The sequence below is a fragment of the Kitasatospora sp. NPDC001309 genome (assembly GCF_042896295.1).
Lineage (GTDB): Bacteria > Actinomycetota > Actinomycetes > Streptomycetales > Streptomycetaceae > Kitasatospora.
The window spans coordinates 185,604-239,618 of the sequence record NZ_JBIAXC010000009.1 but is presented as its reverse complement, the minus strand read 5'-3'; the positions used below and the strand labels follow the sequence as shown (position 1 = coordinate 239,618).

Sequence of the window (54,015 nt, the reverse complement as noted above, 5' to 3'; positions counted from 1 at the left end):
CTTCTTTGCACCCCCGAGTCCCGCCAACGCCCCCGGCCGTCACCCCCCCCCCCCCCCCCCTTGTGGCGGGGGCGGGGGGGGCCCCGCCGGCCCGGCCCCCGCCCCGGGGACCGCGCAAGACCCTTGCGCCGCAGGAGGACTCAGACGAGGACTCAGACGTTGACGCCGAAGTCCTGGGCGATGCCGCGCAGGCCGGAGGCGTAGCCCTGGCCGATGGCGCGGAACTTCCACTCGCCGCCGTTGCGGTAGAGCTCGCCGAAGACCATCGCGGTCTCGGTGGAGGCGTCCTCGGAGAGGTCGTAGCGCGCCAGCTCGACGTTGTTCGCCTGGTTCACCACCCGGATGAACGCGTTGCGCACCTGGCCGAAGTTCTGGCCGCGGTTCTCGGCGTCGTAGATCGACACCGGGAAGACGATCTTCTGCACGTCGGCCGGGACGGTGGCCAGGTTGACCTTGATCGCCTCGTCGTCGCCCTCGCCCTCACCGGTCAGGTTGTCGCCGGTGTGCTCGACCGAGCCGTCCGGGCTCTTCAGGTTGTTGAAGAACACGAAGTTCCCGTCCGAACCGACCTTGCCCTGCTCGTTGCAGAGCAGCGCGCTGGCGTCCAGGTCGAAGTCCGTACCGGTGGTGGTCCGGACGTCCCAGCCCAGGCCGACCACGACGGCCTGGAGACCCGGCGCCTCCTTGGTGAGCGAGACGTTGCCGCCCTTGCTGAGGCTGACTCCCACGTGTCCTCCAAGAATCGGGAGGCACGGGTGGTGCCCCCGGGTGGTGCGGTTCTCGGCGCCGACCGACGAAAAACGGACGTACGCCGCACTCCGCCAACGGCCCGAGCGTAGTACCGGGTTCCCGTACGCACGCCCGAACGACGGGGCCGAAGGGTCGCACGGGCCCCGTGGGGCCGTCCGGGGGGCTCAGAGGCCCGCCAGGGCCTTGAGGTACTCCTGCTCGTCCCGGGCGTCCGGGAGGCCGTTGACGACGCTCCAGCGCACCGTGCCGGCCTTGTCGATCACGAAGGTGCCGCGCAGCGGGCAGCCCTTCCGCTCGTCCAGGACGCCGTAGGCCCGGGTGACCTCGCCGTGCGGCCAGAAGTCGGCCAGCAGCGGGAACTCCAGGCCCTCCCGGTCGGCGAGGACCCGCTGGGAGAACTGCGAGTCGCAGGAGACGCCGAGCACCTGGACCTCGTCGTTCTGCAGCCCGGCCAGCTCGCGCTGGATCGCGCCCAGCTCGCCGGTGCAGACGCCGGTGAAGGCGAACGGGTAGAAGACCAGGACGACGTGCTTGCGGCCGCGGAAGTCGGCCAGCCGGACCGTCTCCCCGTGCTGGGTGCTGAGCTCGAAGTCCGGAGCCTGGGTGCCGATCTCGATGGCCATGAGCGGGACCTTTCTGACGCGACCTGGCCGCGCTACGGGCACGGCAGGCGACATCCTCGCATCCGTTGACCGACGTTCGGCCGAACGGATGACGCCGCCCACCGGAAGGCCCACCCCTTCCGCCCTGAGCGAACGCACAGAACACCCGGAACACCCGACTCCCGGAGCGCCCGCGGCACCCGCACCCCCGGCCGCCCGGGGAGCCGCACGAAAAAGCGCCGGGCCCCGACGGAGGAGGTCCTCCGAAGGTGCCCGGCGCGAGGCTCGGGGCCCGTTCAGCGCTGCTTGGGCTGCTTCGCCGTGGACTTGGTCGCCAGCCGGGTCGCCGCCCAGTCCTTGGCCACCGCGATCGAGCTGGTCTGCGACAGGCCGGAGGTCTTCGCCGCGTCCGCGATGTCGGACGCCTCGATGTGGCCGTCCCGGCCGGTCTTGGGCGTCAGCAGCCAGATCAGCCCGCCCTCGGCCAGGTACTCCAGGGCGTCCACGAGGGAGTCGGTGAGATCCCCGTCCTCGTCGCGGTGCCACAGCAGGACGGCGTCCGCGACGTCGTCGTAGTCCTCGTCGACGAGCTCCGTCCCGGTGATCTCCTCGATGCCCTCACGGAGATCCTGGTCAGTGTCTTCGTCGTACCCCAGCTCCTGGACGATCTGGCCTTCTTCGAAGCCGAGACGGGTCGCCGGGTTGGACTTGTCCGCGGGGTCCGCGGTCGCGCTCACGGGAATAACCTCCAGTATTCGGCCCGGCATCCATGCCGAGGCTGTGGCCGTAGTCCACACGGGCGCGGCGGTTCGCGCAAGTACCCGACCGCCGATCCCCCCCAAAGGTTGACGTGTCGCAGCGGGACACGCCGGGCGAGGTGTCGGGAATCACACCGATTTGCCCTTCTCTGCGTGGGACAAGGATGCTTCGGGTGGTCCCGGCCCACAGGCCGTACGCGTGCCCGAGATGCGAACGGCATTCGGGGTCCGCGCGTGCGCGGGCGTAGAGTCTCCTGTTGGCCCTCACCCCGGCCGCCCGCCATCGGGCGGACGGGACACCAGGTCGGACCACCTCTTTTCGTAACACCCGGGGGTGTGCGGAGCGGACGAAGAAGCCCGCGACGCGCACCACCAGACCGTTCCGTCCACCAGGCGGAACGGTTACCGATCGGTAGAGATGACGGATCTCCGAGCGCGGTAGCACGATGGAGGCGGCGCGACACACCTCAGTTTCGACCGACAGTGAAGGAACAGCGTGGCTTCCGGATCCGATCGCAACCCGATCATCATTGGCGGCCTTCCGAGTCAGGTCCCGGACTTCGATCCCGAGGAGACCGCGGAATGGCTGGAGTCGCTCGATGCGGCCATCGACGAGCGGGGGCGTGAGCGTGCCCGTTACCTGATGCTGCGGCTGATCGAGCGCGCCCGCGAGAAGCGTGTCGCCGTGCCCGAGATGCGCAGCACGGACTACGTGAACACCATCGCGACCAAGGACGAGCCGTTCTTCCCCGGCAACGAGGAGATCGAGCGCAAGATCCTCAACGCGACCCGCTGGAACGCGGCCGTCATGGTCTCCCGGGCGCAGCGCCCGGGCATCGGCGTCGGTGGGCACATCGCCACCTTCGCCTCCTCCGCGTCGCTGTACGACGTCGGCTTCAACTACTTCTTCCGCGGCAAGGACGCCGAGGGCGAGTCGGGCGACCAGATCTTCTTCCAGGGTCACGCCTCCCCCGGCATCTACGCCCGCGCCTTCCTGCTGGACCGACTCACCGAGCAGCAGCTCGACGCGTTCCGCCAGGAGAAGTCGAAGGCCCCGTACGGCCTGTCCAGCTACCCGCACCCGCGGCTGATGCCGGACTTCTGGGAGTTCCCGACCGTCTCGATGGGCCTCGGCCCGCTCGGTGCGATCTACCAGGCGCGGATGAACCGCTACCTGGAGCACCGGGGCATCAAGGACACCTCGGACTCGCAGGTCTACGCCTTCCTCGGCGACGGCGAGATGGACGAGCCCGAGTCGCTCGGCCAGCTCTCGCTGGCCGCCCGTGAGGGCCTGGACAACCTGACCTTCGTGGTCAACTGCAACCTGCAGCGCCTGGACGGCCCGGTCCGCGGCAACGGCAAGATCATCCAGGAGCTGGAGTCCCAGTTCCGGGGCGCCGGCTGGAACGTGATCAAGCTGGTCTGGGACCGCAGCTGGGACCCGCTGCTCGCGCAGGACCGCGACGGCGTCCTGGTCAACAAGCTGAACACCACGGTGGACGGCCAGTTCCAGACCTACGCCACCGAGACCGGCCAGTACATCCGCGACCACTTCTTCGGCGGCGACCTGCGCCTGCGCGCCATGGTCGAGAACATGACCGACCAGCAGATCCAGCACCTGGGTCGCGGCGGCCACGACCACAAGAAGATCTACGCGGCGTTCAAGGCCGCCCGCGAGCACCAGGGCCAGCCGACGGTCATCCTGGCCCAGACGGTCAAGGGCTGGACGCTGGGCCCCAACTTCGAGGGCCGCAACGCCACCCACCAGATGAAGAAGCTGACGGTCGAGGACCTCAAGCGCTTCCGCGACCGGCTGCACCTGCCGATCACCGACAAGCAGCTGGACGAGGGCTACCCGCCCTACTACCACCCGGGCCGCGACTCGGAAGAGATCCAGTACATGCACGACCGCCGCAGCGAGCTGGGCGGCTACGTGCCGACCCGCAAGGTGCGCCCGCGCAAGCTGGAACTGCCCGGCGACGACGCGTACAAGGCGGTCAAGAAGGGCTCCGGCAACCAGACCATCGCCACCACCATGGCGTTCGTCCGGGTGCTCAAGGACCTCATGCGGGACAAGGGCATCGGCAACCGCTTCGTGCCGATCGCGCCGGACGAGTACCGCACCTTCGGCATGGACTCGCTGTTCCCGTCGGCGAAGATCTACAACCCGCTGGGCCAGACCTACGAGTCGGTCGACCGCGACCTGCTGCTGGCCTACAAGGAGTCGCCGACCGGCCAGATGCTGCACGACGGCATCTCCGAGGCCGGCTGCACCGCCTCGCTGATCGCCGCCGGTTCGTCCTACGCGACCCACGGCGAGCCGCTGATCCCGGTGTACGTCTTCTACTCGATGTTCGGGTTCCAGCGCACCGGCGACCAGTTCTGGCAGATGGCCGACCAGCTGGCCCGCGGCTTCGTGATCGGCGCCACCGCCGGCCGCACCACGCTGACCGGTGAGGGCCTGCAGCACGCCGACGGCCACTCGCACCTGCTGGCCTCGACCAACCCCGGCGTCGTCGCGTACGACCCGGCGTACGGCTTCGAGATCGCGCACATCGTCCAGGACGGTCTGCGGCGGATGTACGGCTCCAGCGCCGAGCACCCGCACGGCGAGGACGTGTTCTACTACATGACCGTCTACAACGAGCCGATCAAGATGCCGGCCGAGCCCGAGAACGTGGACGTCGAGGGCATCCTCAAGGGTCTGCACCGGTACGCGCCGGCCACCGCCGGCCAGATCCCGGCCCAGATCCTCGCCTCCGGCGTGGCCGTGCCGTGGGCCCTGGAGGCCCAGCGCATCCTCGCCGAGGAGTGGAACGTCAAGGCCGACGTCTGGTCCGCGACCTCCTGGAACGAGCTGCGCCGCGACGCGGTGGAGGCCGAGGAGTTCAACCTGCTGCACCCCGAGGAGCAGCAGCGGGTGCCGTACGTCACCCAGAAGCTCCAGGGCGCCGAGGGCCCGGTCGTCGCCGTGTCCGACTGGATGCGCGCCGTTCCGGACCAGATCGCCCGCTGGGTGCCGGGCCAGTACCAGTCGCTGGGCGCCGACGGCTTCGGCTTCGCCGACACCCGCGGTGCGGCCCGTCGCTTCTTCCACATCGACGCGCAGTCGGTCGTCCTGGGCGTGCTCACCGAGCTCGCCAAGCAGGGCAAGATCGACCGCTCGGCGCTGAAGGACGCGATCGACCGCTACCAGCTGCTGGACGTGACCGCGGCCGACCCGGGTGCCGCCGGCGGCGACGCCTGATCACCCGCTAGCGCCTGAGAGGGGCCGGACTCCCGTACGGGGTCCGGCCCTTCGGCGTTCCCGCCCCGGACACCCGGGTCAGGTCCTACGCTCGACGCCATGACGAACCGGAGCACGCACCACCACCCCGAACCCGCCGACGGCGCGGGAGAGTTCAACCGCAAGGTGATCGCCGAGTTCCGGGCCGGCGCGGGGGTGGTGGGCGGCGACCTCGCCGGGATGCCGCTGCTGCTGCTCACCGTGGTCGGCGCCCGCAGCGGCGAGCCGCGCACCACCCCGCTGGTCCACCTGCCGGACGGCGAGCGGCTGGTGGTCTTCGCCTCCAACGGCGGCAGCGACACCGACCCGGTCTGGTACCGCAACCTGGTCGCCCACCCGGAGGTCACCGTCGAGCTCGGCACCGAGCGCTACCCGGCCGTGGCGGCCGCGGTCGACCCGGCCGAGCACGACGCGCTCTGGGCCCGCCAGTCGGCCGCCCAGCCGCAGTTCGCCGAGTACCGCGAGGCCGCCCGGACGATCCCGCTGGTGGCCCTCACCCGGGTCTGAGCGGCACCCCGGGCAGCACGACGGCCCCGGTCTCCCCCACGGAGTCCGGGGCCGTCCGCCGGCCGGCTCAGATGTGCACGGCCGGGCCCGCGTCGGTCTCGCCGCGGCGGGTCAGCAGGGCCACCAGGGCGGCGCCGAACGCCACCACCGCGGCCACCATGAAGGCCAGCGACATCCCGCTGACGAAGGACTGGTGCACGGCGCCGGCCATCAGGTCCACCGCCTGCTGCGGGGTGCCGGGCGGGGCCGGCGGGGCGATGCCCAGCTGGGCGGCCTGCTTGAGGCCCGCGGCCGCCTGCGGGTCCTCGACCGGCGGCAGGCCGGCCTTGGCCCAGTTGCCGGGCAGCACGTCGCCGACCTTGGCGGCCATCAGGGCGCCCAGCACGGCGGTGCCCAGGCTGCCGCCGACCTGCATCGCGGCCTGCTGGAGGCCGCCGGCCACGCCGGACAGCTCCAGCGGGGCGTTGCCGACGATGACCTCGGTGGCGCCGACGATGACCGGGCTGATGCCGAGGCCCATCAGGACGAACCAGAGCGACATCACGCCGGTGCCGGAGCCGGTGTCCAGGGTGGACATGCCGACCATCGCCCCGGTGGTGAGCAGCATCCCGACCATGATCGGGATCCGCGGGCCGAGCTTGCCGATCGCGAGGCCCGCCAGCGGCGCGCCGACGATCATCATGCCGGTCATCGGCAGCAGGTGGACGCCGGCGTCGACCGGCTTCATCCCGTGCACGTTCTGGAGGTAGAAGGTCACGAAGAAGATCGCGCCGAAGAACGCGAAGGCCATCAGCACCATCAGCAGCACGCCCGCCGACAGCGGCACCGAGCGGAACAGGCTCAGCGGGATCAGCGGCTCCTTCGCCCGGCCCTGCCAGAGCGCGAAGAGCACCATCAGCAGCACCGCGCCGCCCAGGAACAGCAGCGTCCGGGCGTCGCCCCAGCCCCACTCGGGGGCCTTGATGATCCCGAAGACCAGCGCGAACATCCCGACCGAGAGCAGCCCGATGCCCGGCAGGTCGAAGGACTTCGCGGCGTTCTCGGCCCGGACGTCCTTGAGGATCCACAGGCCTAGGGCCACCGCGGCCAGGCCGACCGGGATGTTGATGAAGAACACCGACTCCCAGTTGACGTGCTCGACCAGCAGGCCGCCGACGATCGGGCCGGCCGCGGTGGACGCGCCGATCACCCCGCCCCAGATGCCGATCGCCATGTTGAGCTTGTCGGCCGGGAAGGCCCCGCGCAGCAGGCCGAGCGCGGCGGGCTGGAGCAGCGCGCCGAACAGGCCCTGGAGGACGCGGAAGGCGATCACGGTCTGGATGTTGCCCGCGAAGCCGATCGCGGCCGAGGTGGCGGCGAAGCCGACCGCGCCGACCAGGAAGGTGCTCTTGTGGCCGAAGCGGTCGCCGATCTTGCCGGCGGTGATCAGGAAGACCGCGAGCGCCAGCAGGTAGCCGCTGGTGACCCACTGGATCTCGGAGGGCGCGGCCTTGAGCTTCTCCTGGATCACCGGGTTGGCGATCGCGACGATCGTGCCGTCCAGGGCGACCATCATCACGCCGACCGCGACGGTCAGCAGGGTCAGCCAGGGGTGCCCCTTGAGCCCTCCCCCGGCCGGCGGCTTCGACGGCGGCGCCGCGTCCGCCTCGGAGTTCTTGACGACGGACTGACTCATCTGGGCCCTCCGGGGGCGTGACAGAGACCGGCACGTGGTGGTGGCGCTGCGACGACCCACCCGTCCCCACGAGTGCCCGGCCGACGAGCGCCACTCCGGCAGATTATGTCAGCGACTGACATTCGGCAAACAGTGACTTGTGGCCGGAACTGCCATTTGTCAGGCGGCTAAGGTTGTGCTCCCACCCGCCACACCCGCGCCCCGGAAGGCCCCCGCCATGGCCGCTCGCACCCCCCGCCCCGTCGGCACCCCGGAGGACCTCGGCCGGGCCCCCGGCCTGCGCGAGCGCAAGAAGCAGCAGACCCGGGACGCCCTGGTGCAGGCCGCCCACGCGCTCTTCCTCGGCCAGGGCTTCGCCAGGACCACCGTCGACGAGATCGCCTCCGCCGTCGACGTCTCCCAGCGCACCTTCTTCCGCTACTTCGCCAACAAGGACGAGGTCGCCCTCGCCGTGATGGCCGACGCCGAGGACTACTTCATCCACTGCCTGCACCACCGGCCCGCCGAGGAGACCCCGCTCCAGGCCCTGCGCGCCTCGATCGTCCAGGCCTGGCGCGACCTCGGGAACGCCCGGGCCTCCGGCCCCAACTCCATCGGCAGCGCCCTCGAACTGCTGCGCATCATCGAGGACACCCCCGCCCTGCTCGCCGCCCACCTGCGCCGGGTCACCGAGCAGGAGCGGCTGGTGGTCCAGGTGCTCGCCGAACGCGAAGGACTCGACCCCGCCGAGGACCTGCGCCCGGTCGTGCTCGCCGCCGTCTTCGGCAGCCTGCTGCGCGCCGCCCACCTCTCCTGGACCGCCGAGCAGGAACCGGCCGGCCCCGAGGGCATGGTCGTGGTGATCGAGCGCTACTTCGACCAGCTCGGCCCCGCCCTGGCCGGCCACTGGCGCGACCGCCCGTAACGCCCGCAGCGCCCGCCCGTAGTACCCGGGTACCACCCCGTACCCGGGTGGTACCCGGAGGTTCGCGCTCCAGTCCGACGCGCGACCCGGGCCCGTGCTCCTAGGCTGGCCCGCGATGAAGACGCTCACCGCCGCCGACGCCCGCAGGTTCGCCGCCCGACAACTGCGCACCCTGCGGCAGAACCTGACCATCTCCAGCGAGAACGAGACCCCGCTGCTCGGGAACTCCCGCCGACGCTGGGTGCGCAGGATCCCGTTCGCCGTCGCGATCATCCTCCAGGCCTCGCTGATCCCCTCCGGGATCGCCACCCTGGTCGGCTTCTACGGCCTGGTGCTGCCGGTCGCCGCCGCACTCACCGTCGCCCAGACCACCCCGCTGTTCCTCGCCATCACCCGCCCGCTGGCCGCCTGGTGGATCAGCGCCCCCACCCTGGTCCTCACCGCCGCCATCACCGCCCGCCACCACCAGCTGATGGGCAGTTGGCCGTGGACGGCACCGATGATCATCGCGTACCTCTTCCTGCTGCTCGCCCTCGGGCTGCGCGAGCGCCGGGCCACCGTGGTCTCGGTCTGGATCGCCACCTTCCTGCTCACCGTCCTCACCACCACCCTCGGACTGCCCCGGGCCGGCGACGGCACCACCGTGCTGCTGATCGCGCTCAGCGGAGCCGTCCTGCTGCTCGGCTGGGCCGTGCAGGACCGCGCGGTCGCCCGCCGGCTGCTCACCGAGCAGGAGCAGATCAGCGAGGTGGAGCGCGAGCGGCGCACCCTGCTGGAGGAACGCGCCCGGATCGCCCGGGAGTTGCACGACGTGGTGGCCCACCACATGTCGGTGATCGCGGTACAGGCCGCCAGCGCGCCGTACCGGATCCAGGGCGTCCCGGACGACGCCGCCGAGGAGTTCACCGCGATCGCCGGCACCGCGCGCGAGTCACTGGCCGAGATGCGCCGGCTGCTCGGGGTGCTGCGCAGCGAGGACGCCTCCGGGGAGAAGGCCCCGCAGCCGGGCGTGGCCCAACTCGCCCAGCTGGTCGAGACGGTGGGGCGGGCCGGGGTGCCCGCCGAACTGACCGTGGACGAGGGGCTGGCCGAGCTGGTGCCGCAGGCCGTCGGCCTCTCCGTCTACCGGATCGTCCAGGAGGCGCTGGCCAACGTGGTCCGGCACGCCCCCGGCGCCCGGACCTGGGTGTCGCTGTCGGCGGACGGCCCGGAACTGCGGCTCACCGTGGTCAACGCGCCCCCGTCCCAGCACACCGAGTCACTGGAGGCCTCGGTCGAGGGCACCGGGCACGGCCTGGTCGGCATGCGTGAACGCGTCCGGCTGGTCGATGGCAGGCTGGACACCGGCCCGCTGCCGGACGGCGGCTTCAAGGTGGCCGCCGTCCTGCCGCTCGACCCACCCCAGGAGACACCCGTATGACCATCCGCGTGATCATCGTCGACGACCAGGCCATGGTGCGGGCCGGCTTCGCCGCCCTGCTCAACGCGCAGAGCGACATCGACGTGGTGGGGGACGCGGCGGACGGCGCCCAGGCCCTGGAGGTCACCGGCCGCACCCACCCGGACGTGGTCCTGATGGACGTCCGGATGCCCGTCATGGACGGCCTGGAGGCCGCCCGGCGACTGCTCGACCCCGACGTCCCCGGCGCCCACCGGCCCAAGGTGCTGATGCTGACCACCTTCGACGTGGACGACTACGTGTACGAGGCGCTGCGCGCCGGGGCCAGCGGCTTCCTGCTCAAGGACGCCCCGCCGGCCGACCTGATCGCCGCGGTCCGGGTGGTCGCGGCCGGCGAGGCCCTGCTCGCCCCCTCCGTCACCCGGCGGCTGATCGCCGACTTCGCCCGCACCAAGCCCGCCAGGCGCCGCGACCCCAAACTGCGGCTCAACGGCCTGACCCCGCGGGAGACCGAGGTGCTGGGGCTGATCGCCCGCGGCCTGTCCAACCAGGAGATCGCCGCCCAGCTGGTGCTCGCCGAACAGACCGTCAAGACCCACATCGGGCGCATCCTCGGCAAGCTCGACCTGCGCGACCGCGCCCAGGCCGTGGTGCTGGCCTACGAGTCCGGCCTGGTAACCCCCGGCGAGTAAGGGGGGTTGTCCCCCTCATACCCCGGTAGCACCGGGTAGTTGGCCCCGCGGTGTGACGTCCGCGGGGCCGTCGTCTTCCTACCTTCCTCCTCGTCGAAAGCCGAAGCCGGCTGCCGAACGGACGAGGGAGAACAGGGACATGCGCAAGCTCCGTACCAAGCGGGCGCTCGCCGCCACCGCGCTGGCACTGGCGGCGGTGCTCGGCGCGGGTGGCTGGGCCGCCGACACCCAGGCCGCCGTCACCGGCCCGCCGCCCGGCAGCGCCGCCTGGACCGCCGACACCGCACTCGGCCTGCGCCTCCCCGACCCGGCCACCAGCACGCCCGCCCAAGTGGCCTCCTTCTTCGCCGGGTTGACGCCCGCCCAGCAGCAGGCCCTGGCCGCCCGGCACCCCCTGGTGGTCGGCAACCTGGACGGCGCCCCGGTCCCGCTCCGGTACCGGGCCAACACCCTGGCCCTCACCGCCGAACGCGACCGGGAACTCGCCCGGACCACCGACCCGGCCCTCACCCCGCAGGACCAGCAGGCCGCCCGCACCCGCGCCGAGCGCTACCGCACCCTGCTGGACGGCGGCCGGCAGGTCCTCGCCTTCGACCCGCGCGGCCGCGGCCAGGTCGCCGAGGTGTTCGGCGACCTCACCACCGCCCCCCGCACCGCCGTGATCGTCCCCGGCTCGGACATCGACCTGCTCACCTTCGACCGCGCCACCGAGCCGTACGGCACCCCCGTCGGCATGGCCCGCGCCCTGTACCGGGCCACCGACGGGCGGACCGCCGTGATCGCCTGGGCCGGCTACACCACCCCGGTCGGCGTGGGCCTCGACGCCGCCACCGAGGACCTCGCCCGGGCCGGCGCCGACCGCCTCGACCGGTTCCTGGACGGACTCGCCGCCAGCACGACCCCGCAGGCCCCGCCCACGGTGTTCTGCCACAGCTACGGCTCGGTGGTCTGCGGCCTGGCCCGCCCGACCCCCGCCCGGGCCTCCGGCCTGGTGGTGCTCGGCTCGCCCGGCATGGGCGTGGACTCGGCCGCCGACCTCGACCCCGCGGTGCCGCTCTGGGCCACCGCCCGCAACGACTCGGACTGGATCGGCGACGTGCCCAACGTCCGGTTCCTCGGCCTCGGCCACGGCGCCGACCCGACCGACCCCGGCTTCGGCGCCCGCCCGCTGCCGTCCACCGGATCCCACGGCCACACCGGCTACTTCACCCCCGGCACCGCCTCCCTCGCCGCCTACGCCGCCATCGCCCAGGGCCGCTGAGCCCCACCCCCCGCCAAGGAAGGAGCACCACCATGGCCCGCCCCACCAGCACCCTGCCCCACCCCGTCGCCGCCCTGCGCCGCGCCGCCGCGAAGGTCGACGCGAAGACCCCCGCGAGCCGCGACCGCGCCCTGGACGGCCTGCGCGCCCTCGCCCTGCTCTCCGTCCCGATCGGCCACTGGATGCTCGGCGGCCTGACCCTCTCCGCCGACGGCGCCCTGCACAACGCCAGCCCGCTCTCCGCCCTGGGCGGCCTCGCCCCGGCCAGCTGGGTGCTCCAGATGCTCGGGGTGTTCTTCCTGGTCGGCGGCCACTCCTCGGTCCGCTCGCTGGAGCGGGCCCGGGAGAAGGGGCTGACGTACGGGAGTTGGCTGCGGGCCCGGACGGTCCGGCTGCTGCGGCCGGTGCTGGGGGTGACGGCGGTGTGGGCGCTGCTGATCCCGCTGCTGCCCCGGCTCGGGGTGCCCGCGGACACCCTGCGCACCGGCGCCACCCTGGTGGTGCAGCCGCTCTGGTACATCGGGGTGTACCTGGCGCTGACCGCGCTCACCCCGCTCTGCGTGGCCTTCGGGCGGCGGCTCGGCCCGTGGTCGGCGGGCCTGCTGGTGGCCTCGGTCGCGCTGGTCGACCTGCTGCGGTACGGGCCGTGGGCCGAGGCGGTGCCGTCCTGGCTGGGGCTGCTGAACCTGCTGCCGGGCTGGATGTTCGGCTACCAGCTGGGCGTGCTGTGGGCGCAGGGCCGGCTCGGCCGGTCGGCCGCCCGGGTGCTGCTGTTCGGCGGCGCGGCGCTGTTCGCGGTCCTGCTGGTGGCGTTCCACTACCCGGCGAGCATGGTCGGGGTGCCGGGCGTCGAGCGGACCAACTCGCACCCGCCGTCCCTGCTGGTGCTGGCCCTGGCCGCGGTGCAGTGCGGCGCGGCGGTGCTGCTGCGGGAGCGGCTGGGCCGGCTGCTGACCCGCCGTCCGCTGCTGTGGCTGCCGGTGGTGGCGGTCAACCTGTCGGCGATGACGATCTTCTGCTGGCACCAGAGCGCGATGCTCGCGGTGGCGGTGCCCGGCGCAGCCGGCCTGGGCGCCCTGCCGGGGCTGACCACCGCGCCGGACTCGCTCGGCTGGGTGGCCGCCCGGCTGGCCCTGCTGCCGCTGTTCGGGGCCGCCCTGGTGACGATCGGGTGGTTCACCCGGCGCTTCGACGGGCCGTGGACGGCCTTCTCCCGGGCCGGCAAGGCGCTGGCGGGCGCGGCGGCGGCGCTGTTCGCCGCGTACGCGCTGGGCATGGTGTGACACCCCGGCGACCACGCCGGCGATCACCGCTCCGAAGGGGCGCGCAACCGAACGGTGCGCGCCCCTTCGGCCGTTCCAGCGCATCCCCGGAAGGGGCACCGCTCCAAGGGAGGCACGGCACATGCGTCTCACCACGCACTGTGATGTTCTGTGACGGTCGGCGTCCATCGCCGGACCGCGCCCGCCCACGGCCCGTCCGTCCGCATTCGCCCCCTCCCCGAACACCCCTCCCTCCCCGAGGAGATCCATGCCCCCGTCCCCGTCCCGCCCGCGGTCCCGGCCCCGGGGCCGCCACCGGCTGCCGGCCGCCGCCGTGGTCCTCGCGGTCACCACCGGAAGCCTGTTGAGCGCCGCCGCCCCGGCACTCGCCCACGGCGGGGACGACCTCGCCCCGCACGTCGACTCCCGCCGGGTCGCCGAGGAGGTGCGGCAGGACGAGGTCGCCGCCCTCGGCCGGGAGCACGCCGAGGAGCACGCCCGGATGCGCGCGGCCGTCCGCGGCGTCGGCGACTACCCGCAGACCACCCGCAGACCACCCGCACCAACCGGTACAACGCCCTGACCGCCTCCCAGGCCCAGCTCAACAAGGCCTTCGCGCCGGAGACCTTCGGCGCCTTCAAGGAGTACTTCCCCTCCCCCGACTTCGGCGACCACGTCGCCCTGCTGCCCACCGGCAAGGTCCTGCTGTTCTCCTTCGAACGGATCGAGACCAACCCCGAGAAGGAACCCGCCCCCACCCAGACCATCGGCAAGGAGAACGCCGGCCGGGCCTTCCTCTGGGACCCGGCCAAGGGCACCGGCAAGGACGCCTTCCGGCGGGTCGACCCGCCGGTCCCGGACATGCCGGACGGCCTGGACGAGCCCCGCCCGGTGCCGTTCTTCTGCTCCGGGCACTCCTTCCTGCCCAACGGCATGCTCGGCGTCTTCGGCGGCAACCTGGGCGGCAACGGCGGCACCGGCGCCAAGCTCTCGCTGGTCTTCGACCCGTGGACGGAGACCTGGACCCGCAACCCCGACATGTCGGTGGGCCGTTGGTACCCCTCGGTGGTCACCGGGGCCGACGGCCGGGACTGCTTCCTGCCCGTCCCGGACCGCCAACGGGTCAGCGGCAGCAGCGAGTTCTGGGTCTTCTGCGGCCAGAGCTACCGCCGGATCTCGGTCGCCGACGGCAGCGGGCACCCGGACCGGCTGGTCGACGGAGACCGGACCTGCGACAACTGGGCCTCGCTCGGCTGAGCGCCGCCCGCGCCCCGCGCCCCCGCGCCCACCCGGGGGTGCGGGGGCGCGCAGCGGGGCCCTGCTCTACCCTGCCGCCATGGTGACGTTCGACGAGTTCCGCGCGATGGCCCTGGCCCTGCCGGAGGCCGCCCAGGAACCGACCTGGGGCATCCAGACCCTGCGGGTGCGCGGCAAGGTCTTCGCGATGGGCGACCCCGACGGCGACAGCGTCACCGTCAAGGCCACCCGCGAGGACCAGGCCGAACTGATCGCCGCCGAGCCCGAGGTGTTCTCCTTCGCGCGCTACGTCGGACGCCACGGCTGGGTGAGCGTCCGACTGGACCTGGTCGACCCGGAGGAGCTGCGCGACGTGGTCACCGAGGCCTGGCGGCGGACGGCCCCCAAGAGGGTGGTCTCCGAACATGACGCCCGCCACTCCGCTTAGCACCGCCGGAACGGCCACACAAGGACGTCGGGAGGACACTCCCGGTTCATGTGATCCATCCCACAGTTTGGGCGTGTCCGTCACCCTCCTGTGACCTCTACGCTTTCCCAGGGAAGTCAGCAAGTCCATTTCGCACCCTCCGGGCACCGCCCGAGAAACGGTGACGGGCCCCAAGGGAGTTGGTGCGGTGCGCAACCGTCGACGCTGGAAGCGGGTACTGATCGGGGCGTTCGCGGGTTGTGCCGTGCTCGCCGACGCGGGTGCCTCGGCAGCCGCCGCCGCGGTCTCCTCGGAGCAGCTGGCGATCTCCACGCCTCCGGCCGGCAGCGCCGCCTGGATCCAGGACCACTCCTTCGGCCGCGTCCTGCCCGACCCGGCCACCACCAGCCCGGCCGACGCCGCCGCCTTCTTCGCCTCGCTCGCCCCCACCGAGCTGGACCGGCTGATCAAGGACTACCCGCTGGTCGTCGGCAACTACGACGGCGCCCCGCTGGACCTGCGCTACCGCGCCAACCGGATCGCCCTGGCGAACGAGCGCGACGCCGCCCGGGCCCGCGCGGCCGACAAGAAGCTGGACGCCGACACCCGCGCCCTGGCCGTCTCCCGCGCCAACGACGTCGACCACCTGCTCACCCCCGACCGGCAGGTCCTCGCCTTCGACCCGCGCGGCCGCGGCCTGGTCACCGAGGTCTGGGGCGACCTCGCCGACGCCGAGCACGTCTCCGTCATCGTCCCGGGCTCCGACGCCGACCTCGGCCACTTCGACCAGGCGGCCGAGCCGCTGCGCTCCCCGGCCGGCATGGCCCGCGCCCTGTACTCCGAGGAGCAGCGCCAGGCCCCGGGCACCCGCACCGCCGTGATCGCCTGGACGGGGTACGTCACCCCCTCGGGCCTCGGCCCGGACGCGGCCACCTCCCGGCTCGCCGACGTCGCCGCGCCCCGGCTGGAGCGACTGCTGGCGGGCCTGCGGGAGACCACCCGCCCGGACGCGCCCCCGGCGCTGCTCTGCCACTCGTACGGCTCGGTGGTGTGCGGCACCGCCGCCCCGAAGATCCCGCGGGCGGCCGCCTCGCCGTCCGACACCTCCGGCATCACCGACATGATGGTGTTCGGCAGCCCGGGCATGGGCGTGCAGTCGGCCGACGAGCTGGGCAGCGGCGTCCACGTGTGGGCCACCCGCAACCCCAGCGACTGGATCGGCAACGTCCCGTTCCTGGAGGTCGGCAAGCTCGGCCACGGCGCCGACCCGACCGGCGGCGGCTTCGGTGCCGAGCAGATCTCCTCCGCCCGCGCGGCCGGCCACAACGGCTACTTCACCGACGGCACCGACAGCCTGCACAACTTCGCGGCGATCTCGCTCGGCGACTACCGCGACGTCGTCCGGCCCCAGTCCAACTCCTAGGCCCTGTTGGGGCGTCACTGCTCCTGGTACAGCCGCAGGGCCTCCGCCGCCGCCCGCGCCAGCTCGCGCCGGGCGGCCGGCGGGCCCAGCACCTCGACCTCGGCGCCGAAGGCCAGCAGTGAGCGGACGGCCGCCGCGGACGGGAAGGCCATCGCCAGCTCGACCCACTCCTCGGCCACTCCGCTGTCCGTCTCCGGCGGCAGGGCCGTGACCCGGCCGCCGTGGATGCGCAGGAACATGTCCAGCCGCCCGCGCCGCACCCGCACCGGTACCGGCACGTCCACGGGCAGCCGCTCCACCTGCTCGCGCAGCGCCGCCCACACCTCGCCGAGCGCCACCCCGGCCCGGCGGCGCACCGCCTCCTCGGCGGTCTCGGCGGCCAGCACCCGGTCGGCCCGGAACAGCCGCGGCTCGCCGTGCAGATCGGCCACCAGGTACCAGACCGCGGCCTTGTTCACCAGGCCGTACGGGTCGACGGTGTACTCCACCGGCGCGGGCGCCCCGCTGTGCCGGTAGCGCAGCCGCAGCCGCCGGTCGGCGAAGACCGCGTACTGCAGCTCGCCCAGGTCCGGCGGACTGCCGGCGCCCGCCTGCGGGTTCTGCATCCAGCGTGCCGGGTCGACCAGGATCCGCTCGCTGACCCGCTCGGCGGCCGGGCGGTGCGGGGCGGGCAGCGCGGCCATCACCTTGCGCAGCGCCGAGCCGAGCGCACCGTCCAGCCCGAGGTCGCTGTGGGCGCCCTGGGCGGAGAGCACGAACAGGGCCCGCGCCTCGTCGGCGGTCAGCCCGGTGACGTCGGTGCGGTAGCCGGGCAGCAGGTTGATGCCGCCGTGCCGGCCGCGTTCGGTGAACACCGGCACCCCGGCGGCGGAGAGCGACTCGACGTCCCGGTAGATGGTGCGGACGGACACCTCCAGCCGTTCGGCCAGTTCGGTGGCGGGCACCCGGCCCCGGGTCTGGAGCAGCAGCAGGATCGAGAGCAGGCGGTCGGCCTTCATGGCTCCAGGATCCCAAGAATCCTGACGGCACTTGTCAGGTTTTACTGGGAGATTGCGTTCCGAGCCCGACCGAACGGTCCGGGCAGGGGCCGCCCCCGGCAGAGGGCCGCCCCGAGCAAGGACCGCACCGCACCCAGGAGTTGACCGAAGATGAACGCCGTCCAGGACGCCCGCCCCCAGTACCTCGCCGCCCTCGGCCAGTTGGCGCAGCTGGTCGCCGCCGTCACCCCCGCCGACCTCGACCGGCCCACCCCGTGCGACGAGTACACGCTGCGTCAGCTGCTGAACCACGTGGTCGGCGGCATCCACCGGTTCGCCTACATGGGCGAGGGCGGCCTGGCCGCGGACATCCTGCCCGGCATCGAGGACCCGGCGGACGACGGCTGGCCGGCCGCGCTCGCCCGGGCCGCCGCCCGCGCCACCGCCGCCTGGGCGGACGACGCCAAGCTGGGCCGCCCGACCTCCGCACCCTGGGGCGAGGTGCCCGGCGGGATGGTGGTCGGCGGCTACGTGATGGAGACGGTGACCCACTCCTGGGACATCGCCACCGCCCTCGGCAACGGCTTCGCCCTGGACGAGGGGCTGGCCCGCACCGCGCTGGCCGTCGCCGAGCTGGTCCTGCCGCCCGAGGGCCGGGTCGAGGGGGTCCCGTTCGGCGCGGTGCTGCCGGTCGCCGAGGACGCCGACGTGCACGCCCGGCTGGCCGCCTGGACGGGCCGCAAGGCCTGAGGCCGCACAACCCCGTGCGGGGCCGGGGAGGTCGACGACCCCCCGGCCCCGCACGGCTGTACCACCCGACTACTCGCGCCCGACCGAGGTGTTGCTCATGTCCGCGTAGCGCTCGCCCGCCACCCGGCCGGCCAGCGGCTCCAGCAGCGCCAGCTCCTCCGTGCTCAGCCGCAGGGCGACCGCACCGGTGTTCTCGGCGAGCCGGCTGCGCTTGCGGGTGCCGGGGATCGGCACCACGGTCAGCCCGTGCACCTGGGCCCGCTGCTGGACCCAGGCCAGCGCGACCTGGGCGAGCGTCGCGTCGTGGGCGGCGGCGATCTCCCGCAGCGGGGTGAGCAGTTCGCCGTTGGCGACGGCGTTCTCCCCGGTGTAGCGCGGGCTGCTGCGGCGGAAGTCGCCCGCCGTGAGGGTCGCCGCGTCCTGGAAGGCGCCGGTCAGGAAGCCCCGCCCGAGCGGCGAGTACGGCACGAAGGCGACGCCCAGCTCGGCCGCGGCCGGCACCGCGGAGCGCTCGACGTCCCGGGCGAACACCGACCACTCGGACTGCACCGCGGCGATCGGGTGGACGGCGTGCGCCTCGCGCAGCTCGGCCCCGGTCACCTCGGACAGCCCCAGCCGCCGCACCTTGCCGGCCTTCACCAGCTCGGCCATCGCGCCGACCGAGTCGGCCAGCGGCACGGCCGGGTCACGGCGGTGCATGTAGTACAGGTCGATCGTCTCCACGCCGAGGCGGCGCAGCGAGCCCTCCACCGCGGTGCGGATGTACTCCGGGTCGTTGCGGATGGCCCGGCGGCTCGGGTCCTCCTCGCTGCGGTCGATGGCGAACTTGGTGGCGATGACCACCCGGTCGCGGTTGGCGCGGACGAACGGGGCGAGGAACTCCTCGTTGCGGCCGTGGCCGTACATGTCCGCGGTGTCGAACAGGGTGACGCCGGCCTCCAGCGCGGCGTCCAGGGTGGCGCGCGCCTCGTCGGAGTCGGTCGGGCCGTAGAACTCGCTCATGCCCATGCAGCCGAGGCCCTGGACGCCCACCAGCGGGCCGTCGGTGCCGAGGGGTGCGGTGGGGAGGACGGGGTGAGTCATGCGCTCTGCTCTTCCTCTACTCGGTGGTGCTGGCTTCGGACGGGGGCGCCGGCACTGTCGGCGATCCTCCCGGCATAGAGATCGATCTTGTGGTCGAGGACGGCCAGGGTGGCCTGGAGGTCGACGATCCGCTGCCGGACCTCCTCGCGCTGGGTCTCCAGCAGCTCCCGGCGCTCGACGTAGGTCTCGTCGCCGCGGCGGGCCATGTCGACGTACCTGAGCATGTCCGCCACCGACATCCCGGTCAGCCGCAGCCGGCCCAGGAAGGCCAGCCGGCGCAGGTCGCCGTCGCAGTAGCGGCGCTGGCCGCCGGCCGCGCGGTCGACCGGGTCGAGCAGGCCGATCCGCTCGTACCAGCGGAGCGTGTGGGCGGTCAGCCCACTGACGGCGGCGACCTCGCTGATGGTGTGCCGCGGGGTCCGGTCCGGCTCACTGTCCTGGCCGTTGAAGACCTCGGCGCAGCTGCGCAGACCGGCCCGGGCCCGTACGGGTGTGGCCATGATCGATTCCCCCTGTCCTGTGCCGACGACGCTACCGAGTTGGAGTGCACTCCAAGCAAGCCACCCACCCGGGTGCCCCCGCCACCCGACCGGACCGCACATTAGAGTCGACCGCATGGAGAGCTTGCGGATGATCGACAACTGGCCCGTGCCCCACGCCGCCGCCGCGGTGGTCCGGGGGTCGGACGGCGCGGTGCTGGGCGCCCACGGCCCGCAGCAGCACCTCTTCCCGCTGGCCTCGGTGACCAAGCTGCTCACCTCCTACGCGGCCCTGGTCGCCCTGGAGGAGGGCGTGTTCGAGCTGGACGACCCGGCCGGCCCGCCCGGCTCCACCGTCCGCCACCTGCTCGCCCACACCTCGGGCCTCGGCTTCGACGAGGACCGGCTGTTCTCCGAGCCCGGCAAGCGCCGGCTCTACTCCAACGCCGGTTTCGACGTGCTGGCGGCCACCCTGGCCGAGGCCGCCGGGATCGCGTTCCACCGGTACGTCGCCGAGGCGGTGTTCGAGCCGCTGGGCATGCACGACACCCTGATCAACACCGCGAGCAAGTCCCCGGCCGGCGCCGGCGGCCTGTCCACGGTGGCCGACCTGGCCCGGTTCGCTGCCGAGCTGCAGTCCCCGAAGCTGCTGGACCCGTCCACCGTCCGGCGGGCCACCCGCGAGGTCGCCTTCCCCGGCACCAGCGGCGTGCTGCCCGGCTACGGGCACCGCCGCCCGAACGACTGGGGCCTCGGCTTCGAGATCCGCGACGGCAAGAGCCCGCACTGGACCGGCACCGCCAACTCCCCCGAGACCTTCGGCCACTTCGGCCAGTCCGGCACCTTCCTCTGGGTCGACCCGCGGGCCGGCGCGGCCTGCGTCGCGCTCACCGACCGGGACTTCGGCCCCTGGGCCGTGGAGGCCTGGCCGCCGCTGTCCGACGCCGTCCTCGGCGAACTGCGGGGCTGACCTCAGCCGTACGAGACCGGCGAGTGCATCTCCCAGAGCAGGAGTTCGGCGCCGGTCTCCCCGGCCGCCGGGTCGGCGAAGGCCTCGCCGGTGACCCGCACGCTGTCGCCGGGCGCCATCGACCGCCCGGCGCCCTTGGGCCCGGGCACGGTCCGGTAACCCAGGGAGCCGGCCGTCAGGTGGGCGTACCGCCAGGGCGCGGCGGGCAGTTCGGGCAGCGGCTGCCAGGGGCCGGCGGTGGCCAGCCAGAGCGCGGCGTCGCGGCGGCGCAGCCGCAGGGCGTCCGTCCCGGCGTCGCGTTCCAGGCCGGAGGCCAGCAGCGTCAACCCGCCGTCCGCCCGCTCCACCTTGCGCAGCCCGTACGCGGGGGCGGCGTCGAACTCGTCCGGCTGCAGCCACATCTGGACGAAGCGCACCGGCCCGGTGGCGCCGCCGACGTTGCGCTCGGTGTGGGTGACCCCGGAGCCGGCGCTGAGGTGCTGGACCATGCCCGGGCGCACCACCCCGCCGTGGCCGTGCGAGTCCCGGTGGGCCAGCGCGCCCTCCAGCACCCAGGTGAGGATCTCGGTGTCCCGGTGCTTGTGCTCCTCGAACCCGGCGCCGGGCGCCAGGAGTTCCTCGTTGCACGCGAGCAGCGCGCCGAAGTGGGTGTTCTTCGGGTCGTAGTGGCCGGAGAAGGAGAACGCGTGTCGGGTCTCGATGCCCTCGGCGGGGGTGGAGCGGTAGCGCTCGGCGGTGCGGCGCTGGTCGGCGCGGGGGCGGGCGGCGTCGTCGGTCACGCCCCTCACCGTACTGCTCCGGACGGCGCGCGCCGGGGCGCGGACGCGCCCCGCGCCCCGGGGCCGTGAGCGGCACCACCGTGCCCCCGCACCGGGGGGTGTGCACGAGCAGTCACTCGCGTGAGGCAGTCTTGTCCTTGTGCCAGCCGCTTCCGCGAACTCCAAGAGCGAACCCACGCCGCCCGCCGAACCCACCGGGAAGAGCCCGGCTCCCCGGACCGCCCGCGACCGCCCCGGCCGCCCCGCCCCCCGTCTGACCGCCCAGGAGCGCCGGAACGCCGCCGAGCGGGCCGAGCGCCGGGCCGCGACGCTCAAGCGGCTGGAGAAGTCCTCGGGGAAGCTGGCCACCGCCGCGATCTCGCGGATGGACGACCAGCTCGGCTGGTACCGGCGGATGCCGCCGGAGCACCGCTCCTGGATCGGCCTGGTCGCCCAGGCGGGCATCGCCGCCTTCACCGAGTGGTACCGCCACCCGGAGGCCGCCCGGGCGATCTCCACCGACGTCTTCGGCACCGCCCCGCGCGAGCTGACCAGGGCGATCACGCTGCGCCAGACCGTGGAGCTGATCCGCACCACGATCGAGGTGATGGAGGAGGCCATCGAGGAAGTGGCCGCCCCCGGCGACGAGGCGGACATGCGCGAGTCCGTGCTGGTCTACGCCCGGGAGATCGCCTTCGCCACCGCCCAGGTGTACGCCCAGGCGGCCGAGGCGCGCGGCGCCTGGGACGCCCGGCTGGAGGCGCTGGTGGTGAACTCCCTGCTGTCCGGCGACGCCGACGAGGGCGTGCTGTCCCGGGCGGCCGCCCTGGGCTGGGGCCAGCCCAGCCAGGTCCGGGTGGTGATGGGCAGCGCCCCGGACGGCGACAGCGAGCTGGTGGTCGAGGCGATCCGCCGGGCCGCCCGGTACGCCAAGCTGAACGTGCTGACCGGGGTGCTGGGCAAGCGCCTGGTGGTCGTGGTCGGCGGCGAGAAGGAGCCGGTGCACGCCGCCCGGGCGCTGATCGGCCAGTTCGCGCCGGGCCCGGTGGTGATCGGCCCGACCGTGCCGGACCTGCTCTCGGCGACCCGCTCGGCGCACGCCGCCGCGTCCGGACTGCGCGCCTGCGCCGCCTGGCCGGACGCCCCGCGCCCGGTGCTCGCCGACGACCTGCTGCCCGAACGGGCGCTCGCCGGGGACCAGGCCGCCCGCCGCCAGTTGGTGGAGGAGATCTACACACCGCTGGACGAGGCCGGCTCCGCCCTGCTGGAGACGCTGAGCGTCTACCTGGAGCAGGCGTCCTCCCTGGAGGGCGCGGCCCGAATGCTCTTCGTGCACCCCAACACGGTGCGCTACCGGCTACGACGTGTGACCGACGTCACGGGGTACGCCCCCTCCGACGTACGTTCGGCGTTCACCCTGCGGATCGCACTGGCCCTCGGCCGGCTCACCGCCGCCGGGGAGCCCGGTTGAGCCGGGGTGTAGGGACCATACAATCCCGGATGGTTTTCTTCGTTACCGTCGCCTACCCGCCCCCGGGCGCCTGGCGAGAGAGGGTTGAACCGTGCTCGTAATCGTCGCCCCTGGACAGGGTGCCCAGTCCCCCGGTTTCCTCAGCCCCTGGCTGGAGCTGGACGGTGTCGCCGACCGCCTGCGCCGTTGGTCGGAGCCCGCCGGGCTCGACCTGGTGCACGCCGGGACGGAGGCCTCCGCCGAGGAGATCAAGGACACGGCCGTCGCCCAGCCGCTGCTGGTCGCGGCCGGTCTGGTGACCGCCCGCGCGCTGTTCCCGGACGAGGACGTCGCCCGCAAGCTGACCGGCGCCGTCGCCGGCCACAGCGTCGGTGAGATCACCGCCGCCGCCCTCGCCGGCGTGTTCGGCGCGGCCGAGGCGCTGACCTTCGTCCGTGAGCGCGGCCTGGCCATGGCCGAGGCCGCCACCGTCACCGAGACCGGCATGACCGCCGTGCTCGGCGGCGACCCCGAGGTCGTCGCGGCGAAGCTGGCCGAGCACGGCCTGACCGCGGCCAACAACAACGGCGGCGGCCAGATCGTCGCGGCCGGCACGCTGGTCCAGCTGGAGGCCCTCAAGGCCGACCCGCCGGCCGGCGCCAAGCTGATCGCGCTCAAGGTGGCCGGTGCGTTCCACACCGAGCACATGGCCCCCGGTGTCGAGCGGCTCGCCGCGCTGGCCCCGAGCCTGGCCGTGGCCGACCCGCAGGTCACCTACGTGTCCAACAGGGACGGCGGGGTCGTCGACTCCGGCGCCGAGGTGCTGGCCCGCCTGGTGTCGCAGGTCTCCAACCCGGTCCGCTGGGACCTCTGCACGGAGACCCTCGGCCGGCTGGGCGCGACCGCCGTGATCGAGCTGTCCCCCGCGGGCACGCTCACGGGGCTGCTCAAGCGCAACCTCAAGGGCGTGGCCACGCTCGCCCTGAAGACCCCCGCCGACCTGGACAAGGCCCGTGCGCTCATCGCGGAGCACAGCGGCCAGGAGCAGCCGGACCAGCAGGACCAGGAGGACCTGGCATGACCAAGCCCCAGATCCGCCCCGCCACCGGCGCGCAGTACTCCCGGATCCACGGGGTCGGCGGCTACCGCCCGGTCCGGGTCATCCCCAACTCCGAGGTCCTGGAGTGGATCGACTCCTCGGACGAGTGGATCCGCACCCGGAGCGGGATCGCCGAGCGCCGCTGGGCGGGCCCGGAGGAGAGCGTCGCCGAGATGTCGCTGCAGGCCGCCGGCAAGGCCGTCGCGCAGGCCGGCATCTCCGCCGAGCAGATCGGCGGCGTGATCGTCGCGACCGTCTCGCACCTCAAGCAGACCCCCGCGATCGCCACCGAGATCGCCGAACGGCTCGGCTGCGGCACCGCCCCGGCCTTCGACATCTCGGCCGCCTGCGCCGGCTTCGGCTACGGCCTGGGCCTGGCTGACGGCATGATCCGCGGCGGCAACGCCGAGTACGTGCTGGTGATCGGCGTCGAGCGGCTCAGCGACCTGACCGACAAGTCGGACCGCTCGACCGCCTTCATCTTCGGCGACGGCGCCGGCGCCGCGATCGTCGGCCCGTCCGACACGCCGGGCATCGGCAAGCTGATCTGGGGCTCGGACGGCTCGCAGTCCGACGTCATCAGCCAGACGCAGGCCTGGGACACCGCCTTCGCCAAGCCCGACGCCATCAACGGCCCGGGCGAGGAGCAGGACCACAAGTGGCCGGCCCTGCGGATGGACGGCCAGCCGGTGTTCCGCTGGGCGGTCTGGGAGATGGCCAAGGTGGCCCAGCAGGCGCTGGACGCCGCCGGGATCACCGCCGACCAGCTCGGCGCCTTCATCCCGCACCAGGCCAACATGCGGATCACCGACGCCATGATCAAGGCGCTCAAGCTGCCCGCGTCGGTGCCGGTCGCCCGCGACATCGCGGAGACCGGCAACACCTCCGCGGCCTCCATCCCGCTGGCGATGGAGCGCATGCTGGAGTCCGGCGAGGCCCACAGCGGCGACCTCGCGCTGATCATCGGGTTCGGGGCGGGTCTCGTCTACGCCGCGGCAGTCGTTACGCTCCCCTAGGCGCGTTTCGCCCCACCCCATCCACAAGCCCGTGCCCGGCCGACGGTCGGACACGTTCAACACCGAAGAGGAGCAGCCGGTATGGCTTACACCAAGGACGAGGTCCTGGAAGGTCTCGCCGAGATCGTCAACGAGATCGCCGGTATCCCGGGCGAGGACGTCCAGGAGGACAAGTCCTTCACCGACGACCTGGACGTCGACTCGCTGTCCATGGTCGAGGTCGTCGTGGCCGCCGAGGAGCGCTTCGACGTCAAGATCCCGGACGACGAGGTCAAGAACCTGAAGACCGTCGGCGACGCGGTGAACTACATCCTCACCAACGCCGCCTGAGCGATCGACTCGTACGAGTCGCCCAGTCCGTCCGGCGTGACGCACGCCCAGGACGGCTGACCCGTCGGCCCGGCTCCGAGAGCCACGTCGACCCGCCGGCCGGGACGCCCCACCGGGCGCCCGGCCGGGCCCTTCTTCGGCTCGCCGCCGACCCCGCACGAAACGTGAAAGAAGAGAAACCAGTGACCGCTGAGAACCGAACCGTGGTCGTCACGGGTATCGGCGCCTTCACGCCGCTGGGCGGCGACGCCGCCACCACCTGGGAGAACCTGATCGCCGGGCGCTCCGGAGTGGCGGCGCTGACCGAGGAGTGGGCCCAGGACCTGCCGGTCCGGATCGCCGCACGCACCGCGGTCGAGCCGGGCGAGATCCTGCCCCGCCCGCTGGCCCGCAAGCTCGACCGCTCCGCCCAGTTCGCGCTGATCGCCGCCCGCGAGGCCTGGGCCGACGCCGGCTACGAGACCCCGGCCACCGACGAGTCCTCCAAGCTCGCCCCCGAGCGCCTGGGCGCCGTGATCGCCTCCGGCATCGGCGGCGTGACCACCCTGCTCGACCAGTACGACGTGCTGCGGGAGAAGGGCGCCCGCAAGGTCTCCCCGCACACCGTCCCGATGCTGATGCCCAACTCCCCGGCGGCCAACGTCGGCCTGGAGGTCGGCGCCCGCGCGGGTGTGCACACCCCCGTCTCCGCCTGCGCCTCCGGCGCCGAGGCGATCGGCTACGCGATCGAGATGATCCGCAGCGGCCGCGCCGACGTCGTGGTGGCCGGCGGCACCGAGGCGGCCATCCACCCGCTGCCGATCGCCGCGTTCGCCAACATGATGGCGATGTCCAAGAACAACGACGAGCCCGAGCGTGCCTCGCGCCCGTACGACAAGGCCCGGGACGGCTTCGTGCTGGGCGAGGGCGCCGGCGTGGTCGTGCTGGAGTCGCTGGAGCACGCCGAGGCCCGCAACGCCCGGATCTACTGCGAGGCCGTCGGCCAGGGCCTGTCCTCGGACGCCCACCACATCGCCCAGCCCGAGCCGACCGGTGCCGGTGTGGCCCGCGCGCTGGCCGACCTGTTCGACCGCAACGAGCTGGACAAGGCCGAGATCGTGCACGTCAACGCGCACGCCACCTCGACCCCGCAGGGCGACACCGCCGAGCTCAAGGCGCTCCGCAAGGAGCTGGGCGAGGACCTCGACCACATCCTGGTCTCCGCCACCAAGTCGATGACCGGCCACCTGCTGGGCGGCGCCGGCGGCATCGAGACCGTCGCCACCGTGCTGGCGCTGCACCACCGGATCGCCCCGCCGACCATCAACGTCGAGGAGCTGGACGACGAGGTGGACGCGAAGGTCGTGACCGAGGCGACCCCGCTGCCCGAGGGCCGGATCGCCGCGCTGAACAACTCGTTCGGCTTCGGCGGCCACAACGTGGTGCTGGCCTTCCGCACCCGCTGACGCCCGTGACGGAGGGGCCGGCGCTCGGATCGAGCGCCGGCCCCTCCGTCGTGTCGTCCCGCGGGCTCAGACCACCTGGTGCAGCCAGCGCACCGGGGCGCCCTCGCCCGCGTAGCGGAACGGCTCCAGCTCGTCGTCCCAGGGCTTGCCCAGCAGCCGGGAGATCTCGGCCTCCAGGTCGGCCCCCTCGCTGCGGGCCCGCAGCAGGACGGCCCGCAGCCGGTCCTCGGGGATCAGGATGTCGCCGTGGATGCCCGTGACGGCGTGGAAGATGCCGAGCGTGGGCGTGCTGCTGTACCGCTCGCCCTCCGCCGTGGCGCAGGGCTCGCTGGTCACCTCGTACCGCATCAGCTGCCAGCCGCGCAGCGCGGAGGCGAGCTTCGAAGCGGTGCCGGGCTCCCCCTGCCAGGAGAGCTCGGCACGCCAGTGCCCGGGTGCGGCCGGCTGGCGGATCCAGTCCAGGCTCACCCGCACACCGAGCACCCCCGCGACGGCCCACTCGACGTGCGGGCACAGCGCGCGGGGCGCGGAGTGGATGTAGAGAACTCCACGTGTCGTCACCGGGACCTCCAGGCTGTGGACGAGGGTCGCCTTCCCCAGCTGCCTCGTGCCTGCAGTTGATCCACAGTTACCCACGTTAGCCGACATTAAGCTACTAAATTGAGCAAAACGGACAGGCTTTCGCTCAATGCTAGTCGAATCCTCAACGAGGTCTACCCCTCGGCCGGATCTCTCCCCCGAACGGCCCCATCGCCGGGCGGGACCACCGTACCGCGCGGCGCGGGGCGATGGATGACGCACTTTCGGATCCGGCCGGAATGCGGTAGTGCGGCCGGATCCCCTGCGCCGTGCACGCGAACCGCCCCGCGCGCCCGGTCGGGGCGGCGGGGCGGGTTCGACTCCGGACCAATGGCCCTGACGGAGGGTCAGCCGTCCAGGCGGACCACCATCTTGCCGGTGTTGACGCCGCGGAGCAGGTCGAGGAAGGCCTCGACGGCGTTGTCGAAGCCGTCCACCACGGTCTCCTCGGAGCGCAGCTCGCCGGAGCGCAGCCAGCCGCCCACCTCGGCCACGAACTGCGGCTGCAGGGCGGCGTGGTCGCCGACCAGCATGCCCTCCAGGCGCAGCCGCTTGCCGATCGCCAGCGCCAGGTTGCGCGGGGCGGCGGGAGGGGTGGTGTCGTTGTACTGGGCGATCGCGCCGCAGAGCACCGCGCGGCCGTGCACGCCGAGGGCGCCGATCGCGGCCTCCAGGTGGTCCCCGCCGACGTTGTCGAAGTAGAGGTCGATGCCCTCCGGGGCGGCCTTGGCGAGCTGCTCGGCGACCGGGGCGTCCTTGTAGTTGAAGGCCGCGTCGAAGCCGAAGTCGTCCACCAGCTTGGCGACCTTCTCCGCCGAGCCGGCCGAGCCGACCACCAGCGAGGCGCCCTTGAGCCGGGCGATCTGGCCGACCAGCGAGCCGACGGCGCCGGCCGCGCCGGAGACGAAGACCTTGTCGCCCTCCTTGAGGGCGCCGACGGCGAGCAGTCCGGCGTAGGCGGTCAGGCCGGGCATGCCGAGCACGCCGAGGTAGGCGGAGAGCGGGCCGGCCGCCGGGTCGACCTTGACCGCGCGCTTCGCGTCCAGGGTGGCGTACTCGCGCCAGCCGAGCCCGTGCAGCACGGCGTCGCCGGGGGCGAAGCCCTCCGCCTCGGAGGCGACCACGTAGCCGACCGCGCCGCCGTCCATCGCCTGGCCGAGCTGGAACGGGGGCACGTAGGACTTGGTGTCGTTCATCCTGCCGCGCATGTACGGGTCGACCGACAGGTGGGTGTTGCGGACCAGGATCTCGCCCGGGCCCGGGGTCCGGACCGGGGCCTCGACCAGGGCGAAGTCGGCGGGCACCGGCCAGCCCTGGGGGCGGGCGGCGAGGTGCCATTCACGGGCGGTCGCGGGGGCGGCCTGCTCTGCCATGGAGGTGCTCCTTGGGGGGGGTTTCGGCAGGTAAAAGGTTGAGCAACTGAAGTAACGATGGACATGAAAGGTTCATGTTGTCAACTTTTCAGGTAGACTCTGGGGCATGGACACCCAGCAGACCGAGGTCGCCACGCCGCAGTCCGACGAGATCACCCGCGAGGTCGTCGACCTGATGGCCAACCTGGTCGCCCTGTTCCATCGCGAGTACGAGGAGGCCGCCGCCGCCCGCTCGCTCACCGGCGCCCAGGCCAAGGTGCTCGCGCTGCTGCGGCGCGGCCCGCTGCCGATGCGCCACATCGCCCAGACGCTCAGCTGCGAGCCCTCCAACATCACCGGCATCGTCGACCGGCTGGAGGCCCGCGGCTTCGTCACCCGGGAGGCCGACCGGCAGGACCGCCGGGTCAAGCTGGTCGCCGCCACCGAGACCGGCGCGGCCGCCTCCGAGGAGCTGCGCGAGTCGCTCAACTTCGCCCGCGAGCCGCTCGCCGCGCTCGGCCCGCAGGAGCGCACCGTCCTGCGGGACCTGCTCCGGCGGATGCTCACCGGCGCCGCCGACCCCGGCGCGTGAGCAGCATCACAGCACTGCTGCCCGATTCGCCCGCACTCAGGAGGTAACCGAACGGCCTTCCGGAACGTCTAACGTTCGAACATCGAACGCGAGAAACGTGAAGACGGGGGGCACGGGATGAGCAGCAGCACGCGCCGGCGCCGCTACCTGCGGACCGCCATCGGCCTGGCCGCCGTTCTGGTGCTGTCGGTCGTGGGGGCGGGGGCCTGGTTCTACCACCGGCTGGACAGCAACATCACCACCTTCGACGCGGGCGGCGTCGCCACCGAGCGCCCGCCGGCCCCCGTGCCGGCCAGCCCCGGCGCCCAGGTGCCGGTCAACATCCTGCTGCTCGGCTCGGACACCCGCGACGACGGCAACAACTCGCTGGGCGGCGGCGACGAGGGCGTCGGCAACTCGGACACCGCGATCCTGGTGCACGTCTACGCCGACCACAAGCACGCCGTCGGGGTCTCGATCCCCCGCGACACCCTGGTCACCATCCCGTCCTGCAAGCTGGCGAACGGCAGCTGGAGCAAGCCCCGCACCGACCAGATGTTCAACTCGGCGTTCAGCCTCGGCGAACTCGCCAAGGGCAACCCGGCCTGCACCCAGAACACCGTGGAGAACCTCACCGGGCTGCGGGTCGACCACACCGTCGTGGTCGACTTCAAGGGCGCCGCCGCGATGACCGACGCCATCGGCGGCGTGGACGCCTGCGTGCCCAACGACGTCAACGAGTACGGCATCCAGCTCAAGAAGGGGATGCAGAAGCTCTCCGGCAAGTCCGCGGTCGACTACCTGCGGACCCGGCACGGCATCGGCGACAACTCCGACATAGGCCGGATGAAGCGCCAGCAGGCCTTCCTCTCCTCGATGATCAAGAAGGTCCAGTCCCAGGGCTTCTCGCTGCCCACGCTGCTGCCGCTGGCCGACGCCGCCACCAAGTCGCTCACCGTGGACGAGGGCCTCGGCACCGCGATGAAGCTGGTGGACTTCGCCCGCTCGCTGGAGGACATCAAGCTCTCCGACGTCACCTTCGTCACCGCCCCCTGGCGCTTCGCCGGGGAACGGGTGCGGCTGGTCCAGCCGGACGCCGACGCGCTGTGGAAGCTGCTGCGCGAGGACCGCACCCTGGACGGGCAGGGCACCGCCGGCACCGGCGCGGCCACCGCCGCCGCGGCCTCCGCCTCCGCCTCGCCGAGCGCGGGCCCCGGGACGAACGCGCCGCTCACCGCCGAACAGGCCGGCGCCCCGGTCACCGTGGTCAACGGCGTCGGCACCGCCGGGCTGGCCGGCTCCGGCGCCGAGACCCTCAAGGGACGCGGCTTCCAGAACGTCACCCTCGGCGCCAACAACCCCGGCAAGCAGCGCACCGAGGTCTCCTACGACCCGACGCTCAAGACCACCGCCGACCAGGTCGCAGCGCTCTTCCCCGGCGCCCGCACCGTCGAGGAGCCCGGCTCGGGCGCGATCACCGTCACCCTCGGGGCGGACTACCGGGCGGCCGGCACCCAGCTGAACTCGGTGACCGCGCCCTCGCCCACGGCCACCGCGCCCAGCGGGATCCCGACCGGCATAGCGGAGAACACCCGCGGCGCCGACACCGACCCCTGTGCCGACCTGACCTTCGGATCCTAGGGCCCGGTTACTCCGGGTCCGGCAGGCCGGTGACCACGGCCGTCAGGCGGGTGCCGCGCACGAAGGCACCCGCCGCGGCCAGGTCGGCCAGGGCGGCGAGCAGCTTGGCGACGTACCGGCGTTCCACCGGGATGCCGTGGCGGCGTTCGAACTCCGCGGCGAAGGCGTCGAGTTCGGCCGGGACCTTGCCGTAGCCGCCGCCGTGGTGCGCGTGGTCGATCCGCCAGTCGGCGAACTCCCGCCCGAACCCGGCCCGGTGCAGCCGGGCGACCTCCGCCTCCAGGTAGCCCTCGCCGCCGCGCAGCACGGCCACCCCGAGCGCCCGGGCACCCGGCGGCAGGCCCGCCGCGATCCCGGCCAGGGTGCCGCCGGTGCCCACCGGGCAGCAGACCACGTCGTCCCCGCCCAGGTCGGGCAGTTCGGCCGTGATCGCGGCCGCGCCGACCGCGGCCAGGGCGTTGGAGCCGCCCTCCGGGAGCACCAGGCAGCGGCCCCAGCGGCGCTCCACCTCCGTACCGTCGCCGGTGCCGTCCCCGGCGAGGGCCCGGCCGGTGGCCTCCCGGTAGGCGGCCCGGGTGAGGAACTCCAGCCGCATCCCGGAGCGTTCGGCGGCCCGCAGCGACCAGTTGCGCGGCCGGTCGGCCAGCTCCTCGCCGCGCACCAGCCCGACGCTCTCCAGTCCGAGCGCGCCGGCGGCGGCCGCGACCGCCCGCAGGTGGGTCGAGTAGGCGCCGCCGAAGGTCAGCAGCCGGGTGTGCCCCTGTTCGACGGCGGCGGCCAGGTTCGGGGCCAGCTTGCGCCACTTGTTGCCGGGGACGGTCGGGTGCAGCAGGTCGTCCCGCTTGAGCCGCAGCTCCACCCCGGCCCGGGCGAACACCCCGTCGGTGCAGTCCACCAGCGGGGTCGGCAGCAGGGCGGGTTCGAGCATCCGGCCAGCTTACGGGCCCGGGACGCCCGCCGGCCCGGACGCCCGTTCGTTCGGCGTCCGGGCCGGCGGGCCGCGTCCGGGGCGGGTCAGCCCGTCCCGGCGTCCGCGTGCTTCGCGTTGACGGCCCGGCGCAGGGCGCGCGGGACCGGGCCGGCCGCCGGGGCCAGCTTGTCGATCCGGGCCCGGAACTCGCGCCGGTGGCGCCAGGTCAGGGCCGTACTCAGCCGGGCCGCGTCGACCAGGGCGACCAGCGCCGCGTCCGCCGGGTCGACCCGGCTGAACGGTCCGCTCAGCGCCGAGGTGACGCTCGCCGCCAGCGCCTTGCGCACCCGGGGCTCCGCCAGGGTGACCCGGGCGACCGGGAAGATCCCGAGCACCCGGTGCTCCTCGACCCGGATCCGCCCGGCGGCCGCGAGCCCGTCGCGGACCACCCGCGCCGACCTCCCCCGGCGCCCGATCCAGCTCCACCAGGTGCGCCGCCGCCCCTGGCGGATCTGCTCCAGCAGCGCGGCGGAGAGCGGGTCGAGCCCGCCGGTCGGGCCGTCGACGGCGGCCGGGTGCCGGCCGTCGTCACGGATCAGCCCGCGGCGGAGGAGCTCGGTGAGCGCCGCCGCCCTCAGGGCCAGGTCCAGGTCGGTCGTGCGGGTGAGCCGCCCGCGCTCGGGGTCGTAGGCGAGCAGGTAGAGCTTCTCGGGCAGATTGACGGGAAGGTCCATCTCGGTCTCCGAAGGATCAGGGACGATCTGCGGAGCGCCCGGCCGCTGCGGTCAGTCCTCGGCGGGACCGCCGTCCTCCGGGCTCTCCTTGGGCGGTCGGCCGCGCCGGGGAAGCCGGGCCGCACCGCTGGGCATCCGGCCGGCCTCGCCGAGGGCGCGGCGGAGCACGAACTCGATCTGGGCGTTGGTGCTGCGCAGTTCGTCCGCGGCCCACCTCGCCAGTGCGTCGTGAACCGAAGGATCCAGTCGCAACAGGAGCTTCTTCCGTTCCGTCGCCAACGCCGCGCCCTTACTGGTAGAGGGAGCCCGTGTTCACGACGGGCTGGGTGCCCCGGTCGCCGCAGAGCACCACCAGGAGGTTGCTCACCATGGCGGCCTTGCGCTCCTCGTCCAACTCCACCACGTCCCGCTCGGCGAGCCGGTCCAAGGCCTCCTCGACCATACCGACGGCGCCCTCGACGATCAGCCGCCGGGCGGCCACCACGGCCCCGGCCTGCTGCCGCTGGAGCATCACCTGGGCGACCTCGGGCGCGTAGGCGAGCCGGGTGATCCGGGACTCGACGACCCGCACACCGGCCGAGGCGACCCGGGCGGCGATCTCGGCGGACAGCTTGCGGGCGATCTCGTCCGCGCCGTCGCGCAGCGACAACTGCCCCTCGTGGTGGGCGTCGTACGGGTAGCTGGTGGCGATGTGCCGGACGGCCGTCTCGGTCTGGATGGCGACGAAGTCGACGTAGTCGTCCACCTCGAACACCGCCATCGCGGAGTCCTCGACCTGCCAGACCACCACGGCGGCGATCTCGATCGGGTTGCCGTCCGCGTCGTTGACCTTGGCGGTCTCGGTCTCGTGGTTGCGGATCCGCAGCGAGATGTGCCGGCGGCTGGTGAAGGGGTTCAGCCAGCTGATCCCCTCGGCGCGGATCGTCCCCCGGTAGGTGCCGAGCAGCTGGACCACCCGGGCCGAGCCGGGCGAGACGACCGTCAGCCCGCAGAGCAGGACCAGCGAGCCGAGCAGCACCAGTGGTCCGAGGACCACCAGCGGAACGCCCAGGCCCTTGTCGCCACCGGCGAGTTGGACCCCGCCGGCGATCAGTCCGGCGAGCCCGGCGAGCACGCCCAGCAGGGCGCCGCCGAGCACCGGCAGCCCCGGTGCCCCGGTGATGACCCGCTCGGTGACCCTCGGGGCCGGGAGGTCGAGGACGGGGCCGTCCTCGACGGAGACGTGCGGTGCGGTCATGGGACCGACTCCCCCTTGTGCGATGTGCGCCGCGCGGACGTCCGCTGCAGCTGTCAAAGTGATATCACTTTTTCGGGGCACCGCACCAGGGGTGAACGCGGTCCGACGCCGCCGGGCGCCGCAGAGCCGCCGGCCGTCGCATCCCGGGGGGTTCGCCTCGCGCTCCGGCGGATCACCCGAAGTGATGCTCCGGTACGCGCAGTTGAGGACTCGACGCCCATGGGTCGGCCACCGCGTGCACGGCCGCGCGGCAGGCGGGATGTACCGGCCCCACGCGACCCGGAAGGCCACGGGCCCGACCGGCCCCCGGGTCCCCTGGGAGGGTGAACCTCGGCGTGTAATCGCCACGGAGGATGTTTGCGCGCGTACAGTCTGTTCTCGCCGCGCCTGGAGCCCCGTCGGCCGACGGGCCGCACGGGGGTGGGAGAAGTGGGGCGGGTGGGACTCGAACCCACGACCAAGGGATTATGAGTCCCCTGCTCTAACCGGCTGAGCTACCGCCCCGGTTCGCCGCGCGTGCCGGTCGTCGGCCACGGCAGCAGCAGACGGCCCCGCGAGGCCGTCCCGGGCAGCATAGCCGGTCGATCACCCGTGGTGCGCGCCGGGGGCGCAGCTGGGTGCGGGAGGGCGCGCGCCCGCCCCGGTGGCGGGCTCCGGGTGGCGACGGAGGGCCCGGACAGGGCAGCCTGGGCTGATGACGATGCGTGGGGCGGGAGCTGCGGCCGGAGGACTGGTGCTGGCCTTCGCGCTGGCGGGGTGCACCACCGCGGCGCGGCCCGGCACCGTCGCCCCGACGGTCACCTCGGCACCGCCCGGTGCCGCCGACGCCCACGGCTGGAGCAAGCAGCGCTTCAAGGGGGCGATCGGCAAGCACACCGGGGTCACCCGCACCGCCAAGCCCACCGTGCTCAACGGCCTGGTCGGTGCGGTGTTCACGCGCAACGCGGACGGGGACCACTTCTGCACCGCCAGCGTGGTCGACAGCGCCGGGCTCAACCTGATCGTCACCGCCGCCCACTGCGTCTGGGACCCGAGGATCGGCCGGCGCAGCGACCTGGTCTTCGTCCCCGGCTACCGCAACGGCGACACCCCGAGCGGGGTCTGGCCGCTGCTGGCGGTCAGCGTGGACGACGGCTGGAAGGACCACGCCGACCCGGACATGGACGTCGCCTTCGCCGTCGTCCAGGCGCAGAACGGGCAGCAGGTGCAGCAGGTGCTCGGCGCCAACAAACTGGGCGTCAACCGCGGCTACCAGGTCCCGGTGCGGGTGACCGGCTACCCGGGCAGCAGCGACGTCCCGATCACCTGCTCGAACACCACCACCGAACAGAGTGCCACCCAGCTGCGGATCGACTGCCCGGACTACACCGGCGGCACCAGCGGCAGTCCCTGGGTCACCGACTTCGACCCGTCCACCAGGACCGGCACCGTGGTCGGCGTGATCGGCGGCTACCAGGAGGGCGGGAACAGCCCGGACACCTCGTACAGCAGCTACTTCGGCGACCGGGTCCAGGCGCTCTACGACCGGGCCACCGGCTGACCGGGCCGGCCCCGGACCGATTCGAACACCCGGCAGTGGCGCCGCCGGGCACGGCCTGGTAGATCTTCCTCTCGAACGGCGGAACGCACGGCCCGGATGCCCGCCCCGAGGAACGAGACGGAGCCCCGATGGCCCCCCGCCCGGTGCCGCCCGCGCGCGCGGCCGGAGCGACCGCGCTGGCTGCCCTGCTGCTGACCGCCGGCACCGCGTGCGGCAGCGGGCCGGACGCGGCGCCGAACGCCGAGGTCGCCCAGCAGAGCGCGGCCCGCGACCGGATCGGCACGCTGTCCGTCCACAGCGCCCAGGGCCCCCGGTCCTGCACGGCGAGCGTGGTGCGCAGCCCCGCGCGCAATCTGCTGGTCACCGCCGCGCACTGCGTGCAGAACCAGCGGGTCGGCCTGCTGGACGGCCTGGTGTTCACCCCCGGCTACCGCAACGGGTACTCCCCGTACGGGAGTTGGCAGGTGCAGTCGATCACCGTCGATCCCCGCTGGGCCTCCGACGACGACCCGGACTACGACGTGGCCTTCGTCACCGTCCGCCCGGCCGACGGCCGGCAGGTCGAGGAGGCGGTCGGCGGCAACCCGCTCGGCACCGGCCGGGGCGTCGGACTGGCGGTCTCGGTGACCGGCTACCCGAACGAGAGCGACGAACCGATCACCTGCGCGGTCCGGACCAGCTCGCAGAGCGCCACCCAGGAACGCTTCGACTGCGGCGGCTACACCGACGGCACCAGCGGCAGTCCCTGGGTGACCGGCGACGGCACGGTGGTCGGCGTGATCGGCGGCTACCAGGAGGGCGGGGACACCCCGGGCACCTCGTACAGCGTGGCCTTCGACCAGCGGATCGCCGACCTGTACCGGCGGGCGACCACCTGATCCCGGCGATGCCCTCCCCGGCCCGCCCGCGGCGCCGGGGAGGGCACGGCGGGGTGACGCACGCGACACCGGGGCGGACAACACGAAGGCCCCCCGGTCGTCCGAGGGGCCTTCGCTCTGAGCAGTCACCGGGCGGACCCGGTGCAGCTCCCGCAATTGGACTCGAACCAATAACCTGCCGATTAACAGTCGGCTGCTCTGCCAATTGAGCTATGCGGGATCGCGGTACTCAACTTCCGTACCACGGGCGGGAATCGGGCTCCGAGGAGCACTACTCCCGAGCTCCCCCAATTGGACTCGAACCAATAACCTGCCGATTAACAGTCGGCTGCTCTGCCAATTGAGCTATGGGGGATCGGCTTCCGCTTCGGCTCCCGTGACCCGGGCTCCTCGGCGCTCGCTGCGGGACATACATTAGCGCACTCGGGGGGGTGGTCCGCCAATCGTTTCCCCGGCCGCCCCGAACCTCCGGTCCGGCGTGCCCCGCGCGCGCCCCCGACGGCACCCGGGGATGCTGGGGGCGCGGACGGTTCGCCGTCCCGGGCAACGGGTAGGGCAATGCGGCAGAAGGCCGCCAGGAGAGGGTGGGTCCGATCATGTGGAAGCTGTCGTTGGCCGCGGGTTTCGCGGCCGGCTACGTCCTCGGCTCGCGGGCCGGGCGCCGGCGCTACGAACAGATCACCGAGGTCACCCGGCGGATCGCCCGGAACCCGACCGTGCAGGGGGCCACCGACCGGGCGCGGCAGCAGGCCGGGGCGGTGGCCGGGAAGGCGGCCGGTGCCGTCGCGGACCGGGTCGGGGACAGGCTGCCGAACGCCGTCACCGACCGGGTGCCGTACTTCACCCGCTCCCGGGCGGAGGACGACGGCTGGGGCACCGTCCGCCCGTGACCGGGCGGTAGCCACCGTCCGTGACGGGGCGGTGATCCCCCGGCAAAGGAGATCCCAACGCCCGGTCCCGAACCGGCAACGGCTCACCCGGCCCGGACGCGTCCCGGGCCGGGCTGAGGCATGATCTCGACATGGCCATCGTCGCGGGGATAGACAGCTCGACCAGCCGCACCAGGATCGTCGCGTGCGACGCCGACACCGGCACCGTCCTGCGCTCCGGCAAGGCGCCCCACCCCGTCCCCGAGGACCAGGACCTGCGCCCCGGCGAGGCCGACCCGCAGGTCTGGCTGCACTCCCTCGGCGACGCCGCGGCCGGCGGCCTGCTGGAGGGCGTCCGGGCGATCGGCGTCAGCGCCCAGCAGCACGGCATGATCGGCCTGGACGCGGGCGGGGTGCAGGTGCGGCCCGCGATCCTGTGGAACGACCCGCGCTCCAGCGGCGCCGCCGCCAAGCTGCTGGACGCCCTCGGCGGCCCGGCCGCCTGGACCGCCGCGATCGGCGCCGTCCCCGGACCCACGTACACCATCGCCAAGCTGCGCTGGCTGGCCGAGTTCGAGCCGGCCAACGCCCGCCGGGTCGCCGAGGTGCTGCTGCCGCACGACTGGCTGGTCTGGCAGCTGCTCGGCCACCCCAAGCGCCGCACCACCGACCGCGGCGACGCCTCCGGCACCGGCTACTGGTCCCCGATCACCGGCGAGTACCGGCAGGACCTGGTCGAGCTGGCGCTCGGCCACGAACTCCGGCTGCCCGACGTGCTCGGCCCCGCCGAACCCGCCGGGCACACCCCCGAGGGCCTGCTGATCTCGGCCGGCACCGGCGACAACATGGCCGCCGCCCTCGGCCTGGGCCTCGGCCCGGGCGACGCGGTGGTCTCGCTCGGCAGCGCCGGGACGATCTTCGCGGTGCACGAGGAGGCCGTGGTGGACGCCACCGGCCTGGTCTCCTCCTTCGCCGACGCGAGCGGCCGCCACCTGCCGATGGTCGCCACCCTCAACGCCGCCCAGGTGCTGCGCTCCACCGCCGCCGTGCTCGGCCGGGACCTGGAGGGGCTGAGCGACCTCGCCCTGCACTCCTCCCCCGGCGCCTACGGCCTGGTGCTGCTGCCCTACCTGGACGGCGAGCGCACCCCCGCGCTGCCGCACGCCGCCGGCACCCTGACCGGCCTGCGGGCCGAGGCGATGACCCCTCAGCACCTGGCCCGGGCCGCCGTCGAGGGCATGCTGTGCAACACCGCCGACGCCCTGGACGTGCTGCGCGCCCTGGGCGTCGGCATCAAGCGGGTGTTCCTGCTCGGCGCGGCCGGCCGGCTGCCCGCCGTCCGGCACATCGCCCCGATGCTGTTCGGCGTCCCGGTCGTGGTGCCCCCGCCGGGCGCGCACGCCGCCCGAGGCGCCGCCCGGCAGGCCGCCTGGGCGCTGGCCGGCACCTCCGAGCCGCCGGAGTGGGCGCTGCCGGACGCCGAGACGGTCGAGCCCGAGGACGAACAGGACCTGGCGATCGGGTCGGCGGTGCGCCAGCAGTACCGCGCCGCCCGGGACCAGATCCACCCGGAGGCCGCCGCCGGCCCCTCGGCCTGAGCCCTGCCGTCCGGGCCGAGCCCCACCGGCCGGAGTCCGCCGGTGAGGATGCGTCACCCGGCGCCCGATGGCAGCGTGGGTCGGGACACGGCAACCGAGGCGAAGGGCGACAGCCACCCATGGCCCTGCACAAGGGGACCGGCGACGACCGCCGGCTGAGCGTCAGTCCGTTCCTCGGCATCACCGACCCGCTGGGCGCGATGGAACTCGCCCCGCCGGTGCACCGGCTCGGCGAGGGCCCGGTCGCGGCCGACACCGCGTACCAGCTGATCCACGACGAGCTGATGCTGGACGGCAGCGCCAAGCTCAACCTGGCGACCTTCGTCACCACCTCGATGGAGGTGCAGGCGACCCGGCTGATGACCGAGTGCCTGGACAAGAACATGATCGACAAGGACGAGTACCCGCAGACCGCCGAACTGGAGCGGCGCTGCGTGGCCATCCTCGCCGACCTCTGGCACGCCCCCGACCCGGACGCCGCGGTCGGCTGCTCCACCACCGGCTCCAGCGAGGCCTGCATGCTGGCCGGCATGGCGCTCAAGCGCCGCTGGATGCGCCGCAACCCCGAGCGCTACGCGGCCGGGGCCCGGCCCAACCTCGTGATGGGCGTCAACGTCCAGGTGTGCTGGGAGAAGTTCTGCACCTTCTGGGAGATCGAGGCCCGCACCGCGCCGATGGAGGGCGAGCGCTTCCACCTCGGCCCCGAGCAGGCCGTCGCGCTGTGCGACGAGAACACCATCGGCGTGGTCGGCGTCCTCGGCTCGACCTTCGACGGCTCGTACGAGCCGGTCGCGGAGATCTGCGCGGCCCTGGACGAGCTCCAGGCGCGCACCGGCCTGGACGTCCCGGTGCACGTGGACGGCGCCTCCGGCGGCATGGTGGCGCCCTTCCTCGACCCGGAGCTGGTCTGGGACTTCCGGCTCCCCCGGGTGCAGTCGATCAACACCTCCGGCCACAAGTACGGCCTGGTCTACCCCGGCGTCGGCTGGGCGCTGTGGCGGGACAAGGAGGCCCTGCCCGAGGAACTGGTCTTCCGGGTCAACTACCTGGGCGGCGAGATGCCGACCTTCGCGCTCAACTTCTCCCGGCCCGGCGCGCAGGTCGCGGCGCAGTACTACGTCTTCCTGCGGCTCGGCCGGGCCGGTTTCCGGGCGGTCCAGGGCGCCTGCCGGGAGGTCGCCGGCTACCTGGCCGGGGAGATCGGGAAGCTCGGCTGCTTCCGGCTGCTGACCCGCGGCGACCAGGTCCCGGTGTTCGCCTTCACCACCACCGAGGACGTCACCTTCGACGTCTTCGACGTCTCACGGCGGCTGCGCGAGCGCGGCTGGCAGGTCCCCGCGTACACCTTCCCGGCGAACCGGCAGGACCTGTCGGTGCTCCGGGTGGTCTGTCGCAACGGCTTCTCCCGGGACCTCGCCGACCTGCTGCTGGCCGACCTCAACCGGCTGCTGCCGGAGCTGCGCCGCCAGCCCGTCCCGCTGCAGGACCTGGGCGTGCCGGTCCGCGAGGGCTTCCACCACTGAAGGCGTTTCCGGGGCGGCTCAGCGCCCCGGAAACGCCGCGGTGGGAGGGCGCAGGGGAAGCGCCCTCCCACCGGGTGGTCCCGGTCGGTCGGGGCAGCCTCCCCCCGTGAGGCTGCCACGACCGGTGGGGGATCCGGGACTCCGTATCGGGCCGACCACGGCCGACCGGCCGGGGGCCCGAACGAAACGGCCGGTCGGTGGAACGCACCGGCAGGGAGAACTCTGCACGACGAACACATGACTGTTCGATGGTTCCGGGGGGTTGTGAGACACTTCCGTCCGTCTCAACGCCATGACCTGGAGTTTGGGACACCGGGCCGCTGAGGTTGGAGAACGAGGAGACGCCGAACGGCCGGACCGGGCGTGCACCTCCCGCCCCGTCCCACCGTCGTCCCGTCCCGCGACTCATGGAGGACCGCGTTGGCTTCCGTCTGGAAGGACCTGCCCGAGGAGCTGTCCGAGCCCGCCCGCCTGCTGGCCGAGGAGCTCCGCAAGCTCAAGGACGACGCCGGACTGTCACTGTCCGAGCTCGCCACCCGGACCCACTACAGCCGGGCCTCCTGGGAGCGCTGGCTGAACGGCAAGCGGGTGGTCACCGAGCAGGCGCTGGAGGCGCTGATCAGGGCGGTCGACTGCGACCCGGTGGTGCTGCGCCGGCTCCGGCAGCGGGCGGCCGTCCCCGTGGCCCCGGGGACCGTGGCCCAGGAAGCCGTGGCACGGGAGGCCGTGGCCCCGAAGACCGAGGACCGGGGCGGGGAGCCCGGGGACCGGAGCGCGGAGCCGGCGCCGACCGACGACGGGTCGGCCCCCGGGACCGACCCGTCCGAACCGGCCGCCGAGCCCGCCGAAACCGCCGAGCCCAGCGACGACCCGACCGCCGGACCGGTCGCCGGAGCCGCCGACGGGCCCGCCGCCGAGACCACCGGCGAGACCACCGACGAACCCGCCGTCGCCTGGTGGCGCCGTCCCGCGGCCCTGGTCGCCGGTGCGGCCGTGCTGGCACTGCTGCTGGTGCTGGCCGGGCTGCACCTCAGCCGGCACGACGACCAGGCCTCGGCCGCCGACGGTCCGGCCCCGAGCACCTCGGCCACCGGCAGGACCGCCCCGACCACGGCGACCGTGGCGGGCGCCCCCGACTGCCGGGCCCTCGGCTGCGCCCACAAGGACCCCAAGACCACCGGCTGCGGCAGGGACGCGCGCACGCTGCAGACCCAGGTCATCGGCAAGGTCGTCGTCTACCTCCGCTACAGCCAGACCTGCCAGGCCGCCTGGGCGGCGATCTCCGAGGGCGAGCCCAAGGACTTCGCGGTGATCACCGACACCACCGGGGACAGCGAGACCGCGATGATCCACTGGGGCTACGACAACTACTCGCCGATGCTGAACGCGGCCGACCCCTCGATCGGCTTCCAGGTCTGCGGCACCCAGCCGGCCGGGCACGACTGCACCGGGACCGTCACCGACCTGGCCAGGGTGGTGGCCTCCACCCCGATCCCGATCGGCCCCGCCTCGCCGCCCCCGGGCGCCGGGGCCACGCCGAGCGACTCGGCCTCGGCACCGGCTTCGGCACCGGCTTCGGCACCGGCTTCGGCCGACCCGGCGCAGGGCGCGACCCAGGCACCGCCGGCCGAGCAGGTCTCGCCGAGCCCGGCCGCGTCCCCGCCCGGTCAGTCGAGGTAGCCGCGCAGCTGCTCGGCGGAGGCGTGGTCGCGGAGCTTGACCAGCGTCTTGGACTCGATCTGCCGGATCCGCTCCCGGGTCACGCCGAACACCGAGCCGATCTCCTCCAGCGTGCGCGGGCGGCCGTCGTCCAGGCCGTAGCGGAGCTGGACGACCTGGCGTTCCCGTTCGCCCAGGGTCGCCAGCACGGCGTCCAGGTGCTGGCGCAGCAGCAGGAAGGTCGCCGACTCGGCGGGTGAGGCGGCGTCGGCGTCCTCGATCAGGTCACCGAGCGCGACGTCGTCCTCCTCCCCGACCGGGGTGTGCAGCGAGATCGGCTCCTGGGCCAGCCGGAGCAGCTCGCGGACCCGCACCTCGGTGAGCTCCAGGGCGGTGCCGATGTCGGCCGGGCTGGGCTCCAGACCGCGCTCCTGCAGCAGCGCGCGCTGCACCCGGACCACCCGGTTGATCAGCTCCACCACGTGCACCGGCACCCGGATCGTCCGGGCCTGGTCCGCCAGCGCCCGGCTCATCGCCTGCCGGATCCACCAGGTCGCGTACGTCGAGAACTTGTAGCCGCGGGCGTAGTCGAACTTCTCCACCGCCCGGATCAGGCCCAGGTTGCCCTCCTGGACCAGGTCCAGCAGGGTCAGCCCGCGGCCGACGTAGCGCTTGGCGACGGACACCACCAGGCGCAGGTTCGCCTCGATCAGGCGGCGCTTGGCGATCCGGCCGAGGACCACCAGGGAGTCCAGTTCGCCGGCCAGCGGGTCGGGCGGCGGCGGGTCCCCGTTCAGCTGCTCCTCGGCGAACAGTCCGGCCTCGATCCGGCGGGCCAGTTCGACCTCCTCGACGGCGGTGAGGAGCCGGATCCGGCCGATCTCGCGCAGGTACTGGCGCAGCAGGTCGGCGGCCGGACCGCCGCCCTCGGAGCGCTCGGCGGGGCCCTCGTCGTCGAGGTCCGGCTCGGCCGCCGCCTCCGGGCTGTCGGGGTGGCCCTCCGGCCGCTCCTGGGCGGGGACCCGTGGGCCCGGGGGCGCGGCCCCGGCCCGGCCGTGGTCGGCCTCCTGCTCCCCGGTCGGCGGCCCGGCGGGCCCGGCCCGTCCGGTCGGTTCGGTCGGTTCGGCTCGTCCGGTGGGCTCGGCCCGTCCGGTCGGCTCGGCTCGTCTGGTGGCGGTGGTCGCTGCGGCAAGGCCTCGGTCCACGGGCATCCCTCGGGGCGGGCGCGACTCTGGCGGACCCGCGCTGTACGGAGGTGGGACGCCCTCCAGTGTGGGGTACGCCACGCTCCGTGGCCGAGACTCGTGCGCCGACTTTCTGTGCGGGACTTCCCGGGGCCGTTCGCGCCGGAGAACCCGCTACAACGCCCCGGCGCCCCGGCTCTTGAGCTGGTCGCCGTACTGCTGGAGCTGCCACAGCTCGGTCTGCACCGCGTGCAGCTGCTCGGCGTCCGCCCGGTGGCCCAGCCGCTGGAGGTAGCCGCGGACCTCGGCGATCCGCCGGTCGACGGCCAGCAGGCGCAGCTTGACCAGGAACTCCCCCGCGTAGATCGCGTCCGCCTTGCGCAGCGAGCGCACCGGTTCGACGGTCAGCTCGGTCACCAGCGAGCGCACCTGGTCGTCCGGGGAGGCCTCGCGCACCGCGCCGGTGAAGTCGGGCGCGGCCGCCCCGTACCCGGTGCCGCCGGCCTTGGCGATGGCCTGCCGGACGGCGGTGTACGGCGGGGTCGGGAACTCGTCGTCGCCGTACTGGTCGAAGGCCGGGCTGACCAGCTCCGGGTGCTGGAGCGCCAGCTTGAGCAGCTCCCGCTCGACGAACTGGGCCGGGTCCCGCGGGTTGAGCCGGAACGCGGGCCTGGCCGGGCCCGGCACCGCGACGGGCTGCTCGGTGCGGCGCTGCTGGCCGTTGGCGCGGGGGTTCTGCTGCTTCTCCCGCTCCCAGCGGGCCAGCTGGGAGATCCGGCGGACCACGAACTGCTCGTCGCCCGGGTTCACCCCGACCATGCCGGCCAGCCGGATCGCGTAGCCGTGCCGGATCGACGGGTCCTTGATCTTCGCGACGATCAGGGCGGCCTCCTCCATCGCGGCGGCCTGCCCCTCGGGGGTCTCGACCCGGTGCTTGGCGACCGCCGTGTTCAGCGCGAACTCGAACAGCGGGACGGGGTGGTCGATCAGCTGCCGGACCGCCTCGTCGCCCTGGGCCAGCCGCAGGTCGCAGGGGTCCATGCCGCCCGGGCTGACCGCGATGGAGGTCTTGGCGGCGAACTTCTGGTCGTCCTCGAAGGCGCGCAGCGCGGCCTTCTGGCCGGCCGCGTCGCCGTCGAAGGTGAAGACCGTCTCGCCGCGGTACTGGGAGGTGTCCATCAGCAGCCGACGGATGATCTTGATGTGGTCCTCGGCGAACGCCGTGCCGCAGGTCGCCACCGCCGAGGTGACCCCGGCCAGGTGGCAGGCCATCACGTCGGTGTAGCCCTCGACCACCACCGCGCGGCCCGACTTGGCGATCTCCTTCTTCGCCAGGTCGATGCCGTACAGCACGTGGGACTTCTTGTAGATCGGCGTCTCGGGGGTGTTCAGGTACTTCGGACCGTTGTCGTCCTCGCGCAGCCGGCGGGCGCCGAACCCGACCACCTCGCCCGCGATGTCCCGGATCGGCCACACCAGCCGGCCCCGGAAGCGGTCGATCAGACCGCCGCGCTGCCCCTGCGAGGCCAGGCCGCCCTGGAGGATCTCCTTGTCGCTGAACCCCTTGCCGCGCAGGTAGCGGACCAGGTGCTCCCACCCCGCCGGGGCGTAGCCCACCCCGAAGGTCTTCGCGGCCTCCTCGTCGAAGCCGCGCTCGGCCAGGAAGCGGCGGCCGATCTCCGCCTCCGCCGAGGCCAGCTGCTCCTGGTACCAGGCGGAGGCCACCTTGTGCGCCTCGACCAGCCGGGTCCGCTCGCCCTGCTGGTGGCGGGGGCTGTAGCCGCCCTCCTCGTAGCGCAGCGTGATGCCGGCCTGGGCCGCCATCCGCTCGACGGCCTCGGCGAAGGTGAAGTGCTCGATCTTCATCAGGAAGGCGATGGTGTCGCCGTTCTCCTGGCAGCCGAAGCAGTGGAAGACGCCCTTGGCGGGGTTGACGTAGAAGGAGGCGGACTTCTCGTCGTGGAAGGGGCAGACGCCCTTGTACTCGCCACCGCCACCGTTGGTCAGCTGTACGTAGTCGCCGACCACCGCGTCGATCGGCAGTGCGCTGCGCACCGCTTGTACGTCTTCGTCCCTGATCCGCCCGGCCACCCCGGAAGTCTACTGGGGCGGCCGGGGTTTCGAGCCGGGGCTGCCGGCCGGGTTCCGGCCGGGGCTGCGGCCCGGGTCCGGGCCCGGGCCGCGCCGGGCGGGCGTGACGTGGGCCTGACGTGGCCTGACGTGGGCGTCAGGTCCAGGAGGCCCCGACCAGCCTGCCGTGCAGGGCCAGCGCCGAGGCGTCCGTGAGGGTGGCGATCTGGTCGATCACGGTGCGCAGGGCGGCGCGGTCGTCCTCGGCCTCGTGGTACATCGCGGTGAAGACCGGGTCCAGCCCCTCGGGGGCGCGCTGGTTCAGCACGTACGCCAGCTCGGCGATCACGATCCGCTGGCGGGCCCGCAGCTGGGCCTGCTCGTCGCGCATCATCACGTAGAGGACGGCGACGGCCTTGAGCACCGCGACCTCCAGCCGGACCTCCCGCGGCACCACCAGCTCGGCGGTGTAGCGGGTCAGCCGGCCGGGGCCGTAGCGGGCGCGGGTGGCCTGCTCGGCGGCCAGGCAGAAGCGGCCGATCAGCTGGCTGGTGAGGTCCTTGAGCCCGGCCCGGGCACGCGCGGTGCCGTCGTAGCCCTGCGGCCAGAAGTCCTGGGCCAGCAGCCGGTCCAGGGCGGCGGAGAGCTCCTCCGGCTCGGCGTCCGGGGCGTAGCGCTCGGCGACCTTGAACAGGTCGGCGCGCTCGCCGGGGGCGCGCAGCGCGGCCGGGTCGATGTGGCCGGCCTGGAGGCCGTCCTCGACGTCGTGGGTGGAGTAGGCGACGTCGTCGGACCAGTCCATGACGGTGGCCTCGAAGCACTTGCGCCCGGCCGGGGAGCCGGCCCGCAGCCAGCGGAAGACCGGCAGGTCGTCGGCGTAGACGCCGTACTTGGGCGAGGCCGGGTCGGTCGGGTGGGCGCCCTTGGTCCACGGGTACTTGGTGGCCGCGTCCAGGGCGGCCCGGCTCAGGTTGAGGCCGACGCTGCGGCCGGGCCAGGGGGCGAGCCGGGAGGCCGGCTGCTCCTCCGCCGGCGCGAACCGCTTGGGTTCGAGCCGGGTCAGGATGCGCAGCGACTGGGCGTTGCCCTCGAAGCCGCCGCAGGCCTCGGCGGCCTGGTCGAGGGCCTCCTCACCGGTGTGGCCGAAGGGCGGGTGGCCGATGTCGTGGGCCAGGCAGCCGGTCTCCACCAGGTCCGGGTCGCAGCCGAGGGCGGCGCCCAGTTCCCGGCCGACCTGGGCGCATTCGAGCGAGTGGGTGAGCCGGGTGCGCGGGAAGTCGCTGCGCATCGGGGCCACCACCTGGGTGGTGCCGGCCAGCCGGCGCAGTGCGGCGGAGTGCAGCACCCGGGCGCGGTCGCGCTGGAAGGCGGTGCGGCCGGGACGCTTGTCCGGTTCGGGGACCCAGCGGGCCTCGGCGGCGTGGTCGTACGGGAGCGGGGCGGCGAGGCGGTGCGTGGTGTCATCCATATGGCACTCACCGTACGCCGCGCCCCCGACACGCGGGGTGTGCCGCGCGCGAAGGGGTGCGGACCGGCGCGTGAACCGTGGGAGGCGCGCCGGTGACCGCCCCGGCGGATCGGCCGGACCCGAACGGTCCGGTCACGGGGCGACCGCGGAGCCCGCCGCGGGCGGACTCAGCCCCGGACGGCCTTGAGCAGCGCGGCGGCCACCCCCTCCTCCCCCTTGGCGTTGGGGTGGACCGGGGTGAGGCCGTGGGCCGGGAACGGCGGCTCGATCCAGCGGGCGTCCTCCCCCGCGCACATGTCGTGCCCGGCCGAGGGCCCGGCGGTGTCCACGAACACCGCCCCGGCGGCCTCCGCGCGCTGCTTGAGCATGCCGTTGAGCTGCTGCTCCTTCTCGGTCAGGAAGCCGAGGTCGGCCGCCGCGACCGTGGTGCCCAGCGTCGCCCGGCAGCCCGCCGGGTCGGCCGGGAGCAGGGCCGGGTAGCCGACCACGTACACCCGGGCCCGCGGGGAGCGGCGCCCGATCTCCCGGAGGACCTCGCCGAGCCGCTCGCCGGCCGCGTCGACCCGGGCCCGCACCTCGTCGGTGCCGCCGGAGGCGTAGTGCTCCCGGCAGGGCGCGGCCGCGCGGTCCTCGCCGACCAGGTCCTTCACCGCGTCCGCCAGGGTGGCCTTGGCGCACTCGGTGACGACCTCCATGAAACCGGCGTCGTTGCCGCCGATGCCCACGGTGACCAGCCGGGTGTCCGGGGTCAGCGCGTCCAGCTGGGCCGGGTTGGGGCCGTCGGCGGTCTTCTGCGGGCTCCTGAGGTCCCCGGTGCGGGCGCCGCTGCAGCTGACGTCCCGGAACTGCCCGGGCGCCACCCCGAGCGCCTTCGCCAGCAGGGAGGGGTAGTTGACCCCGGAGCGGGCGCAGCCGGCCGGGTCGCCGACCTGCGGGGCGATCCGGGGCCCGGCGGTGTACGAGTCGCCGAGCGCCACGTACGGGGCGGCGGGCGGCGGGGTGGGGGTCGGCGTCGGGGTGGGGGTCGGGGTCGCACCGGCCGGGGCGCGACCGGGCAGGGCGCCCGCGAAGCCCCGGTCGGAGCCGTCCGGTCCGTCCGACCCGCCGCCGCACCCGGCCAGGGCGGCCAGCAGCAGGGCGGCCGAGAGGGCCGTCGCGACGGTCGACGGGCGGGTGGTCCTGGGCATGGCGTCCCCCCTGGGGGTGCGGGTCACGGGCAGCTGCGTACGCGGCGGCCGGTCCCCCCGGGCACCGCACGGCTCAACGTACGGGCGGCGCCGATGACTCCCGCCACGGCGTCGGCGTTACGCCGTTCCGGCGACTCCGCTCCCGTCACTGCGTTGCCGTTGCCCCGTTCCCGTTGCCCCGTTCCCGTTACTCCGCGCCGCGTTCGTGCTCGGCGAGGAACTGCTCGAAGCGCCGCCCCAGCTCGTCCGCGGACGGCAGGTCGACCGGCTCGGCCAGCAGGCTCTCCCGGCCCTCGGCGCCCGCGACCGCGTCGTACTGGCCCTCCATGCCACGGATGGCGGAGCGCAACTCGCCGTCGCCCTGGGCCAGCTGCTCCTCGATGTCGGCGTACACCTCGCCCGTCCGCTCGCGCAGCCGGGTGCCGGGCAGCACCAGTCCGGTGGCGGACTGCACGGCCTCCAGGATCAGCACGGCGGCCGCCGGGTAGGCCGAACGGGCCACGTAGTGGGGGACGTGCACGGCGAAGCCCAGCACGTCGTGCCCGGCCTCGGCCAGGCGGTACTCCAGCAGGGCCTGGGCGCTGCCCGGGACCTGCGCCTGCTCGAACCACTGCGGGTACCCCGGCGCGAGGTCGAGCCGGTTGCCGTGCGGCGTCAGGCCGACCGGGCGGGTGTGCGGCACGCCCATCGGGATGCCGTGGAAGTCCAGGCTGAGCCGGACCTCGAAGCGCTCCACCAGCTCCCGGACGGCGCGCGCGAAGCGCTCCCACTCGACGTCCGGCTCGGGGCCGGTGAGCAGCAGGAACGGGGCGCCGGCGGCGTCGCGGACCAGCTGGAGCAGGATCTCCGGCGGGTCGTAGGAGGACCAGTGGTCGTGGTCGAAGACCATCGCGGGGCGGCGGGCCCGGTAGTCGACCAGGCGGTCGTGGTCGAAGCGGGCCACCACCTGGGGGGAGCCCGTCTCCAGCAGGTGGGCCACCACCTGGGCGCCCGCCTCGCCGGCGTCCATGAAGCCCTCGAAGTGCTGGAGCAGCACCAGGCCGGCGCCGGTGTCGCGCAGCTCCGCGTTGGCCTCGGCCACGGCGGCCACGCCCCGCTCATCCAGCTCGTACAGCGCCTGGAAGTCTCGCACCGCGCACCCTTCCCCGTTCTCTGCTCGTCCCGCTCCGACCGGCTCTCGCCTTGTCCAGCGTGCCGGGACGCGCGGGAATTCCCGTTCCGGCCGACCGCTCTCGCGGACGGCCCGCCCCGCGACCCGCCCGGCAACACGCTCGGGGACCGTCGCCGACCGCTCCGGACCATGATCGCACCCGGGGGTAAAACCCCTGTTCACGGGCGTTCAACAGCCCCGTCCGGGGCGCGCGGTGGCGGCCCGCGCCGACATTCGGGTGCCGCGAAGTGACGCACCGCCTTCTGGCGGGTATCGTCCTCTCGCTGCCTCGCATCGTCGCGTCGTCGTCACGTCGTCCGTAACGCCGTCGATCACGACCCGGATCGCTGCTCGGTCAGACACCCACGACGCATCTTGCCTTCACCTGGCCGCCTGCTTCCCTTCGCGCACTCGTTACCTCTTCGGCCATTTCGCGGACGCACACTGTCCCGCTCGCTGTTCCCGCCGGACCGGTCCGAGGATCCGTGTCCGTTCCGGCACCCTCGCCGCCCGTTCCGGGCCGCCGCTCCGCCCCATCCGACCGGAATCCTCCGGCGCACACGGGTACCCGGAGCCGGAAACCGGGCCGGGGCGAACCCCTCGTCCACCGCAGCCCGTGCCGCACCCCGGCGCCGGATGCGCCCTACGACCGATGAAGGACCAAGGTTCCGTGCCAGCACCTGTCTTCCTCACCGGCCGCACCGTTCGGTTGGAGCCCCTCGCCGCCCACCACGCCGAGGCCATCGCCGCGGCCGGCGCCGAGGACCGTACGACCTATGCCTTCACCCCCGTCCCGCACGGTCCGGAAGCGGCCCGCGACTACATCGCGCGCGCCCTCGCCGACCAGGCCGCGGGCCGGTCGCTGCCGTTCGCGACGGTGAACGTCGCCGACGGCCGGGTGGTCGGCTCCACCCGGTTCCTGGAACTCGACTACTGGCAGGGCCCCATGGTGTGGCCGCCGGTGCCCGGCGTGCCGTTCGGTGATCCGGCCACGGCCGTCCCGGACGCCGCCGAGATCGGCAACACCTGGCTCTCCCCGCGCGCCCAGGGCACCGGCATCAACACCGAGGCCAAGCTGCTCATGCTCCGGTACGCCTTCGAGACCTGGGGCGTGCAGCGGATCTCGCTGCGCGCGGACGCCCGCAACCTGCGCTCCCGGGCCGCCATCGAACGGCTCGGCGCGACCTCCGAGGGCGTCCGCCGGGCGCACTCGCGCGGGCTGGACGGGGTGGTGCGCTCGACCGCGTTCTACTCGATCCTGGAGGACGAGTGGCCGGCCGTGCGCGACATCATCGAGCTGCGGATCGCCGCCGCCACCTCGCCGAGCGCCCCGGATCCGGCGATCAACCAGGAGTGTCTTAGACAGGGCGGCAGTGGCGCCGGGCAGCTGATGATCACCGCCTGAGCCGGGGCCGGGGGTTCAGCCCTCGGCCACCATGCGCAGGAGGCCTTCGGGTACCCGGGGCTCGCCCCGGTAGTGCCCGGGGTGCGCCTCGACCAGCGCGGACACCGGCCGCCAGCCGCCGCCCCTGACCGGGGCCACCCGCACCCGCCAGATCTCGAAGCCGGTCCAGCTGCGGTGCAGGTGCAGGACGCCCTCGGCGGTGTGGAACATCCACCGTCCGTCGACGTCCCCGGTGATCCGCCCCGACCTCACCGCCCGCCACTGCTCCTCGGTCCAGACGAGGTCCGGCACCGGACAGGGCCGGGGCAGTCGCAGCGGCTTGAGGTGCGAGGCGTCCGCGGAACCCGCCCGAACGCTGCCCGGCTCGGGGAACGCCCAGTCGGGCAGCGGTTCACGGGCGGCCAGCCAGGCGGTCGGGATGCCGTGGGTGCCGGTGTGCGCGGCCACCACTCCCCCGGTGATCGCGGCCACGGTGTCCATGTCGCCGCCGGCCGCGATCGCCTCCCACACGGCGGCCCGGTAGTCGGTGAGGTGGCGGGCGGCGCACCACAGGGCGTACGGGACGGTGTCGGCGGCCGAGGTCCGGCTGCCGTTGCCGAGCAGTCGGGCAACGGCCCGGGCATCCGGTTCGGCGAGCAGTCGGACGGCCTCGGCGAGCGCGTCGCGCAGGACGCCGTACGGGGTGAGCTCGACCACCGCCTCCAGGAAGGCCTCCGGCGCCATCGGCCCGGTCCGCGCCCGCACCGCGTACGCGGCGGCCACCGCGACCGCGATCGTGCCGTCCACCGCCTGGGGGTGGGTGTGGGTGATCACCGCGGTGTCGGCGGCGGGCCGGACCACGGCGGCGGGGTCGTCCGCGTACGCCGCCCCCAGCGGGGCGACCCGCATCGCGGCGCCGTTGCCGTACGAGCCCTGGCCGTCGAAGAGTTCGGCGGCGAGGGCCCCGGCGTCGCCGCCCTCGCGGACCAGTCGGAGCAGCCGGTTGGCGGCCGGGCCGTAGCCGCGGTCGAAGTCGTGGCGGCGGGCGAAGGCGTGGGTGAGGTCGAAGGTGTCGATCGCGCCGCGTTCGCGCTGGGCGGCGTACACCGAGCAGGCCATCTCGGTGTCGTCGGTCCACGGCCAGGGGCCGGGCGGTTCGGTGCGGGAGGCGAAGTGGGCCCGGGCGGTTTCCGGGACGAAGAACTGGGCGCCGAGGGCGTCACCGACGGAGAGGCCGTTGAGCGCGTCCAGCGCGGGGCCGTTGGGTTCGGTCATCATGTGCCTCCAGCACAGCGGATCGGCCTCCGATTCGTCAACATCGTTACCGGAAGGCCCCTGACGAGGGATGTTTCGCATACCTCCGATCCGGGCGGGCAGCACCGGGGTATGACCCGCGCGCATCCGCTCGACCCCGTCGCCCTGCTCGGCGCCGACCAGCAGCACATCGCCACCCGGGCGCAGCTGCGCCGGCTCGGCGTGCCCTCCGGCACGATCGCCCACCGGCTGCGGCCGGGCGGGCCCTGGCAGCAGGTGCTGCCGCGGGTGATCTGCCTGCAGAACGGGAGGTTGACGAGTCATCAGAAACTCCGGGCGGCCCTGGCGTACGCGAGTCCGAAGGGGCGGCAGGAGCAGCCCGGCGAGGTGCTGCTGACCGGGTTCGCGGTACTGGCGGACGCCGGGCTGCCGAGCGCCGGGCATCCGGCCGACCTGACCGAGGTCGACGTCCTGATCCCCGGCCAACGCCGGGTCAGGGAGCGGGAGTTCGTCCGGATCCACCGGTCGTCCGGGGTGATGCCGGGCGGCTTCGAGCGGGACGACGGGCTGTGGAGCGCCCCGGTCGCGCGGGCGCTGGCGGATCTGGCGCCGAGGGAGACCGGGCAGCGCCGGTTCCGGGCGCTGTGCGCCGAGGCGGTGCAGCGACGGCACTGCGAACTCGGCGAGCTGCTGGACCAGTTGCTCGCCCGGCCGGGAGCACTGGCGCTGCCGCAGGTGGCCCGGGTGGTGGAGGACCTCACCGCCGGGGTGCGCTCGGTGGTGGAGGGCGAGGCGCGCGAGCTGCTCGCCCACGCGGGGCTGCCGGAGCCGTTGTGGAATCCGGTGCTGTTCCTGGACGGCCGCTTCCTGGCCGTGCCGGACGCCTACTGGCCGCACGCCTGCGTGGCGCTGGAGATCGACTCCCGCGCCTACCACCTGCGCCCGGCCGACCACGAACGCGGGCTGGCCCGCGCCAACCGGCTGGCCGGCGCCGGCCTGCCGGTGGTGCGCACCACCCCGGTCCAGCTCCGCCGCGACCCGGCGCCGGTGCTGCACGAGCTGACCGCCCTGGTCACCACCGGCCCGCACGGCCCGCACGGCCGGGTCAGCTGGCGGCGGGCCCGGTGAACCCGGCGGTGCCTCAGGCGTGTCGGGCGCCGGCCGCCTCGGCGGCGGCGACCAGCCGCTGGAGCTCGGCGAGGTGGGCGGCGAGGGCGGCGCGACCGGCGGCGGTGGCGGCGAGCCAGGTGCGCGGGCGCTTGCCGACGTACCCCTTCTTCACCGTGAGGTAGCCGGCCTCCTCCAGGGCGGTGGCGGCCTTGCTGAGGACGGAGTCGGAGACCTCGCAGTGGTCCCGGACGGCGCCGAACTCGGCCTCGCGGCAGGCGCCGAGGAAGGCGAGCACGGTCAGCCGGGTGGCGTGCTGGAGCAGCGGGTCGAGGGCGGCGGGCATCAGCCGGCCTCCTGGGAGCGCCGGACCCGGCGGTTGAGCCGGTCGGTGCCCACCCAGAAGGTCAGGCCCGCCGCGAGCCCGGCGGCCCCGCCGATCCAGCGCGGGCCGCCGCCGGCCTGCCAGGCGAGCAGCATCCCGGCCGCCGACGCGGCGCAGACCGCGAGGACCGCGAGGGCGACCGGGCCGCCGATGCCGTCCGGCACGCCCCGGCGGACGATGCCGTCGCTGCGCACGGCGACCCGGGCGAGGACGCCGGTCAGGGCGGCGAAGCCGCCCGCGAGCACGGCGATCATCACGAACTGCCCGGTCTCGACGACCTGGCCGATCCCCAGGCCGTAGGCGGCGAACGCGAAGGCGAAGGCCGGCCCGTACCAGCGGGGCACCTCGCCCGGCCGCCGGGCGGCCGCGCCGGCCCGGTCGGCCAGGCGCAGCGCCTCGGCGGCGGACAGCGGCGGGGTGGGAACGGAGTCACTCATGCTTCCCCCTCGGAAGTGACGGTGGCTCCACTGTGCCATCTTCTTTCCGAGTTGGAAAGTACTTTCCGGGAAATCGCCGCTCAGCAGCGCGGGTCGATCTCCTGGAAGGTCGCGTAGTGGTCGGCGGACCAGTACTGCTCGCCCGCGCCGCCGGTGACGACCCGTCGGGTGCCGCGGTCGTTGGAGCCCGGGGTGACCACGGTGAACTCGTGGTAGTAGCCGTTGCCCTTCTTCGGCAGCCGGCTCTCGCGGTTCTCGAAGACGATGCCGTCCCGGTTGTACGGGTAGGGGCCGCCCTTGGCGATCAGGCCGATGGTGTCCTGGGCCTGGCTGGGGAGCTTGGTGCGGCAGACGTCGGCCAGCGCCGGGTCGGCGGGCACCCAGGTGCCGGCCGCGGAGGGGGCGCCGCCGGCCGGCGGGGACGGCTTGGGCGCCGAGGGCTTGGGGGCCGTGGCGCCCGTGGTGGTGGTGGCGCTCGCGGCGGCCTTGGGGTGGCTGCTGCCGCCCTTGCCGGCGAGCAGGTAGCCGACTCCGGCGAGCACGGCCAGGATCAGGACGGCCACGACGACGAGCGGGCTCTTGCTTCTGGTCATGCGGTCCAGCTTGGCAGGCGGCGGCGTCCGGGCGGCCGTGTCACACACATGACGGGCGCCACACGGACGTACGGCCGGGGGGGGGGGGGGGCCGCGGGGGGGGGGCCCCCCGCCCCCGGCCCCCACCCCCCGCAACCGCCCCCCCCCCCCCCGGGCCCCCCACCCC

General features: G+C 73.8%; 51 protein-coding genes and 3 tRNA genes. 28 read left to right on the top strand and 26 right to left on the bottom strand.

Features of this window, described 5'->3' with window-relative positions:
* Window positions 1-152 precede the first annotated feature (152 nt).
* The 3 genes from ACFY2K_RS12805 to ACFY2K_RS12795 all read right to left on the bottom strand — a co-directional run bounded on the left by ACFY2K_RS12805 (window position 153) and on the right by ACFY2K_RS12795 (window position 2,089).
* Window positions 153-728 (bottom strand): TerD family protein, encoded by a 576-nt coding sequence (locus ACFY2K_RS12805; RefSeq protein WP_375887783.1) that lies wholly within the window; start codon window positions 726-728, stop codon window positions 153-155.
* A 186-nt stretch (window positions 729-914) separates the two neighbouring features.
* Complete coding sequence (locus ACFY2K_RS12800) at window positions 915-1,373, bottom strand: peroxiredoxin (RefSeq protein WP_375887780.1); 459 nt, start codon at window positions 1,371-1,373, stop codon at window positions 915-917.
* 275 nt (window positions 1,374-1,648) lie between these two features.
* Complete coding sequence (locus ACFY2K_RS12795; protein WP_375887778.1) at window positions 1,649-2,089, bottom strand: DUF3052 domain-containing protein; 441 nt, start codon at window positions 2,087-2,089, stop codon at window positions 1,649-1,651.
* A gap of 517 nt (window positions 2,090-2,606) precedes the next feature.
* Between ACFY2K_RS12795 and aceE the strand changes: the two genes are divergently transcribed.
* Both aceE and ACFY2K_RS12785 read left to right on the top strand, forming a co-directional pair.
* A complete protein-coding gene (aceE, locus tag ACFY2K_RS12790) occupies window positions 2,607-5,357 on the top strand; it encodes a pyruvate dehydrogenase (acetyl-transferring), homodimeric type (RefSeq protein WP_375887776.1) in 2,751 nt (916 codons plus the stop codon).
* A gap of 99 nt (window positions 5,358-5,456) precedes the next feature.
* The gene (locus ACFY2K_RS12785) at window positions 5,457-5,903 is read left to right on the top strand and encodes a nitroreductase/quinone reductase family protein (protein WP_380527530.1); all 447 of its coding nucleotides are present in this window, start codon (window positions 5,457-5,459) and stop codon (window positions 5,901-5,903) included.
* A gap of 67 nt (window positions 5,904-5,970) precedes the next feature.
* On the opposite strand, the gene ACFY2K_RS12780 is transcribed toward ACFY2K_RS12785, so the two are convergent.
* A complete protein-coding gene (locus ACFY2K_RS12780; RefSeq protein ID WP_387711199.1) occupies window positions 5,971-7,578 on the bottom strand; it encodes an MFS transporter in 1,608 nt (535 codons plus the stop codon).
* Between the two features lie 217 nt (window positions 7,579-7,795).
* Here ACFY2K_RS12780 and ACFY2K_RS12775 point away from each other — a divergent pair, with 217 nt between their 5' ends.
* From ACFY2K_RS12775 to ACFY2K_RS12735, 9 genes are all read left to right on the top strand, one after another.
* Entirely contained in the window at window positions 7,796-8,482 is a 687-nt protein-coding gene (locus tag ACFY2K_RS12775) for a TetR/AcrR family transcriptional regulator (RefSeq protein ID WP_380644323.1), read from the top strand.
* A 115-nt stretch (window positions 8,483-8,597) separates the two neighbouring features.
* The gene (locus ACFY2K_RS12770) at window positions 8,598-9,902 is read left to right on the top strand and encodes a sensor histidine kinase (protein ID WP_387711197.1); all 1,305 of its coding nucleotides are present in this window, start codon (window positions 8,598-8,600) and stop codon (window positions 9,900-9,902) included.
* Window positions 9,899-10,573, top strand: a complete 675-nt coding sequence (locus ACFY2K_RS12765; protein ID WP_375887764.1) for a response regulator — start codon at window positions 9,899-9,901, stop codon at window positions 10,571-10,573. Before ACFY2K_RS12770 ends, ACFY2K_RS12765 begins: the two co-directional genes overlap by 4 nt.
* A gap of 139 nt (window positions 10,574-10,712) precedes the next feature.
* Window positions 10,713-11,834 (top strand): alpha/beta hydrolase, encoded by a 1,122-nt coding sequence (locus tag ACFY2K_RS12760; protein WP_387711195.1) that lies wholly within the window; start codon window positions 10,713-10,715, stop codon window positions 11,832-11,834.
* A gap of 32 nt (window positions 11,835-11,866) precedes the next feature.
* The gene (locus tag ACFY2K_RS12755; RefSeq protein ID WP_380594156.1) at window positions 11,867-13,117 is read left to right on the top strand and encodes an acyltransferase; all 1,251 of its coding nucleotides are present in this window, start codon (window positions 11,867-11,869) and stop codon (window positions 13,115-13,117) included.
* A gap of 247 nt (window positions 13,118-13,364) precedes the next feature.
* A complete protein-coding gene (locus ACFY2K_RS12750; RefSeq protein ID WP_387711193.1) occupies window positions 13,365-13,679 on the top strand; it encodes a hypothetical protein in 315 nt (104 codons plus the stop codon).
* 278 nt (window positions 13,680-13,957) lie between these two features.
* Window positions 13,958-14,353: a hypothetical protein gene (locus ACFY2K_RS12745; RefSeq protein WP_380594152.1), complete on the top strand. Its 396-nt coding sequence runs from the start codon at window positions 13,958-13,960 to the stop codon at window positions 14,351-14,353.
* A gap of 79 nt (window positions 14,354-14,432) precedes the next feature.
* Window positions 14,433-14,780 carry an MmcQ/YjbR family DNA-binding protein gene (locus ACFY2K_RS12740; RefSeq protein WP_375887752.1) on the top strand — a complete coding sequence of 116 codons (348 nt, stop codon included), beginning with the start codon at window positions 14,433-14,435 and terminating at the stop codon, window positions 14,778-14,780.
* Window positions 14,781-14,967: 187 nt separating this feature from the next.
* A complete protein-coding gene (locus ACFY2K_RS12735) occupies window positions 14,968-16,182 on the top strand; it encodes an alpha/beta hydrolase (RefSeq protein ID WP_375887749.1) in 1,215 nt (404 codons plus the stop codon).
* Between the two features lie 14 nt (window positions 16,183-16,196).
* Here the strand turns inward: ACFY2K_RS12735 and ACFY2K_RS12730 are convergent, their stop codons facing one another.
* Window positions 16,197-17,180 (bottom strand): helix-turn-helix transcriptional regulator, encoded by a 984-nt coding sequence (locus ACFY2K_RS12730; protein ID WP_380527548.1) that lies wholly within the window; start codon window positions 17,178-17,180, stop codon window positions 16,197-16,199.
* Between the two features lie 150 nt (window positions 17,181-17,330).
* On the opposite strand from ACFY2K_RS12730, the gene ACFY2K_RS12725 reads away from it, so the two are divergent.
* Window positions 17,331-17,909 (top strand): TIGR03086 family metal-binding protein, encoded by a 579-nt coding sequence (locus ACFY2K_RS12725; RefSeq protein ID WP_375887744.1) that lies wholly within the window; start codon window positions 17,331-17,333, stop codon window positions 17,907-17,909.
* A gap of 69 nt (window positions 17,910-17,978) precedes the next feature.
* Here the strand turns inward: ACFY2K_RS12725 and ACFY2K_RS12720 are convergent, their stop codons facing one another.
* Together ACFY2K_RS12720 and ACFY2K_RS12715 are read right to left on the bottom strand one after the other, a co-directional pair.
* Window positions 17,979-18,992, bottom strand: a complete 1,014-nt coding sequence (locus ACFY2K_RS12720) for an aldo/keto reductase (RefSeq protein WP_375887741.1) — start codon at window positions 18,990-18,992, stop codon at window positions 17,979-17,981.
* Entirely contained in the window at window positions 18,989-19,492 is a 504-nt protein-coding gene (locus ACFY2K_RS12715; RefSeq protein ID WP_375887738.1) for a MerR family transcriptional regulator, read from the bottom strand. Before ACFY2K_RS12715 ends, ACFY2K_RS12720 begins: the two co-directional genes overlap by 4 nt.
* Before the next feature lie 115 nt (window positions 19,493-19,607).
* On the opposite strand from ACFY2K_RS12715, the gene ACFY2K_RS12710 reads away from it, so the two are divergent.
* Window positions 19,608-20,441: a serine hydrolase domain-containing protein gene (locus ACFY2K_RS12710; RefSeq protein ID WP_380527552.1), complete on the top strand. Its 834-nt coding sequence runs from the start codon at window positions 19,608-19,610 to the stop codon at window positions 20,439-20,441.
* Between the two features lie 2 nt (window positions 20,442-20,443).
* Here ACFY2K_RS12710 and ACFY2K_RS12705 read toward each other — a convergent pair whose 3' ends face one another.
* The gene (locus tag ACFY2K_RS12705; RefSeq protein ID WP_380527554.1) at window positions 20,444-21,220 is read right to left on the bottom strand and encodes a pirin family protein; all 777 of its coding nucleotides are present in this window, start codon (window positions 21,218-21,220) and stop codon (window positions 20,444-20,446) included.
* Window positions 21,221-21,473: 253 nt separating this feature from the next.
* On the opposite strand from ACFY2K_RS12705, the gene ACFY2K_RS12700 reads away from it, so the two are divergent.
* The 5 genes from ACFY2K_RS12700 (at window position 21,474) to fabF (ending at window position 26,539) form a co-directional block, all read left to right on the top strand.
* A complete protein-coding gene (locus tag ACFY2K_RS12700; protein WP_375888120.1) occupies window positions 21,474-22,670 on the top strand; it encodes a PucR family transcriptional regulator in 1,197 nt (398 codons plus the stop codon).
* A 91-nt stretch (window positions 22,671-22,761) separates the two neighbouring features.
* The gene (locus tag ACFY2K_RS12695; RefSeq protein ID WP_375887730.1) at window positions 22,762-23,730 is read left to right on the top strand and encodes an ACP S-malonyltransferase; all 969 of its coding nucleotides are present in this window, start codon (window positions 22,762-22,764) and stop codon (window positions 23,728-23,730) included.
* Window positions 23,727-24,764: a beta-ketoacyl-ACP synthase III gene (locus ACFY2K_RS12690; protein WP_375887728.1), complete on the top strand. Its 1,038-nt coding sequence runs from the start codon at window positions 23,727-23,729 to the stop codon at window positions 24,762-24,764. The genes ACFY2K_RS12695 and ACFY2K_RS12690 overlap by 4 nt, the downstream gene beginning before the upstream one ends.
* 81 nt (window positions 24,765-24,845) lie before the next feature.
* Window positions 24,846-25,094: an acyl carrier protein gene (locus tag ACFY2K_RS12685; protein ID WP_375887726.1), complete on the top strand. Its 249-nt coding sequence runs from the start codon at window positions 24,846-24,848 to the stop codon at window positions 25,092-25,094.
* 182 nt (window positions 25,095-25,276) lie between these two features.
* Window positions 25,277-26,539: a beta-ketoacyl-ACP synthase II gene (gene fabF / locus ACFY2K_RS12680; protein ID WP_375887723.1), complete on the top strand. Its 1,263-nt coding sequence runs from the start codon at window positions 25,277-25,279 to the stop codon at window positions 26,537-26,539.
* A 66-nt stretch (window positions 26,540-26,605) separates the two neighbouring features.
* Here the strand turns inward: fabF and ACFY2K_RS12675 are convergent, their stop codons facing one another.
* Window positions 26,606-27,100 carry a DUF3145 domain-containing protein gene (locus ACFY2K_RS12675; RefSeq protein WP_270147090.1) on the bottom strand — a complete coding sequence of 165 codons (495 nt, stop codon included), beginning with the start codon at window positions 27,098-27,100 and terminating at the stop codon, window positions 26,606-26,608.
* 365 nt (window positions 27,101-27,465) lie between these two features.
* Window positions 27,466-28,491, bottom strand: coding sequence for an NADP-dependent oxidoreductase (locus ACFY2K_RS12670; protein WP_380527557.1), 1,026 nt, complete (start codon window positions 28,489-28,491; stop codon window positions 27,466-27,468).
* 106 nt (window positions 28,492-28,597) lie between these two features.
* Here ACFY2K_RS12670 and ACFY2K_RS12665 point away from each other — a divergent pair, with 106 nt between their 5' ends.
* Together ACFY2K_RS12665 and ACFY2K_RS12660 are read left to right on the top strand one after the other, a co-directional pair.
* The gene (locus ACFY2K_RS12665; protein WP_375887716.1) at window positions 28,598-29,062 is read left to right on the top strand and encodes a MarR family winged helix-turn-helix transcriptional regulator; all 465 of its coding nucleotides are present in this window, start codon (window positions 28,598-28,600) and stop codon (window positions 29,060-29,062) included.
* A gap of 117 nt (window positions 29,063-29,179) precedes the next feature.
* Window positions 29,180-30,682 (top strand): LCP family protein, encoded by a 1,503-nt coding sequence (locus tag ACFY2K_RS12660; protein WP_387711187.1) that lies wholly within the window; start codon window positions 29,180-29,182, stop codon window positions 30,680-30,682.
* Window positions 30,683-30,689: 7 nt separating this feature from the next.
* Here the strand turns inward: ACFY2K_RS12660 and ACFY2K_RS12655 are convergent, their stop codons facing one another.
* The 5 genes from ACFY2K_RS12655 to ACFY2K_RS12635 all read right to left on the bottom strand — a co-directional run bounded on the left by ACFY2K_RS12655 (window position 30,690) and on the right by ACFY2K_RS12635 (window position 34,067).
* Complete coding sequence (locus ACFY2K_RS12655; protein ID WP_387711185.1) at window positions 30,690-31,610, bottom strand: 1-aminocyclopropane-1-carboxylate deaminase/D-cysteine desulfhydrase; 921 nt, start codon at window positions 31,608-31,610, stop codon at window positions 30,690-30,692.
* Window positions 31,611-31,696: 86 nt separating this feature from the next.
* Entirely contained in the window at window positions 31,697-32,326 is a 630-nt protein-coding gene (locus ACFY2K_RS12650; RefSeq protein WP_375892551.1) for a GPP34 family phosphoprotein, read from the bottom strand.
* A 51-nt stretch (window positions 32,327-32,377) separates the two neighbouring features.
* Complete coding sequence (locus tag ACFY2K_RS12645; protein ID WP_380401618.1) at window positions 32,378-32,605, bottom strand: hypothetical protein; 228 nt, start codon at window positions 32,603-32,605, stop codon at window positions 32,378-32,380.
* Window positions 32,606-32,615: 10 nt separating this feature from the next.
* On the bottom strand, window positions 32,616-33,563 hold the full coding sequence (locus ACFY2K_RS12640) for an SPFH domain-containing protein (protein ID WP_380527562.1): 948 nt from the start codon (window positions 33,561-33,563) through the stop codon (window positions 32,616-32,618).
* A gap of 430 nt (window positions 33,564-33,993) precedes the next feature.
* Window positions 33,994-34,067, bottom strand: a tRNA-Ile gene (locus ACFY2K_RS12635).
* Window positions 34,068-34,257: 190 nt separating this feature from the next.
* On the opposite strand from ACFY2K_RS12635, the gene ACFY2K_RS12630 reads away from it, so the two are divergent.
* Together ACFY2K_RS12630 and ACFY2K_RS12625 are read left to right on the top strand one after the other, a co-directional pair.
* Entirely contained in the window at window positions 34,258-35,103 is an 846-nt protein-coding gene (locus tag ACFY2K_RS12630; RefSeq protein WP_380527564.1) for a trypsin-like serine peptidase, read from the top strand.
* 128 nt (window positions 35,104-35,231) lie between these two features.
* Window positions 35,232-35,981 (top strand): trypsin-like serine peptidase, encoded by a 750-nt coding sequence (locus tag ACFY2K_RS12625; protein ID WP_380401627.1) that lies wholly within the window; start codon window positions 35,232-35,234, stop codon window positions 35,979-35,981.
* A 147-nt stretch (window positions 35,982-36,128) separates the two neighbouring features.
* Here the strand turns inward: ACFY2K_RS12625 and ACFY2K_RS12620 are convergent.
* Both ACFY2K_RS12620 and ACFY2K_RS12615 read right to left on the bottom strand, forming a co-directional pair.
* Window positions 36,129-36,201: transfer RNA gene (locus ACFY2K_RS12620), tRNA-Asn, on the bottom strand.
* A 62-nt stretch (window positions 36,202-36,263) separates the two neighbouring features.
* Window positions 36,264-36,336 (bottom strand) — tRNA-Asn (locus ACFY2K_RS12615).
* Window positions 36,337-36,577: 241 nt separating this feature from the next.
* Here ACFY2K_RS12615 and ACFY2K_RS12610 point away from each other — a divergent pair.
* The 4 genes from ACFY2K_RS12610 to ACFY2K_RS12595 all read left to right on the top strand — a co-directional run bounded on the left by ACFY2K_RS12610 (window position 36,578) and on the right by ACFY2K_RS12595 (window position 41,651).
* On the top strand, window positions 36,578-36,871 hold the full coding sequence (locus ACFY2K_RS12610) for a hypothetical protein (protein WP_375892545.1): 294 nt from the start codon (window positions 36,578-36,580) through the stop codon (window positions 36,869-36,871).
* 131 nt (window positions 36,872-37,002) lie between these two features.
* Complete coding sequence (locus ACFY2K_RS12605) at window positions 37,003-38,448, top strand: FGGY family carbohydrate kinase (protein ID WP_380644347.1); 1,446 nt, start codon at window positions 37,003-37,005, stop codon at window positions 38,446-38,448.
* A 119-nt stretch (window positions 38,449-38,567) separates the two neighbouring features.
* Window positions 38,568-39,971, top strand: a complete 1,404-nt coding sequence (locus ACFY2K_RS12600; RefSeq protein WP_375892542.1) for a glutamate decarboxylase — start codon at window positions 38,568-38,570, stop codon at window positions 39,969-39,971.
* A gap of 420 nt (window positions 39,972-40,391) precedes the next feature.
* On the top strand, window positions 40,392-41,651 hold the full coding sequence (locus tag ACFY2K_RS12595; RefSeq protein ID WP_387711181.1) for a helix-turn-helix domain-containing protein: 1,260 nt from the start codon (window positions 40,392-40,394) through the stop codon (window positions 41,649-41,651).
* On the opposite strand, the gene ACFY2K_RS12590 is transcribed toward ACFY2K_RS12595, so the two are convergent.
* From ACFY2K_RS12590 to ACFY2K_RS12570, 5 genes are all read right to left on the bottom strand, one after another.
* Entirely contained in the window at window positions 41,639-42,841 is a 1,203-nt protein-coding gene (locus tag ACFY2K_RS12590; RefSeq protein WP_387711179.1) for a sigma-70 family RNA polymerase sigma factor, read from the bottom strand. The two genes, ACFY2K_RS12595 and ACFY2K_RS12590, sit on opposite strands and share 13 nt — an antisense overlap.
* A 147-nt stretch (window positions 42,842-42,988) precedes the next feature.
* Window positions 42,989-44,905: a DNA primase gene (gene dnaG, locus ACFY2K_RS12585; protein ID WP_387711178.1), complete on the bottom strand. Its 1,917-nt coding sequence runs from the start codon at window positions 44,903-44,905 to the stop codon at window positions 42,989-42,991.
* 136 nt (window positions 44,906-45,041) lie between these two features.
* Window positions 45,042-46,352 (bottom strand): deoxyguanosinetriphosphate triphosphohydrolase, encoded by a 1,311-nt coding sequence (locus tag ACFY2K_RS12580; protein WP_375892536.1) that lies wholly within the window; start codon window positions 46,350-46,352, stop codon window positions 45,042-45,044.
* Between the two features lie 167 nt (window positions 46,353-46,519).
* Entirely contained in the window at window positions 46,520-47,539 is a 1,020-nt protein-coding gene (locus ACFY2K_RS12575) for an SGNH/GDSL hydrolase family protein (RefSeq protein ID WP_380644351.1), read from the bottom strand.
* Window positions 47,540-47,726: 187 nt separating this feature from the next.
* A complete protein-coding gene (locus ACFY2K_RS12570) occupies window positions 47,727-48,671 on the bottom strand; it encodes a PAC2 family protein (protein ID WP_360228636.1) in 945 nt (314 codons plus the stop codon).
* Window positions 48,672-49,359: 688 nt separating this feature from the next.
* Between ACFY2K_RS12570 and ACFY2K_RS12565 the strand changes: the two genes are divergently transcribed.
* Window positions 49,360-50,094 (top strand): GNAT family N-acetyltransferase, encoded by a 735-nt coding sequence (locus tag ACFY2K_RS12565; protein WP_375892532.1) that lies wholly within the window; start codon window positions 49,360-49,362, stop codon window positions 50,092-50,094.
* Between the two features lie 15 nt (window positions 50,095-50,109).
* On the opposite strand, the gene ACFY2K_RS12560 is transcribed toward ACFY2K_RS12565, so the two are convergent.
* Entirely contained in the window at window positions 50,110-51,348 is a 1,239-nt protein-coding gene (locus tag ACFY2K_RS12560) for an ADP-ribosylglycohydrolase family protein (RefSeq protein ID WP_387711174.1), read from the bottom strand.
* Window positions 51,349-51,459: 111 nt separating this feature from the next.
* Between ACFY2K_RS12560 and ACFY2K_RS12555 the strand changes: the two genes are divergently transcribed.
* Entirely contained in the window at window positions 51,460-52,455 is a 996-nt protein-coding gene (locus ACFY2K_RS12555; protein ID WP_380401656.1) for a hypothetical protein, read from the top strand.
* Between the two features lie 13 nt (window positions 52,456-52,468).
* Here the strand turns inward: ACFY2K_RS12555 and ACFY2K_RS12550 are convergent, their stop codons facing one another.
* From ACFY2K_RS12550 to ACFY2K_RS12540, 3 genes are all read right to left on the bottom strand, one after another.
* Window positions 52,469-52,780 (bottom strand): transcriptional regulator, encoded by a 312-nt coding sequence (locus tag ACFY2K_RS12550; protein ID WP_375892526.1) that lies wholly within the window; start codon window positions 52,778-52,780, stop codon window positions 52,469-52,471.
* Window positions 52,780-53,256, bottom strand: coding sequence for a hypothetical protein (locus ACFY2K_RS12545; RefSeq protein WP_387711172.1), 477 nt, complete (start codon window positions 53,254-53,256; stop codon window positions 52,780-52,782). The genes ACFY2K_RS12550 and ACFY2K_RS12545 overlap by 1 nt, the downstream gene beginning before the upstream one ends.
* Before the next feature lie 80 nt (window positions 53,257-53,336).
* Window positions 53,337-53,849, bottom strand: coding sequence for a ribonuclease (locus ACFY2K_RS12540; protein ID WP_375892523.1), 513 nt, complete (start codon window positions 53,847-53,849; stop codon window positions 53,337-53,339).
* Window positions 53,850-54,015: the final 166 nt, after the last annotated feature.

Excerpts from the sequence above, each read along its gene's own strand:
- ACFY2K_RS12630 (WP_380527564.1), top strand. The coding sequence starts at position 34,258 with ATGACGATGCGTGGGGCGGGAGCTGCGGCCGGAGGACTGGTGCTGGCC.
- ACFY2K_RS12765 (WP_375887764.1), top strand. The coding sequence starts at position 9,899 with ATGACCATCCGCGTGATCATCGTCGACGACCAGGCCATGGTGCGGGCC.
- ACFY2K_RS12610 (WP_375892545.1), top strand. The coding sequence starts at position 36,578 with ATGTGGAAGCTGTCGTTGGCCGCGGGTTTCGCGGCCGGCTACGTCCTC.
- ACFY2K_RS12670 (WP_380527557.1), bottom strand. The coding sequence starts at position 28,491 with ATGGCAGAGCAGGCCGCCCCCGCGACCGCCCGTGAATGGCACCTCGCC.
- ACFY2K_RS12740 (WP_375887752.1), top strand. The coding sequence starts at position 14,433 with ATGGTGACGTTCGACGAGTTCCGCGCGATGGCCCTGGCCCTGCCGGAG.
- ACFY2K_RS12640 (WP_380527562.1), bottom strand. The coding sequence starts at position 33,563 with ATGACCGCACCGCACGTCTCCGTCGAGGACGGCCCCGTCCTCGACCTC.
- ACFY2K_RS12555 (WP_380401656.1), top strand. The coding sequence starts at position 51,460 with ATGACCCGCGCGCATCCGCTCGACCCCGTCGCCCTGCTCGGCGCCGAC.
- ACFY2K_RS12725 (WP_375887744.1), top strand. The coding sequence starts at position 17,331 with ATGAACGCCGTCCAGGACGCCCGCCCCCAGTACCTCGCCGCCCTCGGC.
- ACFY2K_RS12600 (WP_375892542.1), top strand. The coding sequence starts at position 38,568 with ATGGCCCTGCACAAGGGGACCGGCGACGACCGCCGGCTGAGCGTCAGT.
- ACFY2K_RS12590 (WP_387711179.1), bottom strand. The coding sequence starts at position 42,841 with ATGCCCGTGGACCGAGGCCTTGCCGCAGCGACCACCGCCACCAGACGA.
- ACFY2K_RS12785 (WP_380527530.1), top strand. The coding sequence starts at position 5,457 with ATGACGAACCGGAGCACGCACCACCACCCCGAACCCGCCGACGGCGCG.
- ACFY2K_RS12720 (WP_375887741.1), bottom strand. The coding sequence starts at position 18,992 with ATGACTCACCCCGTCCTCCCCACCGCACCCCTCGGCACCGACGGCCCG.
- ACFY2K_RS12575 (WP_380644351.1), bottom strand. The coding sequence starts at position 47,539 with ATGCCCAGGACCACCCGCCCGTCGACCGTCGCGACGGCCCTCTCGGCC.
- ACFY2K_RS12710 (WP_380527552.1), top strand. The coding sequence starts at position 19,608 with ATGGAGAGCTTGCGGATGATCGACAACTGGCCCGTGCCCCACGCCGCC.
- ACFY2K_RS12580 (WP_375892536.1), bottom strand. The coding sequence starts at position 46,352 with ATGGATGACACCACGCACCGCCTCGCCGCCCCGCTCCCGTACGACCAC.
- ACFY2K_RS12750 (WP_387711193.1), top strand. The coding sequence starts at position 13,365 with ATGCCCCCGTCCCCGTCCCGCCCGCGGTCCCGGCCCCGGGGCCGCCAC.
- ACFY2K_RS12775 (WP_380644323.1), top strand. The coding sequence starts at position 7,796 with ATGGCCGCTCGCACCCCCCGCCCCGTCGGCACCCCGGAGGACCTCGGC.
- ACFY2K_RS12665 (WP_375887716.1), top strand. The coding sequence starts at position 28,598 with ATGGACACCCAGCAGACCGAGGTCGCCACGCCGCAGTCCGACGAGATC.
- ACFY2K_RS12715 (WP_375887738.1), bottom strand. The coding sequence starts at position 19,492 with ATGGCCACACCCGTACGGGCCCGGGCCGGTCTGCGCAGCTGCGCCGAG.
- ACFY2K_RS12780 (WP_387711199.1), bottom strand. The coding sequence starts at position 7,578 with ATGAGTCAGTCCGTCGTCAAGAACTCCGAGGCGGACGCGGCGCCGCCG.
- ACFY2K_RS12660 (WP_387711187.1), top strand. The coding sequence starts at position 29,180 with ATGAGCAGCAGCACGCGCCGGCGCCGCTACCTGCGGACCGCCATCGGC.
- ACFY2K_RS12685 (WP_375887726.1), top strand. The coding sequence starts at position 24,846 with ATGGCTTACACCAAGGACGAGGTCCTGGAAGGTCTCGCCGAGATCGTC.
- ACFY2K_RS12745 (WP_380594152.1), top strand. The coding sequence starts at position 13,958 with ATGCCGGACGGCCTGGACGAGCCCCGCCCGGTGCCGTTCTTCTGCTCC.
- ACFY2K_RS12770 (WP_387711197.1), top strand. The coding sequence starts at position 8,598 with ATGAAGACGCTCACCGCCGCCGACGCCCGCAGGTTCGCCGCCCGACAA.
- ACFY2K_RS12730 (WP_380527548.1), bottom strand. The coding sequence starts at position 17,180 with ATGAAGGCCGACCGCCTGCTCTCGATCCTGCTGCTGCTCCAGACCCGG.
- ACFY2K_RS12655 (WP_387711185.1), bottom strand. The coding sequence starts at position 31,610 with ATGCTCGAACCCGCCCTGCTGCCGACCCCGCTGGTGGACTGCACCGAC.
- ACFY2K_RS12605 (WP_380644347.1), top strand. The coding sequence starts at position 37,003 with ATGGCCATCGTCGCGGGGATAGACAGCTCGACCAGCCGCACCAGGATC.
- ACFY2K_RS12545 (WP_387711172.1), bottom strand. The coding sequence starts at position 53,256 with ATGAGTGACTCCGTTCCCACCCCGCCGCTGTCCGCCGCCGAGGCGCTG.
- ACFY2K_RS12760 (WP_387711195.1), top strand. The coding sequence starts at position 10,713 with ATGCGCAAGCTCCGTACCAAGCGGGCGCTCGCCGCCACCGCGCTGGCA.
- ACFY2K_RS12540 (WP_375892523.1), bottom strand. The coding sequence starts at position 53,849 with ATGACCAGAAGCAAGAGCCCGCTCGTCGTCGTGGCCGTCCTGATCCTG.
- ACFY2K_RS12800 (WP_375887780.1), bottom strand. The coding sequence starts at position 1,373 with ATGGCCATCGAGATCGGCACCCAGGCTCCGGACTTCGAGCTCAGCACC.
- ACFY2K_RS12560 (WP_387711174.1), bottom strand. The coding sequence starts at position 51,348 with ATGACCGAACCCAACGGCCCCGCGCTGGACGCGCTCAACGGCCTCTCC.
- ACFY2K_RS12625 (WP_380401627.1), top strand. The coding sequence starts at position 35,232 with ATGGCCCCCCGCCCGGTGCCGCCCGCGCGCGCGGCCGGAGCGACCGCG.
- ACFY2K_RS12755 (WP_380594156.1), top strand. The coding sequence starts at position 11,867 with ATGGCCCGCCCCACCAGCACCCTGCCCCACCCCGTCGCCGCCCTGCGC.
- ACFY2K_RS12690 (WP_375887728.1), top strand. The coding sequence starts at position 23,727 with ATGACCAAGCCCCAGATCCGCCCCGCCACCGGCGCGCAGTACTCCCGG.
- ACFY2K_RS12650 (WP_375892551.1), bottom strand. The coding sequence starts at position 32,326 with ATGGACCTTCCCGTCAATCTGCCCGAGAAGCTCTACCTGCTCGCCTAC.
- ACFY2K_RS12550 (WP_375892526.1), bottom strand. The coding sequence starts at position 52,780 with ATGCCCGCCGCCCTCGACCCGCTGCTCCAGCACGCCACCCGGCTGACC.